At 27.7% G+C, this 41,246-nt stretch carries 38 protein-coding genes (1 of these 38 cut by a window edge); 24 read left to right on the top strand and 14 right to left on the bottom strand.

The window, feature by feature from the left end; all coding sequences use genetic code 11:
* On the top strand, positions 1 to 852 hold the 3' portion of the coding sequence (locus NY022_RS06510; protein WP_267524583.1) for an MFS transporter. Its footprint begins 429 nt before the window's first position; the window shows 852 of its 1,281 coding nt (coding positions 430-1,281); the start codon falls outside the window, past its left edge; the stop codon is at positions 850 to 852.
* A 51-nt stretch (positions 853 to 903) separates the two neighbouring features.
* Positions 904 to 2,187: an MFS transporter gene (locus NY022_RS06515; protein WP_267524586.1), complete on the top strand. Its 1,284-nt coding sequence runs from the start codon at positions 904 to 906 to the stop codon at positions 2,185 to 2,187.
* Here NY022_RS06515 and truA read toward each other — a convergent pair.
* Positions 2,184 to 2,915, bottom strand: coding sequence for a tRNA pseudouridine(38-40) synthase TruA (truA, locus tag NY022_RS06520; RefSeq protein ID WP_267524588.1), 732 nt, complete (start codon positions 2,913 to 2,915; stop codon positions 2,184 to 2,186). The two genes, NY022_RS06515 and truA, sit on opposite strands and share 4 nt — an antisense overlap.
* 102 nt (positions 2,916 to 3,017) lie before the next feature.
* Here truA and NY022_RS06525 point away from each other — a divergent pair, with 102 nt between their 5' ends.
* Both NY022_RS06525 and NY022_RS06530 read left to right on the top strand, forming a co-directional pair.
* Positions 3,018 to 4,370, top strand: a complete 1,353-nt coding sequence (locus tag NY022_RS06525) for a sodium-dependent transporter (RefSeq protein ID WP_267524591.1) — start codon at positions 3,018 to 3,020, stop codon at positions 4,368 to 4,370.
* Positions 4,371 to 4,372: 2 nt separating this feature from the next.
* On the top strand, positions 4,373 to 5,722 hold the full coding sequence (locus NY022_RS06530) for a sodium-dependent transporter (RefSeq protein ID WP_267524593.1): 1,350 nt from the start codon (positions 4,373 to 4,375) through the stop codon (positions 5,720 to 5,722).
* A 19-nt stretch (positions 5,723 to 5,741) separates the two neighbouring features.
* Here the strand turns inward: NY022_RS06530 and NY022_RS06535 are convergent, their stop codons facing one another.
* Positions 5,742 to 6,971 (bottom strand): MFS transporter, encoded by a 1,230-nt coding sequence (locus NY022_RS06535; protein ID WP_267524595.1) that lies wholly within the window; start codon positions 6,969 to 6,971, stop codon positions 5,742 to 5,744.
* A 191-nt stretch (positions 6,972 to 7,162) separates the two neighbouring features.
* Between NY022_RS06535 and NY022_RS06540 the strand changes: the two genes are divergently transcribed.
* The 5 genes from NY022_RS06540 to NY022_RS06560 are packed head-to-tail and all read left to right on the top strand — an operon-like array spanning position 7,163 to position 12,227.
* Entirely contained in the window at positions 7,163 to 8,467 is a 1,305-nt protein-coding gene (locus tag NY022_RS06540) for a sodium-dependent transporter (protein ID WP_267524648.1), read from the top strand.
* Positions 8,468 to 8,494: 27 nt separating this feature from the next.
* Positions 8,495 to 10,063, top strand: a complete 1,569-nt coding sequence (gene pckA, locus NY022_RS06545; protein ID WP_267524650.1) for a phosphoenolpyruvate carboxykinase (ATP) — start codon at positions 8,495 to 8,497, stop codon at positions 10,061 to 10,063.
* Positions 10,060 to 11,115, top strand: a complete 1,056-nt coding sequence (locus NY022_RS06550; RefSeq protein ID WP_267524597.1) for a hypothetical protein — start codon at positions 10,060 to 10,062, stop codon at positions 11,113 to 11,115. The genes pckA and NY022_RS06550 overlap by 4 nt, the downstream gene beginning before the upstream one ends.
* Positions 11,102 to 11,623 carry a ribonuclease HII gene (locus tag NY022_RS06555; RefSeq protein WP_214120593.1) on the top strand — a complete coding sequence of 174 codons (522 nt, stop codon included), beginning with the start codon at positions 11,102 to 11,104 and terminating at the stop codon, positions 11,621 to 11,623. The genes NY022_RS06550 and NY022_RS06555 overlap by 14 nt, the downstream gene beginning before the upstream one ends.
* Positions 11,604 to 12,227 carry a uracil-DNA glycosylase gene (locus tag NY022_RS06560; protein WP_267524598.1) on the top strand — a complete coding sequence of 208 codons (624 nt, stop codon included), beginning with the start codon at positions 11,604 to 11,606 and terminating at the stop codon, positions 12,225 to 12,227. The genes NY022_RS06555 and NY022_RS06560 overlap by 20 nt, the downstream gene beginning before the upstream one ends.
* Before the next feature lie 269 nt (positions 12,228 to 12,496).
* Here the strand turns inward: NY022_RS06560 and NY022_RS06565 are convergent, their stop codons facing one another.
* Positions 12,497 to 13,012: a thermonuclease family protein gene (locus NY022_RS06565; protein WP_267524600.1), complete on the bottom strand. Its 516-nt coding sequence runs from the start codon at positions 13,010 to 13,012 to the stop codon at positions 12,497 to 12,499.
* Positions 13,013 to 13,135: 123 nt separating this feature from the next.
* Here NY022_RS06565 and NY022_RS06570 point away from each other — a divergent pair, with 123 nt between their 5' ends.
* Positions 13,136 to 13,291, top strand: coding sequence for a CstA-like transporter-associated (seleno)protein (locus NY022_RS06570; RefSeq protein WP_267524602.1), 156 nt, complete (start codon positions 13,136 to 13,138; stop codon positions 13,289 to 13,291).
* A 62-nt stretch (positions 13,292 to 13,353) separates the two neighbouring features.
* Here the strand turns inward: NY022_RS06570 and NY022_RS06575 are convergent, their stop codons facing one another.
* The 9 genes from NY022_RS06575 to NY022_RS06615 form a co-directional block, all read right to left on the bottom strand.
* Positions 13,354 to 14,049: a TonB family protein gene (locus tag NY022_RS06575; RefSeq protein ID WP_267524604.1), complete on the bottom strand. Its 696-nt coding sequence runs from the start codon at positions 14,047 to 14,049 to the stop codon at positions 13,354 to 13,356.
* Entirely contained in the window at positions 14,018 to 14,392 is a 375-nt protein-coding gene (exbD, locus tag NY022_RS06580) for a TonB system transport protein ExbD (RefSeq protein WP_214117358.1), read from the bottom strand. Before exbD ends, NY022_RS06575 begins: the two co-directional genes overlap by 32 nt.
* Positions 14,379 to 14,807 (bottom strand): TonB-system energizer ExbB, encoded by a 429-nt coding sequence (exbB, locus tag NY022_RS06585; RefSeq protein ID WP_239802994.1) that lies wholly within the window; start codon positions 14,805 to 14,807, stop codon positions 14,379 to 14,381. Before exbB ends, exbD begins: the two co-directional genes overlap by 14 nt.
* A 52-nt stretch (positions 14,808 to 14,859) precedes the next feature.
* A complete protein-coding gene (locus NY022_RS06590) occupies positions 14,860 to 16,923 on the bottom strand; it encodes a TonB-dependent receptor domain-containing protein (protein ID WP_267524607.1) in 2,064 nt (687 codons plus the stop codon).
* Positions 16,924 to 17,241: 318 nt separating this feature from the next.
* Positions 17,242 to 18,903: a cation acetate symporter gene (locus NY022_RS06595; protein WP_267524608.1), complete on the bottom strand. Its 1,662-nt coding sequence runs from the start codon at positions 18,901 to 18,903 to the stop codon at positions 17,242 to 17,244.
* On the bottom strand, positions 18,887 to 19,225 hold the full coding sequence (locus NY022_RS06600) for a DUF485 domain-containing protein (protein ID WP_267524610.1): 339 nt from the start codon (positions 19,223 to 19,225) through the stop codon (positions 18,887 to 18,889). Before NY022_RS06600 ends, NY022_RS06595 begins: the two co-directional genes overlap by 17 nt.
* A gap of 374 nt (positions 19,226 to 19,599) precedes the next feature.
* Positions 19,600 to 20,037, bottom strand: coding sequence for a hypothetical protein (locus NY022_RS06605; protein ID WP_267524612.1), 438 nt, complete (start codon positions 20,035 to 20,037; stop codon positions 19,600 to 19,602).
* Between the two features lie 9 nt (positions 20,038 to 20,046).
* Positions 20,047 to 22,080 carry a rhodanese-like domain-containing protein gene (locus NY022_RS06610; protein ID WP_267524614.1) on the bottom strand — a complete coding sequence of 678 codons (2,034 nt, stop codon included), beginning with the start codon at positions 22,078 to 22,080 and terminating at the stop codon, positions 20,047 to 20,049.
* A gap of 40 nt (positions 22,081 to 22,120) precedes the next feature.
* Complete coding sequence (locus tag NY022_RS06615) at positions 22,121 to 24,061, bottom strand: multiheme c-type cytochrome (RefSeq protein WP_267524616.1); 1,941 nt, start codon at positions 24,059 to 24,061, stop codon at positions 22,121 to 22,123.
* Between the two features lie 242 nt (positions 24,062 to 24,303).
* Here NY022_RS06615 and ccsA point away from each other — a divergent pair, with 242 nt between their 5' ends.
* The 6 genes from ccsA to NY022_RS06645 all read left to right on the top strand — a co-directional run bounded on the left by ccsA (position 24,304) and on the right by NY022_RS06645 (position 29,908).
* Positions 24,304 to 27,069, top strand: a complete 2,766-nt coding sequence (gene ccsA / locus NY022_RS06620) for a cytochrome c biogenesis protein (protein ID WP_267524618.1) — start codon at positions 24,304 to 24,306, stop codon at positions 27,067 to 27,069.
* Positions 27,066 to 27,482 carry a hypothetical protein gene (locus NY022_RS06625; RefSeq protein ID WP_267524620.1) on the top strand — a complete coding sequence of 139 codons (417 nt, stop codon included), beginning with the start codon at positions 27,066 to 27,068 and terminating at the stop codon, positions 27,480 to 27,482. The genes ccsA and NY022_RS06625 overlap by 4 nt, the downstream gene beginning before the upstream one ends.
* 2 nt (positions 27,483 to 27,484) lie before the next feature.
* Positions 27,485 to 28,246: a 5'/3'-nucleotidase SurE gene (gene surE, locus NY022_RS06630; RefSeq protein WP_214119758.1), complete on the top strand. Its 762-nt coding sequence runs from the start codon at positions 27,485 to 27,487 to the stop codon at positions 28,244 to 28,246.
* Positions 28,239 to 28,883, top strand: coding sequence for a tRNA threonylcarbamoyladenosine dehydratase (locus NY022_RS06635; RefSeq protein ID WP_267524622.1), 645 nt, complete (start codon positions 28,239 to 28,241; stop codon positions 28,881 to 28,883). The genes surE and NY022_RS06635 overlap by 8 nt, the downstream gene beginning before the upstream one ends.
* A gap of 68 nt (positions 28,884 to 28,951) precedes the next feature.
* On the top strand, positions 28,952 to 29,287 hold the full coding sequence (locus NY022_RS06640) for a cupin domain-containing protein (protein WP_267524624.1): 336 nt from the start codon (positions 28,952 to 28,954) through the stop codon (positions 29,285 to 29,287).
* A 225-nt stretch (positions 29,288 to 29,512) separates the two neighbouring features.
* Entirely contained in the window at positions 29,513 to 29,908 is a 396-nt protein-coding gene (locus NY022_RS06645; protein WP_267524626.1) for a hypothetical protein, read from the top strand.
* 466 nt (positions 29,909 to 30,374) lie between these two features.
* Here NY022_RS06645 and NY022_RS06650 read toward each other — a convergent pair whose 3' ends face one another.
* Positions 30,375 to 32,054: an ammonia-forming cytochrome c nitrite reductase subunit c552 gene (locus NY022_RS06650; protein ID WP_267524628.1), complete on the bottom strand. Its 1,680-nt coding sequence runs from the start codon at positions 32,052 to 32,054 to the stop codon at positions 30,375 to 30,377.
* A gap of 11 nt (positions 32,055 to 32,065) precedes the next feature.
* Positions 32,066 to 32,533 carry a cytochrome c nitrite reductase small subunit gene (nrfH, locus tag NY022_RS06655; RefSeq protein ID WP_214118286.1) on the bottom strand — a complete coding sequence of 156 codons (468 nt, stop codon included), beginning with the start codon at positions 32,531 to 32,533 and terminating at the stop codon, positions 32,066 to 32,068.
* Positions 32,534 to 32,770: 237 nt separating this feature from the next.
* Between nrfH and napA the strand changes: the two genes are divergently transcribed.
* The 8 genes from napA to NY022_RS06695 all read left to right on the top strand — a co-directional run bounded on the left by napA (position 32,771) and on the right by NY022_RS06695 (position 41,113).
* Entirely contained in the window at positions 32,771 to 35,542 is a 2,772-nt protein-coding gene (gene napA, locus NY022_RS06660) for a periplasmic nitrate reductase subunit alpha (protein WP_267524630.1), read from the top strand.
* A gap of 5 nt (positions 35,543 to 35,547) precedes the next feature.
* Complete coding sequence (gene napG, locus NY022_RS06665) at positions 35,548 to 36,300, top strand: ferredoxin-type protein NapG (protein ID WP_214118289.1); 753 nt, start codon at positions 35,548 to 35,550, stop codon at positions 36,298 to 36,300.
* Positions 36,300 to 37,103: a quinol dehydrogenase ferredoxin subunit NapH gene (gene napH, locus NY022_RS06670; RefSeq protein WP_267524634.1), complete on the top strand. Its 804-nt coding sequence runs from the start codon at positions 36,300 to 36,302 to the stop codon at positions 37,101 to 37,103. Before napG ends, napH begins: the two co-directional genes overlap by 1 nt.
* Positions 37,100 to 37,621 (top strand): nitrate reductase cytochrome c-type subunit, encoded by a 522-nt coding sequence (locus NY022_RS06675; RefSeq protein ID WP_267524636.1) that lies wholly within the window; start codon positions 37,100 to 37,102, stop codon positions 37,619 to 37,621. Before napH ends, NY022_RS06675 begins: the two co-directional genes overlap by 4 nt.
* The gene (locus NY022_RS06680) at positions 37,618 to 38,445 is read left to right on the top strand and encodes a hypothetical protein (protein ID WP_267524638.1); all 828 of its coding nucleotides are present in this window, start codon (positions 37,618 to 37,620) and stop codon (positions 38,443 to 38,445) included. Before NY022_RS06675 ends, NY022_RS06680 begins: the two co-directional genes overlap by 4 nt.
* Positions 38,445 to 38,756 (top strand): chaperone NapD, encoded by a 312-nt coding sequence (locus NY022_RS06685; protein WP_214118302.1) that lies wholly within the window; start codon positions 38,445 to 38,447, stop codon positions 38,754 to 38,756. The genes NY022_RS06680 and NY022_RS06685 overlap by 1 nt, the downstream gene beginning before the upstream one ends.
* 133 nt (positions 38,757 to 38,889) lie before the next feature.
* Positions 38,890 to 40,974 (top strand): carbon starvation CstA family protein, encoded by a 2,085-nt coding sequence (locus tag NY022_RS06690; RefSeq protein WP_214118304.1) that lies wholly within the window; start codon positions 38,890 to 38,892, stop codon positions 40,972 to 40,974.
* Positions 40,955 to 41,113, top strand: coding sequence for a YbdD/YjiX family protein (locus NY022_RS06695; protein WP_214118306.1), 159 nt, complete (start codon positions 40,955 to 40,957; stop codon positions 41,111 to 41,113). The genes NY022_RS06690 and NY022_RS06695 overlap by 20 nt, the downstream gene beginning before the upstream one ends.
* Positions 41,114 to 41,246 lie beyond the last annotated feature (133 nt).

Genomic DNA, 41,246 nt, shown 5'->3' on the forward strand with positions numbered 1-41,246 from the left:
AGTCATTCTAAAGGTTTATTTTTAGGGCTTTTAACTTGTGGCGTGTGTGGTGGAATTGTTTTAGGAACTTTTATAGCTTTAAATTTACAAATAATTTATACCGAAGAACAAATTAAAGAATATGCTTATAGAATCCCTTTTTTGTTAGGTGGAATTTTTGGTTTAATTAGTGTATATTTAAGAAAATTTTTAAGTGAAACTCCAACATTTTTAAAATTAAAAGAAAGCAAAGAATTGCATTCGTTTCCACTAAAAAGTGTCATAAAAGATTATAAAAAAGATATATTATTATCAATGTGTTTAACATTAGTATTAACTGCATGTGTTGTAATAATGCTATTACTAATTCCAAATTATGCTAAAAAGACATTAAATTTAGCACCAATTACTAGCACATGTTTGCAAATGGCAGGAGCCTTAATGGTTATTTTTGGTTTGATTTGTACTGGAACCTTGGCTGATTTTTTTAAACCTAGCAACGTTTGTAAAATATTTTCATTAGGGCTTATAATATTTTGCCCTATGTATTTTTATGAATTATATGTTGGTAAAGATTTAGTTTTGTTATCAGCATTTTATTTATTAGCTTGTTTTTTTATAGGTGTAGTAAATTTTGCATCAATATTTATGTGTAATTTATTTAGACCAAATGTATTATTTTCAGGAATTAGTTTTTCGTATAATATAGCTTATGCTATTGCTGGATTTTTAACTCCTATTTTATTAGTTAAATTACATGATATTGCTGTAAATACAAATACAATAGGTGCTGGGTATTATATGATTTTTATAGGAATATTGAGTTATTTTTGTGCTATTATGTATGAAAAAATTAAGAATCATAGAAAATAATTAATAAAAATTAAAAAATTTATTATAATGTTTTGATTAGAAAGGATTAAAATGAATAGACAATTAACAAAAAGTGATATGAAAACTCTTAGTTTGAGTTCTTTAGGTGGGACTTTAGAATTTTATGATTTTATTATATTTGCGATTTTTACGCCATATTTTACACATCATTTTTTTCCAGCTGACCTTGATGAAAATTTAAAATTATTTAATACCTACGGAGCCTTTGCAGCTGGATATCTAGCTCGTCCACTAGGTGGTATTGTAATGGCACATTTTGGTGATAAGTTCGGACGAAAAAAAATGTTTATGTTAAGTATTTTACTAATGGCTATTCCGACTTTTACATTTGCTATAATGCCTACTTATGAACAAATTGGATGGCTTGCAATAGTGATTTTATTATTAATCAGAATTACTCAAGGTATAGCAATAGGTGGAGAATTACCTGGTGCTTGGGTTTTTGTGTATGAGCATAGTCCAGCAAATACAAAAAATTTATTTATAGGTGTTTTAACATGTGGTGTGTGTGGTGGAATTTTGTTAGGAAATTTGGTAACATTAATTTTACAAAATATTTTTATAGAAGATGATATAAAAGAATATGCTTATAGAATTCCATTTTTGCTAGGTGGTATTTTTGGGTTAATTAGTGTGTATTTAAGAAGATTTTTAAAAGAAACACCTATCTTTAAAGAACTTCAAGCAAATAATGAATTACATTCTTTTCCGTTAAAAGATGTTATAAAAGAATTTAAAAAAGATATATCTTTATCGGTTTTACTTACTTGGATTATGACAGCTTGTGTTTTAGTTATGATAATTTTAATGCCAAATTTTTTAAAATCAACTTATAATATTGAACCTATTACTAATACAATAGTACAGATGGGTGGAACATTTATGATGATGGTAGGATTAGTTTGCACAGGTGCATTATCAGATATTTTTCATCCGGCACAAGTTTGTAAAACATTTGCAGTATTTTTGTTTATTTTTTGTTTTTTATATTTTTATGAATTTTATATAGGAAAAAATTTAACATTAATATGTGTATATTATTTAATAGCTTGTTTTTTTACTGGAATTGTAAATTTTACAGCTATTTTTATGTGTAATTTGTATAGACCGAATGTATTATTTTCAGGTATTAGTTTTTCATATAATTTAGCATATGCATTTTTTGGTTTTATAACACCATTACTTTTAGTTAAATTTCATTCAAATGTAGAACTAGGAGGTATTTTTATAATAGGTGGGGGTGCTTATATGTGTTATATAAGTATTTTAGCTTTTATTAATGCTAAGATTTTTTTAAAAATAAAAAAAGATTAATAACTAATACTTTTAAGATATAAACCATTAGGAGATGCTAGGGTTCTAGAGTGGGATTTAATCCCACTTATTTGTTCTTTTAAATCATTTAAATTTAATTTTCCTTCATTTATTTTTAGCAAAAAATCCATCATTAATCTAATTTGACCTCTTAAAAAACCATTAGCAAAAAAATTAAATATAATCATATTTTTATAGGTATATATCCTAGTTTTATGTATGGTTCTAATTGTGTTCTTATCTTTATCTAAACTAAGACAAAATTCTTTAAAATTATGTTCTCCTTCATATATTTTTATAGCTTCTTTTAATAAATTTAAATTTATATTTTTTTCATAATGACATAAAAAAGCTTTGTTAAAGGCATTAATTTTAGGACTTATTATATATCTATAAGAGCGAATTTTTGCATCAAATCTAGGCTCAAATTCACATATAATTAAATTTTTTATAAAAATTCCATTCAATACATAATTTAATTTTTTAATTACAAATTTTTCATTTAATTTGTAATTTGATTCAATTTTTGCTACATTGCATTTTGCATGAACGCCTTTGTCGGTTCTACTAGCAAAAATACTTGGTGTAAAAATTCCTACAGTTTTTAATGCTTCGTCTAGCATATTTTGGACACAATTCATATTTGGTTGCTTAGCTGAGCCGCAAAACCTAGATCCGTCATAGCTAAAAATTATTTTATATGTATATTTTTTATTATTTTTACTCAATTTTTTACCTTTTTAGTATTTTTTCATTAAATTTACATACATTTTGTTAAATTTTATTATACAATGTTTTATTACCTTAAAAATTACTAAAAAGGGCATACTGTGAATACATTTAGCAAAATTGGATTTATACTAGCTGTTGCTGGTTCGGCGGTAGGATTAGGAAATGCTTGGAAATTTCCTACGATGGTAGGGACTAATGGTGGTTCTGCTTTTGTGTTATTATTTATATTACTTACACTTTGTGTTGGTTTTATTATGTTTTTATGTGAACTTTATATAGGTAAGACTAGCGGACTTGATCCTGTTGGAGCTTATTATAAGTTAGCACCTAGTAATAAAAAAGCATGGAGTTTAGTAGGCTTTAGTATGATTGGTGCGTTGTTAATAGTAAGCTTTTATAGTGTTATAATTGGTTGGATTGTTTATTATTTATACCATAGTTTGATGGCTTTATTTAATTTTACAAGTTTAAATGTAGACATAAATGAAAATGCTAAATTGTTTGTAAATTTATTAGAAAAGAATGTAACAGCTGAGATAATTTGCTTTTCTATAGTATTTTTTCTAGCCTTTTGGGTTGTTTCACGTGGTATTAAAAATGGAATCGAAAAATTAAATGTAATAATGATGCCTACTTTATTTGTGCTTTTATTGCTAATGCTTTGTTATAGCTTTACTCAAAATGGTTTTGCTGATGCATTTAAATTTTTATTTAAACCAGATTTTAGCAAAATTACTTCAAGTTCGTTTTTAGAAGCACTTGGACTTGCGTGTTTTTCATTAAGTATAGGTGCTGGTAGTATTATTACATATTCAGCTAGTTTACCTGAAAAAACTAATTTTATAAGTTCGACTTTTTATATAATTTTTATAAATCTTTTAATAGGTCTTATGATGGGACTTATTGTTTTTTCTTTTATTTTTGAATTTAACGCTGACCCTAGTGCACAAGGCCCTGGATTAATTTTTATAAGTTTGATATCTTTGTTTGCTAAATTAGGATTTTTAGGAAAAATTTTAGCTATAACATTTTTCATAGCTTTATTTTTTGCAGGAATTACCAGTGCTGTTTCTATGATAGAACCTTTCGTATTCTTTTTGATAAATAAATTTAATATGAAAAGAATTAAAGCAATAATTTTACTTGGAATTTTAGTTTATATTTTAGGACTTATGTGTATTTTTTCAACTATTAGCGATACAAAAGATAGCCTTACATTTTTTGGAATGGGATTTTTTGACATCTTAGATTATTTAAGCTCAAATATAATTATGCCTTTTGGTTCATTTATGGCAGCAATTTTTGTTGGATATTTTTTAAGTTGTAAGGATTTATATAAAACTTTTTATCCTTATACAGGTGATTTAGGTTTTAAAGTGTGGTATTTCTTCGCTAGATTTGTAGCTCCACTTGCAGTAATAATTATTGTTTATTTTAAATTTAAAGGATAAAAATGAGAGAACAATTTTCTAAAATTGGATTTATTTTAGCGATGGCAGGTTCTGCTGTTGGGCTTGGTAATGCTTGGAAATTTCCTACTATGGTAGGAACTAATGGTGGTTCAGTATTCATATTATTATATTTAATATTAACATTTTTAATAGCTTTTATGGTTTTTTTGGGTGAATTAAGTATAGGAAAAATTACTAGAAAAGATGCTGTAGGTGCTTTTAGTGAACTTGCTAATAAAGGCAAAAATATATGGGGTTTAGCTGGATTTTTTATGATAGGAGCTATATTAATTATTTGTTTTTATAGTGTTGTTATAGGATGGATTTTAAAGTATATTTATTCTAGTTTTTTTACATTACCTAATACTACAGATGCAGCTGGTGCAATGTTTAATAAATTAATTAGCGATGATTTAAGCTCTCAATTTACATGTTTTACTATAGTATTTATAATGATATTTTGGGTAGTTAGCAAAGGTATTAAAAGCGGTATTGAAAGAATGAATGTATGGATGATGCCTGCTTTATTCATATTACTTATACTAATGTTGCTTTATAGTTTTAGTTTCAATGGATTTGCTGGTGCTTTTAATTTTTTATTCAAGCCTGATTTTTCAGTCCTTGTTAATGATGGTAGTTTAAATACTGAATTAATTTTAAATGCCTTAGGTCTTAGTTTTTTTAGTTTATCTATGGGTGTTTGTGTAGTTTTAACATACGCTGCAAGTTTGCCTGAAAATACAAATGTTATCAAATCAACATTGTCAATTATTTTCATAAATATTTTAGTTGGTATTATGATGGGACTTATCGTTTTTACTTTTGTATTTGAATATGGAGCAAGTCCAAATCAGCAAGGTCCAGGTCTTATATTTGTAAGTTTGATGAGTTTGTTTTCAAATTTGGGAATTATTGGTAATATTTTAGCTGTTGCATTTTTTATAGCATTACTTTTTGCTGGGCTTACTAGTGCTGTTTCTATGGTAGAGCCATTTGCGTTTTATTTGATAAATAAATTTGGAATTAGTAGAAAATTAGCACTAACATATATAGCTATTTTTGTTTATATATTTGGTTCATTTTGTATTTTAGGTTTTCATAAAGACTATTCTATATATTTTACCTTTTTTGGGAAAAGTATTTTTGATTGTTTAGATTATTTAACATCAAATATTTTAATGCCAGTTTCAGCTATTGTTACTTGTATTTTCGTAGGATTTGTTGTTGAAAAGTGCAAATTAGAAGAATTATTCATTCCTTATATGAAAGAAACAGGTTTTAAAATTTGGTTATTTTTTATAAGATTTATTTGCCCTATAGTAATTTTAGTAATTATGTTAAAAAATATTTAAGCTTCAAAAGAAGCTTAAATTATACAGCTTGGTTTTGTGGTTTTACAAAAAACAATGCAAGTATTCCAATCGCAGCTGGAATTAGGTTTATTAAAATAGCTAGATTCCAGTTGTAATTTTCTACTATATATCCTATTACAAGTGGTGATATTGTAGTTCCTATGCAACCATAAAAATTCATATAAGCACTTAATGTTGCAGCTTGTTTTCTTCCTTTATCAATACACATAGCCCAGCAAGTTACTATTGGAAAACCTATAAATCCAAAACCTAAGCTAAGTGCTAAAATGCTTATAAAAAAGCTATTAGAATAGACAACAAAATAAACACTAATTGCAAATAATAAAAGTCCTAAAATTGCTAAATGAATTCTAGCTTTTATATAGTCGTTTGTAAATTTTAAAATTTTATCGCTTGCAAATCCTGTAAATGCGACAGCAATGCTAAGGCAAAGCCAAGGAGCACCAGCGTAAATACCCATTGATTTTAAATCCATACCTTTTGCTTCTAATAAAAAAGTAGGTAGCCATACCATAAACATACCATAAATGTAAATTACACAAAAATAAGCAATTCCTAGAGCATATAATTCTTTGTTTTTAAGAAAATTTTTCCAAGTAGTTTTATTATTATCGTCATTAAATCTTTCTTTTAGAATGAAATTTAATTCTTTTTTACTTATAAATTTATTATTTTCAGGACTAGAACTACTAAAAATATAAAATATTAAAGCTATTATTAATCCTACACAACCAAAAACATAAAATACACTTTGCCAACCATAATTTTCTAATAACCAAACAGATATGAATGGTGCTATCACAGGTCCAAAATAAGAACCAGCTAATACAAATGATGCTGCCATAGCTTTTTCTTTTGTACCAAACCAGTTGTTATTAAATGCGGTACTACTTACAAATATAGGTGATTCTCCTAATCCAAACAAAATTCTAATAATGCAAAGCATTAAAAAGCTACTAGCTAACGGTGTTAAAATTGTAAAAATAGACCAAAAGAATAAACCTAAAATAATCATTGTTTTATTACCTAATTTTTGTGTTAAAATTCCTGCTGGAATTTGACCTAATGCATAAGCTAAGAAAAACAATGAATTTAACATTCCAAAAGTAGTTTTATCTATATGAAATTCATTCATAATAAAACTAGCAACTACAGAAATATTTGCTCTATCCATATAGGCTATAAGTCCTATAAAAAAGAAAGCACTAGCCAAGACCCATCTATACATTTTTATCCTTTTTTTTTTTTTTTTTTTTGATAAATATAGCACAAATTTAGGATTTTTAAAAATATTGTAAAATTTTTAAGAAAAAATTATTGTAAAAATATTTTTTTATGATATTATTTTGATTTAATTTATTAAAAAGGAGATTATTATGAGGAGTTTACTTTGGCTCAGCTAGGAGCACTTTTTCTAAAATAGGTTTTGTTTTAGCACTTGCAGGTGGTGCCGTAGGGCTTGGCAACGCTTGGAAATTTCCTACAATGGTTGGAACTAATGGTGGTTCAGCCTTTATGCTACTTTATTTGTTTTTATGTTTGACAATCGGAATTTCATTATTCTTAGCAGAAATTGCATTAGGAAAAATTACTAAAAGTGATTTAGCTACAAGTTATTTTACCCTCGCTAAATTTAAGCCAAATTTATGCAAAGTAGGTGGGATTTTTATGCTTACCGGAATATTTGTATTATCATTTTATTTAGTAGTTTTATCTTTAGTATTTCATTATATATTTTTAAGTTTTTCTTTACCACAAGATTTAAAAAGTGCTGGAGAATTATTTGGAAAGGCTATAGGTGGTGATATATTTGTTAGTATAATTTGTTTTAGTATATGCTTTTTTTTAACAATTTATGTTGTTAGTAAAGGTATTATAAATGGAATTGAAAGATTAAATATTATATTAATGCCAACACTTTTTGTATTACTTTTATTAATGTTGTGCTTTAGTTTGACACAAGATGGTTTTTTGAAAGCTTGTGAATTTTTATTTAAACCTGATTTTAGTAAATTGAGTATAAATTCACTTTTAGATGCTCTAGGACTTAGTCTTTTTACTTTATGTCTTGGGATAGGCTGTATTAGCACTTATGCTGCTAGTTTAGATGAAAAAACTAATATTTTAAAATCAAGTTTATTTGTAGTGTTTATAAATCTTTTAATAGGCATTATGATGGGTCTTATTGTATTTACATTTATATTTTCTTATGGAGCAAATCCTAATGAAAGTGGAGCTGGACTTGTTTTTGTTAGTCTTACTACACTTTTTTCAAAACTTGATGTTTTGGGTTCAATTTTTTCTTGTATATTTTTTATAGCTTTATTTTTTGCTGGGATTACTAGTGCTGTTTCTATGATTGAGCCATTTACATTCTATCTTGAAAACAAAATGAGTAGAAAAAAAGCTTTGATTATTATTGGAATTTTTGTTTATATAATAGGTATTTTAGCTCTTCTTGGAATGGCTAATAAGCTTAGTTTTGATACTTTTAGTGCATTAGATTTTTTAACTAGTAATATTATGCTTCCTTTAGGGGTATTATTTTCTAGCATTTATGTAGGATTTTTAATGAAAAGATATGCATTTTTTAGAGTATTTATAGATATTTTTGGAAAAACATTAACTAAATATTATTTTGTATTTTTACAGTACATAACACCTGTGATTATAATTTTGATATTAATTAACAATTTTTACCCAATTAGTAATTTTTTTAAGTAGAATTGATTAAAAATATTTTTTTCGGAGATAATAATGCTAGAGAAGTTAGGAATTGTTAATGTTGGTAAAATTTATCATAATTTAAGTTATGATGAGTTAAGAGAACATGAAATTCGTTGCAAGGAAGGTGAAGTTTGTCAAAATGATACATTTGCAGTTGATACTGGTGTTTTTACTGGTAGAAGCCCTAAAGATAAATATTTTGTAAATGCCGCACCATCAAATGAACATATAGCTTGGGGTAGTGTAAATTTAGCTTGTACAAAAACTACTTTTAATGATAATTTAAGAAAAGCTAAAGAATATTTAAGTGGTCGTGATTTATATATAATGGATGTATTTTGTGGAGCTAGTAAGAGTTCTCGTAAAAAAATTAGATTTATAACTGAGATTGCGTGGCAAGCACATTTTGTTAAAAATATGTTTATTCGTCCTAGTAAGGGAGAATTAGAAAATTTTGAACCTGATTTTGTGATAATTAATGCTTGTAAATTAAGTAATGAGTTATATAAACATCAAAATTTAAATAGCGATGTATTTGTAGGATTTGATATAGAAAATAACATAGGATTAATTCTTGGCACTTGGTATGGTGGCGAGATGAAAAAAGGTGTATTTTCTATGATGAATTACTGGTTGCCTTTACAAGGTAAGATGAGTATGCATTGTAGTGCGAATGTTGGTAAAGATGGAGATGTTTGCTTATTCTTTGGTCTTAGTGGCACAGGCAAAACTACTCTTAGCACAGACGCAAATCGTGCTTTAATAGGTGATGATGAGCATGGTTGGGATGATGAGGGTGTATTTAATTTTGAGGGTGGTTGCTATGCAAAATGTATTAACCTTGATAAGGATAGTGAACCTGAAATTTATGCAGCGATTAAGAAAAATGCTTTACTCGAAAATGTTGTAATAACTAGAGATAAAAATGTTGATTTTTGCGATGCTAGTAAGACAGAAAATACTCGTGTAAGTTATCCAATAGAGCATATCCCAAATCATGAACCAAGTCTTAGTGCAGGCCATCCATCTAATATAATTTTCTTATGTGCTGATGCTTTCGGTGTTTTACCTCCTGTATCAAAACTAAACAACACTCAAGCAATGTATTATTTTTTAAGTGGATATACTGCAAAAGTTGCAGGAACTGAGCGTGGTATAAAAGAGCCTGTTGCTACATTTTCTGCTTGTTTTGGCGAACCATTTATGCCACTTGACCCTAGTGTTTATGCGAAATTATTAGGCGAAAAGATTAAAAAACACAATGTAAATGTGTATTTAGTAAACACCGGTTGGAGCGGTGGAAGTTATGGTGTTGGTAAAAGAATGAGTATAAAAGCTACAAGGTCTTGCATTAACGCTATTTTAGACGGCTCTATTCAAAATTGTGAATTTTATAATTACGATGTGTTTAATTTAGCTGTGCCTAAGAGTTTAGCTGGAGTTGATGAAAAATTATTACACCCTGAACAAACTTGGGAAAATGAGAATGATTTTTATAAAACTAGAATAAAGCTTGCTAAAATGTTTATAGAAAATTTCAAAAGATACGGCGAAAGTGCCGATGAATTTTTAGCAGCTAGTCCTAAGGTATGATTTTAAATAATTTTAAAGAATTAAAAATTTCTAAAGATGATTTGAAAGCTAGAAAAATTACAGATTTACCACGTTTTGCTCTCATAAAAGGAGCAAAATATAGTGGTAAAAAATCATTTATATTTTCTATTTTAGATGATTTTACTTTTATAAATATGGAAGATTTAAGATATAAGAATGATAATATAAATGATTTTATAAAAAAAGAAAAAATAAAGAATTTAGTTGTAAATGAGCCTGAATTTATAGATATTGATAATGCTAATTTAGAAAAATTTTATATTTTGAGTTCAAAAAATAATTATATTTATAAGGATTTTGTAAATATTAAATTAAATTTTTTAGATTATGAAGAATTTATTTCATTTTCAAAGAAAAATTTAAGTGAAAATTTGCATTTGTCAAATTATATTTTATTAGGTCAAAACCCTATGAATGTTGATTTAGAACCTTATAAAGCTTATATGAATTTACAACGTATTTTGAAAGAAATATTAAGTGATAATGAAATTATTATTATGTGTAATTTAGCTACAAAAATAGGTAATCAAATAAGTATTTTAAGTCTTTTTAGAGAGTTTATCCAAGATAAAAAAATATCAAAAAATGATTTTTTTGACTGTGTTAAGTCTTTAGAAAATAAATTTTTATTATATTGGGTAAAACACATTAATAAAAATTTGAAAAAACCTTATTTTATGGATTTTGCATATAAAAATGCTTTAACTTTTAAAAAGGACTTTTTAAAAAATTATGAGAATTTAATAGCTAATGAACTTTTGATGGTTTATGATGAGATTTTTTATGATGATGATATAAATTTTATTATTAGTTCGGCTAGTTTAGGAATACTATGTGAAGCTTTTACTAATAAAGATTTTATAAAACTAAAAAGCAAAAAATTAAGCAAAAAAGCCAAAGAATTAGGGCTTAAAAATATCTTAGTTTTATCATTAAACGAGCAATTTAATTTCGTTAATGATGAAATTAGATTTATAGGACTTACTTTAAATACTTGGCTAATTTCAAAGGAATTAAATGATTGGGATTGACGAAGCTGGGCGTGGAGCGTTTGCAGGTCCATTAGTGCTTGCAGCTTGTAAGCTAAAAATAAATATAAACGAATTAAATGATAGTAAAAAACTAAGTGCAAAAAAGCGTGAGAATTTGTATGAGATAATTAAGCAAAACTCTGATTATTTAGTAGTTTTTGTTGATAATGAATATATAGATTTAAATGGAATTAGAGCGGCTTATCAAAAAGCTTTAGGAGAAATTATAGAGCATTTTGAAAAAGATGAATTATTATTTGATGGTAATACTGATTATGGAATGGGTATAAAAACTCTAATAAATGCTGATGAGATAGAGCCTTGCGTTATGGCTGCTAGTATTTTAGCTAAGGTTAGTAGGGATAATTTTATGGCTAATTTAGATGATAATTTATATGATTTTAAATCTCATAAAGGCTATGGAACCAAAACTCACATAGAAGCTATTAAAATTCACGGCTTAAGTTTATTACATAGAAGGAGCTTTTGTGCTAAATATAGTAGATGATTATTTAGCTACTGCTAAGGGTAAAGAACTTTTAAAGGCTTTAGATTACGAATATGAAAATAATATAATTTATCCACAAAAAAAGGATTTATTTAAAGCCTTTAAATTATGTGAAATTCCAAAAGTAATAATAATAGGTCAAGACCCATATCACGATGGAAGTGCTGATGGTTTAGCGTTTTCATCTAGTATTAAAATTCCACCTAGTTTAAGAAATATTTTTAAAGAAATCTTAAATGATTATCCAAATGAAGCTGTATTTTTACAAAGTGATTTGAGCTATTTAGCAAGACAAGGCGTGGCATTATTAAATGCAAGTTTAAGCGTGCAAAAGAGCAAACCTAATTCTCACAAGCATTTATGGGAAGATTTTTTCCTTTATGTTATACAAAGGATTAATAATGATTATGATAATTTAGTCTTTATGTTGTGGGGGAGTTTTGCAAATAATTATGCAAAATATATTGATACTAAAAGGCATTTAATATTAAGCTCGGCTCATCCAAGCCCACTTGCAAGGGGTAAATTTTTTAATAATCAACATTTTTTAAAATGTAATGAATACTTAAAATCAAAAAATAAAAGCCTAATTAATTGGCTATAATGAGGTATTTTATGTTTTAATAGTATTTATATTAAATTAATAATTATAAAGTAATTATTTATTAATTAGAATTAAAAATTATTTTTGTTAAAAAATATTTTTTATGTATTTTATTGATAATATTTATAATATATTTATAATATAGATTAAATTTTTATAATATTTTAATTTTTTAAAAATATTTAATAATAAAATTATAAAAATAAATTAAATAAAACATTAATATTTTTTACTATATTTTATATTTTAGAGATAAAAATAGGTATTAATTATTTATGTTCTTTTCTATAATCTCTAGGATTTTGTGGATTTTTTTCACTCCACAATCCTATTTTATTATTTCTAGCTATTTTTTCATAATCTAAATATTTTTTAGTATAATTTTGATAAGCCCAAGCACAACCGATTTGCACCATTTTTGCGTTTATATCTTCATTATTTGCATATACTATACTAACACTTCTACCATAATTATCTTTATTTTTTATATCTAATGTAATTTTTTTACTTTCTAATAAATTTGTTAGTTGATTTTTACAATATTGTCCATAACTTTGAGTACTTTCAGGTGCATCTATTCCATATAGTCTTATTTTAATTTTTTCACCTTTATTAATTACTACAATAGTATCTCCATCACTAACTCTTTCTAAACTATATTCATCAAAAAAAGACATAAAATATGAGAAATTTATAATTATTAATAATAAAATAACTGCAAAAATTTGGTATTTTGCTGGTAATTTTTTTATCAATGATTTTTGATTTGCTGTTAATTTTTTCATCTCAATCCTTTAATATTATTTATACTAGTGTTGATTTAATAAAAAATTATTTTATTTGTAAATTTAGGCATTTTATAATTATTTTATGATATCTTTCATAGAAAAATATAAAAAGGAGTAAAAATGGGTTTTTTTGATAAATTAAAAGCTGTTTGTGGCATACCTGATTATGAAGCTTATTTAAAAGAACATAATGAAAAATATCCTAATGAAAAGCCACTAACTAAAGAAGAATTTTTAAAAAGAGAAAGAGAACGCTTAAATTCAAATTGTGCTTGAGGCTAATTAGAGACAAGTTTTGTCTAAACTAAATTTAGTCAATATTAATTGACTAAATTAGCCTAATGTAAGCTAAACTTAAGCGGCACACTAATATCTAAAACTCTTTCATAACGCTTAAATTTCGCTATCTCAACGCTTTTAATCCCTGCTTTATTTAGATTTTCATATTTTGATGGCTTAAGTATTTTTATATTTTTTGCCTTACCATAATCATAGGTAAATCCTACAACCACTACTCCTTGCTCACGCCTTTTTCTTGAACTCATAGGATAATTGCTCTTAGCAGTTTTATTTAAAACTGATTGAATATGAGAGATTAATTCATCTTGATTATTCCCACCTGCAGGAGTATTATTACTAATTGTAGTAGTTGGTTTAGCTTCATTTATCTTGCTTGCTAAAGGTTCGTTTTTAGGTGTGATTGGCTCATCTTGAGTTTTTTTAATTTCTTTTACTTCTTGCTTTGGTTTTGGTTTTTTATGGTGCTTTTTTTTAGGTTTTAAAGCAAATTTTTCTTCTTTTATCTCTTCTTTGATTATTTCTTCTTTTATTTCTTTGATTTCTTCAATTATTTCTTCTTTAACAGCATTTTGAGGTATGCTAGGAGCATAAAAAAGCACCGCTAAAGCTTTATCATTTTTAATCTCACTTGTCTTTACATCAATTCTAAAAAAACACGCCAACAAAACCGCATGAACTAAAAAGGAGATGAAAAATGCGATTTTATTTTTCTGTTGCAATAGCAAAATTTTCATGCTTTAACTCTTTTAAAATATCCACTATTTTTACAAAATGTTTATAACTAGCGTTCTCATCAGAGCGTAAAATTACAATTTCATCTTTACTAATGCTTGATAATTTTGTCTTTAATTCATCTACGCTAAGCAAACTCTCATTATAAAATATCTCACCAGTTTCATTAATACTTATAAATACTTTTTGCTTATCATCAATGCTTACGCTATTTTCTGATTTTGGTAAGTTTATAGCGATTTTTTCTTCTGCTATAAAGGTGCTAACACTTAAAACAATGCAAAGTAAAACTAGCATAATATCAATAAATGGAACTAGATTTAAGCCTTCTTTATTTACTCTCATTATTTTCCTTAAACCTTGATAATACAACATCAACTTTTCTAATAAATGCGTTGTATATCATAAGAGTTGGGATTGCTACAACAAGTCCAAGTGCTGTTGCTTTTAGTGCTAGCGAAAGCCCTAGCATAATACTTTTTGCGTCCATAGTAGCCGCATTTGCCATATCATAAAATGTAATCATTATGCCTATTACCGTGCCAAGCAAACCTATATAAGGAGCGTTTTGATAAACGATGTAAAGACAGGTGAGATTTTTGCTAAGTGCTATTTCTAATTCATCTTTACATTTATAATTTTTAATATCAATATTTTTAAAAAATATTAGCCTTTCAATACTAAATGCCAAAACTAAAAAGCTCATAAAAAATAATATCGCAAACACAAAATAATCTAAATATTCTTTCAAAAATTCCACATTTTCTCCTAATAATTGATATTCTAAAAAAGGCTAAAAAGCCTTTTTTAGTTTAGAATTTGTAACTAAAGCCTAGTTTTATATTTCTTCCTGCTTCCCAATCAGTATTACTTGAGATGGTAGCACTTCTTGTAGTGTGTGAAACATATTTTTTATTAAATAAATTATTTACACTTAAATTTATTTCTAAATTTTTAACATAACTAGGCATATAAGATACATAAACATCACTTATACCATATCCAGCCCTTTTAGTTCCATCATCTAGTTTTTTACCAGCAAATGCTATAAAGTTATATCCAAATAATGTATCAATAGGAGCTGCAAAATATTCTAAATTTAGTGTATATTTATCGCCCATATCGGTATATCCTAAAACATCACCTTTAGCTAGTGAGCTACCACCTTTTCCTTGTACCATAACGCCATCTTTATATTTTGTATCTTGCTTTGTATAGCCTAGTCCTATACTAAAATCTTGATAAGAGTATTTAGCAAAAAGTTCAATTCCCTTAACTTTAGCTCCATTTGTATTAAATCTTAATAATGTAGTTTTTTGACCTTCAATGGTAGATAATTCTTTTATTAAATTTTTATAATCTGTGTAAAAATATTTAGCCATAAAGCTTACATTATGCTCATTGAAACTATTTTTATAACCAAAGCCTACCTCATATGCATTACCAGTTTCAGGTTTTAAATCTTCTCCTGGAAGTGAAGCTACTAAACCACTACTTACCTTTATTGTTTCAATTGGCTCAGGTCCTCTAAATACTTTAGCATATCCAGCAAATATATTAAAACCATTATTAAATTTATAATCAAGTGCTAGTGCAGGGCTTACATTATTAAAGCTAGTATTACCTCTACCTACGTTACTCATAGTATAATGATCAAACCTAATACCAGGGATTATATTAAGATTACCATAAGTAATAGTATCTTCTAAATAAATAGAAGTATTGCTAACTTTATCTTTAGGACTATCAGATTCTTTTGTTTTTACAATACTTGTAGGAGTTGCTTTATAAGAAATTATATTATCAATAAAACTTGAAGTTGTATAGTATTCTAAACCATATTTTAGGGTATGCTTAAAGCTATCATCACTACCTAAAATAGTTTTATTATTAATATATAAGCCTTTTGTTTCCACATGAGAATCTCTTGTGCTACCAGAAGCGCTTTTATTTTTACTATTTGCTACATCTTTAAAAATTTGTTCATTATTTTTTTTATGTTTTAAACTATGCCTTGTAATGTATGCTTTAAAATTAAAATCTACATAATCATTAGGATTGTAATTATAATCAAATATAGCTGTTTTTCTAGGCGTTTCTTGGTCAAATGTATCAGTTGTATCAGTAATTCCAAATTCACCTTTTAGTGGATACTCACCTTTGTAAGTTGTATTTTCATAGCTAAATTTTATTTTATGATCATCTTTATCATAACCTAATTTTAATAAATAATTTAAATCATCTCCGTGAGTTCCACCGATTCTTTGTCCATCAGGAGTTTTGCCAAATTTATAACTACTATGTTTTACATAAGCTAGAGCATGAAATCCTATGTCAGTTTTACCATAAAGCATTAAGCTTTTTTGCCATTCTTTATTATTACTTGCAAAACTTGATTTTATTTTCCCTCCAAAACTTTCATCGCCTTCTAATAAATCAGTAGCATCTACGGTTTTAAAAGCAACTGAACCACCTAAAGCACCAGAATTATTTACAACGCTTAAAACTCCAACACCAACATCAACAGCTTTTAGCATATCAGCATCTAATATTAAATTTGCTGAATGATGAAATATATTACCTTTTTCTCTCGCACCATCAATCGTTATATTTAGACCTTTTTCATTCATACCACGCATATAAATTTTTTGATTTAAATTACTTGTTCCGCCTACATAAACACCGGGAATATCACGCATTACATCACGGATATTACTCGCATTTCTATTAGAAATTTTTATAGAATCAAAATTATTATATCCTATTGATTCAGCATTTACTTCTATAGTATCAAGATTAGCATTTTCATTAGCAGCTAAACTTATATTCCCTCCCATTAAACATAAAACTAAAGAAAGTTTCAAAGACTTTTTCAAGTATTCTCCTTAAATTGAAAATAATAATAAAATGCAAAATTTACAATAATAATAATAAATTTTTACTTAAATTATTAAAAATTAAAATTATTATCAATATATTATATTTTTTAATAATTTTTATTATATGCAAAGTTTTGTTTTTATAAATTATTATTATTTAATTATTTGTATACAATAATTTCTTACTATACTTAGAATTGATAAAATAAATATTAATTGTTAGTGCAGTATTTTTAAATAATAGTTCTTACAAATAAGAAATTTTTAATATATTTACCATATTTTAATTCACATCAAAATATGGTATTTTTTAAATTAATGCTCTATAGCTTCACTTATTCCAATTCCGCTTTGTGCCTTGAAATCTTGTGCTTTAAAACCAGCTTTATCAATTTCTGCTCTTTTTGAATTATCTAATTTTGAAATTATATAAATTAAAATAAATGTAAGTGGCATTGAAAAAATTGCAGGATGATCATATGGAAAAATTGCTTGATCAAAACCAAAACTTTTTACCCATATACTAGGACTAAGTATTACTAATATCAAAACAGTAATTAAACCTATTAACCCACCTATAAACGCTCCTTTTGTTGTTAAATTTTTCCAATATATACTAAGTAACAGTATAGGAAAATTTACGCTTGCAGCTATAGCAAATGCTAAGCCAACTGTAAAAGCTACATTTTGTTTTTCAAAGATTATACCAAGAAATATTGCAAAAATACCTATTGATATGGTTGAAATTTTTGTAACTTTCATTTCAGTTTTTAAATCACATACACCATTTTTTGCAACACAAACAAATAAGTCATGTGATATAGCTCCAGCACCAGAAATTGCAAGACCTGCAACAACAGCTAATATAGTTGAGAATGCTACTGCTGATATAAAGCCTAGAAAATAATCTCCACCTATTACTTCAGATAATGTTATAGCAACCATATTTGCACTGCCTTTGAATGTACCATCTAGATTGCTAAATTCTGGGTTGCTTAATAATAAAGCAATAGAACCAAAACCTATTATAAATGTTAAAATGTAAAAATAACCTATAAGACCTGTAGCGTAAAAAACAGATTTTCTAGCTTCTTTAGCATTTTTTACTGTAAAAAATCTCATTAAAATATGTGGTAAACCAGCAGTTCCAAACATTAATGCAAGTCCTAATGAGATTGCTGATATAGTATCTGGTAAAAATCCACCTGGAATCATTATTGCTTCCCCTTTAGGATGGTTTTCAATAGCTTTTGCAAAATAATAACTAAAATCAAATTTTGTTAAATATAAAATCATAATAGACATAAATGTAGCACCACCTAATAGCAATATAGCTTTAATGATTTGCACCCAAGTAGTAGCATGCATACCACCGAATGTTACATAAAGTATCATTAATATACCAACTAATATAACAGCTATTATATAAGGCAGACCAAATAATAATTGTATTAGTTGTCCAGCACCAACCATTTGCGCTATTAAATAAAATACTATAACAGCTAATCCTGAAATTGCTGAAAGTATTCTAATAGGTTTATTTTCTAATCTATATGCAGTGATATCAGCGAATGTAAATTTGCCTAAATTTCTAAATTTTTCAGCAATTATTAATAAAATGATTGGCCAACCAGCTAAAAAACCTATGGAATATACAAGTCCATCAAAGCCATTGGTAAAAACTAAAGCAGTAATACCTAAAAAACTAGCTGCACTCATAAAATCTCCAGCTATTGCAATACCATTTTGGACACCAGTTATATTTCCACCTGCTGTAAAAAAACCGCTTTTACTTTTACTTTTTTTATTTGAATAAAATGTTATAACCAAAGTTATTATTACAAATATTGAGAACATTGTTACAGCTATTGGGTTAAAAGTTGTTTTTTCTATTTTATCATTACTAAAACCAGCAGCATTTATATAAGGACTTATAAAAATTAATACAAATTTTAAATTATTAGTTAATTTTTCCATCTTTTAAATCCTTTAATGCTCCAGATTGTTCTAATGCTTTGATTATTTCTTTTTGTCTTTTATCAAAATAATAATTAGCAAAAAATGTATATAAACCAGTGATAACACAGCATAATATAATTAAAAATACTCCAATTAAGATACCAAGTGTAATTGCACTAGGACCTAATTTGTACCCTAAAATTTCTGGGAATAGTCCTATACTTGCTATAAAAAGATAATAGCATATAAAAATAATAGCCGACAAATAAAATGTAACCTTATTTCTTAAAGAAACAAAACTTTTAAAATCTCTAATAGACTTATCATAGTTTGAGTCCATTTATACCTCCTAAATTTAATTTCAGTCTAATTTTATCTTTTTTTATGATCTTGCTATGGATTTTAAAGTCTCTTATAAAAATATTTTTTTATTTATATGTAAAAATGTAACAAAAATTATAAAAAGTTACTAATAGTAATATAAAAAATATATTTTTTTATATTTTTATTGTTTTTTAAGAATTTTTATGAATTTTTATAATAAAAATATATAAATTTTTTATTATGTCTTTATATGTATATTTTTTATAAAATATTAAAAGCTTTATTTTTTCTATCTATTGTTTATTATTATTAGTAAAAATAAAATTATTATTAAAGAAAAATTATAATTTTAAAATATATTACTTTATATCAAGGTGATATTCACCTTGATTATTTAACTTTAACAGGATACAAGCTCGGGTATTCATATATTTTCCAAGTCCCATTTTCATTATTTAATATTACATCTTTAGAAAATTTATGTTGTTGAATTTTATAATTTATGTCTACTTGAACTATTGCTATATCAACATCGTTATTTTTTTGTGTGAAATTTATTTCAACTATATCATCATTTCCTTTGTAATCATAGTCTATAAAAATCATATCCTTGCCTTTGTCTTTAAATTTTTTAAAATAATCAACATTATTTTTATTAGCAAGCAATGATTGTGCTTCGTTCATTTTTCCTTCTTCGCATAATAATATAAATTCTTCAACTACTTTAACAGGTGTTTTTTTACTATCAGAGCAAGCACTTAAAAGTGCTGCTCCAATAAATGTAGTTGCGATTAATGATAAAATGAAATTTATATTTTTAATTTTCATATATACTCCTTACAATAATACATTTAAGTATGCATATATTATTAAAAATAAGAAAATAAGCCCTGTAAATAACATTAAAAATCCAACAATTCTTGCAAAATAAAAATATTTAGCAAAAGAATCGCTTTCATTTTTAAGCTCATCTAATTTTCCACTTTCTTTTAATCTATTATACCAACTAGCTCTTTCATGTTTTAATTCACTTTCACTTAATTCGCCACTAAAGATAACCATATCCATAGGGAACCTATCAGCTCTAAAGTGAGTATTGAAAAAATGCACCGCAAAAATAAATCCTGTAGCTAAAAGTGCTTCATCAGAATGCACAAGCGTTGCAAGATTTAGCATAAAGCCAGGTAAAATTTTCGTAAATGCTTCAGGGAACCATAAGATTAATCCACTAAATCCTATAATAAACATACCCCAGAATACTGCTATATAATCAAATTTTTCCCAGTAAGTAAATCTATCAAATTGTGGTCTTTCACCTTTTCCTATAAACCATTTAAAGTGAGCTACAACATCTCTTAAGTCTTGCATTCTAGGCATTAAACTATCAGGTCCAAATAATTTTGCTAAGAATAATTTAAAGCTTAGTTTTCCATTATTATCACGGATAGCATCACGCTTAGTCCAAGAATTATAAACTACTTCAGCAATATGACTTAAGAATACTGCAATCATAACAAATGCACTAAAATGGTGTATTTTAGTAGCCATTATAACTCCACCCATTAAATTTATCATAGTTTCAGCCCAAGGAGCTGTATAGAATTTTTGTGGTAAACCACTAAAACTAAGTCCTAAGAACGAAGCAGCTACAAAGAAATGTTGAATTCTATGCAATGTGCTAAAGCGTTTAATTTTTACCTTATCTTTATGCATTTTTTCTTTTGCTGCACGCCACTCATTTTTATATTTAATACTCATATAAATTAGTTTCATACTCCACAAGAATGTATGTAAACCAAAGAATGCAAATACTGATATTACAAGTCCTGTCATAAATACATAAGCCCAATATAATAATGGGAATTTATCTTTATCGTGATGGTCAGCGTGAGCTATAAAGCTAGCAAAATTTTCATTGCTTCCTTCATGGCATTTTTCACAAGTTTTAACTCTTGCCTCTCCAAATAATGTTGATTTTTCATTACTTGGTTTGTGGATATTGTGTGTTCCATGACAATCAAAGCAAGCAGCTATTTTTTTACTTTCTCCATCTTTTGCTAAAACCATAGCTTTTCCGTGGAAAGTTTCGTGATAATGCATTTGCTCTTTTTCGTGACAACTTCCACATTTGTTATCGCTTAATTTTTTAACAGCTAATGAGGTTAGTTGTATTTTGTCATGAATATTGTGGCAATCAGAGCATGATGGTGATTTTTCTCTAGGGTTTGTCATTTTATCATGTACACTACCACTAAATTCCGCTTTTACTTCTTTATGACAAGAATTACAGTTGTCGTTTACATTTGCTTTATCATTTGCTAAATTTCCTATTACACCACTACTACCATGACAATCTCTACAAGCTGGTAGATTACCAAATCTTAAATTTTTATGTAATTCATCAGTGTAATTTTTTATATCAGTTGCATCATTCCAACTGCTTATATCATGACTTTTTACTAGTGGTTTAATTCCACCTTTTTCAATAGGGCGACCTGATATTATCCATTGTTGAATACCATCAAGCATTACAAATACATTTTTATAGCCCAATTTTTGTGCTTTTAAAGCCGCATCGCTACTTGCATAGCACATTCTATTTAGACAATAAAATATTATTTTTGAATTTTTGTCATTAGGTAATAAATCCACCCATTCTGCTGTATTTATAAATATTGAGCCTGGTAAATAACCATATTTAATACGCTCTTCTTTTACATTTGCATCAAAAATATACACATCTTTTTTGCCAAGTTCTTTTTCAACTTCAGCCATAGATATAGGAATCACACCTTCAACTACGGCGAAATCTCCTTCCGATGCAAAAAGGTTAAAGCTTAAAAAGATGGCAAAAATAAATCTTAAAAACATTATTTTTCCTTTCTTAAGGGCTAAAAATTAGCCCTCGTAATTAATTTTTACCATCTAGTAAATTTTGTGCTTGTTGTACATAAACTAATGCTTCATTTATTAATTTTAAAGCATATTTTGGACCATGAACACCCCAGCTTCCATCTTTTGAAATTTTATCATAAATTACTCTTGCTTCTTTTGTAAGTAGGATAATTTCTGATTTAGTTTTTGTGCTTAGATTATCCATTTTTGCTTGTTCTTTATCAATTTTGCGAATTGCAAGTTCAAGTTTGTTAAAACCTTCTTTTACCGGTGTTTGCCATTCCATAACTTTATTATAGATTTGCTCTTGGTCAGTGAAATGTAATTCTTTTGGTAAAGTTGATTGTACAGCACTATGGCATCCACTAGCCCCAGGTCCAACTAGATTTGCATCACTCCAGCTAGTTCTTCCACAACTCCACATTAAATCCACAAAGAATTTGCCATCTTTTCTAGCAATTGTCCAACCTTTAGTTGTCTTAGGATCTCTTTCTTTTCCTTCAGGTGGATTTAGAGTTTTTGCATCTTTATCTACATAAATTTTCCATATATGACTTGCACGAACATTGTCAAATCCACCTTTATCAGGGTTTTGAATGCTAGCAAAGTTTTCACAACTCATCATATTTGGCATGTGACAACCTGTACAATTATCTTTAGCGTGTGGTCCACCATATTTAAACATTTCAGCTTGAGTTTCGTGACAATCACTACAAGTTTTTTTAAGTCCTACTTTTGTATAAGGGTCTTTCCAATCATTTGCAGTAACTTCATGTGGGTCGTGACAAGTTGAACATCTCATACCTTTATCATAGTGCATAGAATTATACATTTGTGAGCCTTCAGTTCCACAAGATGGACAAGATGATTTAAAGTAACTATTAAATGGTTTTCTCGGGTCATTTTTAGCATCTTCACTATCATAAGCAAATCTTTGATGACATCTTTCGCAATTACTTGGCATACCAGCACCCCTTGCTCCGTAAAGGTGAGCTCCAGCTCCGTGACATTCTTCACAGCTAATTCCTTTAGAAATTGCGTGTTTTCTAAGTTCATCTTTATTTCCTATTGCTGCTAAGAACTCTTCTTTAGATTTGAAATCAAATTTAAAGCTATGGCATACTTCACAATATGCAGATGCTGGTTGAAACATCATTTTTTCCTTATAAGTAGAACCATAAGAATTTACTCCCCAAACACTTGAAGTTTGTTTGCCAAAATCTTCTAATTTTGTAGGAAAGCCAGGTGAAAATTCAGCGATTTTTTTTGCAACTTCAGGTGTAAGTGATTCAGCCCAAAGGCGTGAAAATTGATTACCACCAGCAACCATTTTACCTGTTCCATCAGCTAATTTTCCATCTTCAATGTGATAAGTTCCACGAACTAACCATTTATCAATAAAACCATATTTTGTTCTAGGAGTTCCTACGATTACAAATACATCATCAGCTTCAACACCTTTTGGTAAAATTGTAGCTTCAGAATTATACATAGGCTTTTTAGGGTCTCCTCCAGCTTCTTCTAATTCATCAGGGAAACGAATAACTTTTGAGTGGCGTGAGCGATTCCAAGCTTCATATTGAGCAGGGTGGCATTCACCACATTTTTTAGGTCCAACGAATTTGTTTGGATAATCTAAAATACTTTCCATTCCTAAGCGATAAGTAATTGACGCAGAGCGACCTTTATCTTTTTCAAAATTTGCAGCACCACCGAATTCTACGAATTCTTCTTGACGATTAGAAATAGAATATTTTCCAACTAAATTTCCTTCTTTTTCGTATTTAAACATTGGATGTCTAGTTTTTAAATACTCTATGAAATCAGTTTCTTGATTTACATAATCATGAAGAGTTCTAGGCACTATTCCATCATTTTGTGGAGTTACTGCCGTACTAGCCAACAAAGCACCAGTACATAAGCTAATACAGGCACCAAATTTGAGTAAAGTTTTCATAACTTCTCCTTAATTAATTTAAAATTAAATTAGAAAATAGAGTTTAGTAATTATTTTTTAAAATATACTTAAATTAATATAAAAAACAATATTTAGTTAAATAATTTTAAAAAAGGATTAAAAAAGTGCTATTTAATTTTAAAAAGTATTATTAAAAGCATTATAAATTTAAAATATATTGTATATTTTATTTAAATATAGAGTATTATAATGTATAAAATTTTAAAGATTATGGAAATAAAATGAAATTAATAAACAAGAAAAATAATTTAAGTTTAGCATTATTTTTTATGCTTATTTTTGCAATTATGTGTGCTTGTGCTACTTTAGTAGAGGCAAAATATGGGGTACAAAAAGCTAAAGATTTATTTTATAATGCTTGGTATTTTTATTTAGTTATGATTATATTATTTATAAATTTAATAATATCAATTTTTCAATATAAAATTTATAAAAAGATATCACTATTCTTAATACATATATCTTTTATTTTTATATTTGTAGGAGCTGTTCTTACACATTTTTATGGTTTTGAAGGTGTTTTAAATTTAAGAGAAGGTGAATTTAAAGATGAAATATTAAGTGCTAATACAAGTATTAAAATAATAAAAGATAATAAAGAGTATAAAGTTGATAATTTTAATGATGACTTAATTTATGATGGCGGTATATTAAGATTTGTTGAGTTTAGCAATGAGGCAAAAGAAGAATATGTTAGTAGTGATAATATAAATGATAAGTCAATAATAAAATTAAATTTTACTTATGAAAATGAATTATATAATTTGGAATTAAATGAGTATGATTGTAATTTAGTTAAGGATTTAAATTTTTGCTTTAATAAAGTTGATGGTGATAAATATGTTAATTTTAATATAAAAAATAATGAATTTTATGCAAGTACAAATGTCAATATGAAAAGAATTTATCAAGGAAAAGAGGAATATTTATCAGATGATTTTAAATTTATTGATGGTGTATATTACTACGAAGATTTTACATTTAATCCGATTTTAACATTAACTCATGCAAAAAATGGTTATGTAATGAGTGGTGGAGATTTAAAAGCTATTAAGGTTAGTTTAAATGGTAAAGATTTAATTTTACCACTAAATAAGGATATATTATATGAAGATATGAAAATATCTTGGTCTCAGGATTCATTAAAATTAGGCTATAATGTTTATTTAAAAAAGTTTAATCTTTTTACATATCCAGCTAGTAATACCCCTAAAGATTATGAAAGCGAGATTTTAATAATTGATAATAATGAAAAAATTCATGCAAGTATATCAATGAATAATGTTTTAGATTATAAAGGTTTTAGATTTTTTCAACATTCTTATGACGATGATTTAAGAGGTACTGTTTTAAGTGTTAATAAAGATTTAGGCAAAATTCCTACTTATATAGGATATTTTGTGTTATTTTTAGGTTGTTTTTTAAATTTATTTTCTAAACATACCAAAACATTGTTTAAAATGCTTTCTTTATTGCTTTGTTTGTTTACCCCTAAGATTTATGCTGATGATGTAAATTCTCATTTAAATGAATTAAATACTGTTGTTACTCAAGATTTAAATGGTAGATTTTTATCATTTTATGCACTTACTAATGATTTGTGTAATAAATTAAAGTGTCCTAAAAATTTAAAAGCTAATGAAGAAATTTTTAAGTTGATTACAGATATTTCTTATGTTAATGAGGCAAAATTAATTAAAGTTGATAATGATAAGCTGAAAAAAGAATTAAATTTAAGTGATAATTATGCTAAATTTAGTGATTTTTATGATGGTCCAAGTTATAAATTAAAAGATATTTTAAAACAAACTTATGCAAAGGGTGAAGCTAATTTTTCAGAATATGACAAAGAACTTATAAAGGTTGATGAAAGAGTTAATATTTTTTATCTTATTTTCACTGGTGAGCTTTTTAAAATTATCCCTGAAATGCCAGATTTTAGACTAGTTAGCCCATTTAGTGATAATTTAAATTTACAAAATCAAAACATAGCTAATAAATATATATCATCTTTATTGTTAGCAAAAAGTACAAAAGATTATAAAACTGCTAATGAAAATTTAAATGAAATTAAAAAAATGCAGAATTCTTATAATATTTTGCCTAGTAATAATCAAATAATAATTGAAAATTTTTTAGTAAAGATTGATGCTTTTTATTTGTTATTAAAAATTTATTGTATTTTATTTTTATTGTCATTAGTCTTAATATTTAAAAATAATAAAATAATTTGGTATTTAACATTTTTTACATTTATTTTACATTTAGTTTTGCTTTGTTTAAGGGGTTTTGTAGCAGGATTTACTCCGCTTACTAATACTTATGAGAGTTTAATTTATATTGCTTTAAGCTCCGTTTTTGCTGGACTTGTTTTTAGAAAAAATCTATTACTTAGCTTATGCTTATTATTTAGCGTTGCTACATTATTTACAGCACATCTTAATGATATTAATCCACAAATTACAAATCTAATGCCTGTTTTAAATTCTCCTTATCTTAGTATTCATGTAAGCTTAATTGCTGCTTCTTATGGATTTTTTGGCTTAAGTGCTTTAATTAGCTTTTCTTATTTATTATGCGTAATATTTAAAAAACCTTACGATAAGGCAAATATTCAAATATATTTAGCAAATCATTTGGGCTTATTATTATTAATTTGTGGGAATTTTTTGGGTGGAATTTGGGCTAATGAGTCTTGGGGAAGATACTGGGGCTGGGATAGCAAAGAGACTTGGTCTTTAATAAGTATATTAATATATGCAATTTTGGTGCATTTAAAATTAAAATCAAAACTATTATACGCACTGCTTAGTATGTGGGGATTTGGCGTTATTTTAATGACTTATTTTGGAGTGAATTATTATTTAGTAGGTAAGCATTCTTACGCAGGAGAAAAGAGCAATTTTGAAAGTCCATTATGGCTAATAATTAGCGTAATTATCCTAATAATTTTTAGTTTAGTTGCTATTAGAAGGAATTTAAAATGAGAGTTGTGTTAATATTTTTAGCTTTATTTTTCATAGCTTGTGATGATGAAAAAATTGATGAAAATTATTTAAACACTCCACTTAAATGCTCTATTAATAAAGATATATGCGAAAAAGATTTCAAAGGTAGAAAAATTAGTTTTGAAATTATTAATCGTCCGATAAGATTTATGGAAGAAACTAAATTAATAATTAAAGGCTTACCTAAATACGATAATCTAAATCTTAAATTATATGGGCTTAATATGGATATGGGTGTTATAAATGCCGAGCTTGTTAGACTTGATAACGGAGATTATGTAAGTGAGTTTGTAGTAAGCACTTGTTTATTAAGCACTATGAGATATAGATTAGAATTATTTAATAATGATAAAAAAATAAAATTATTTATAGATTTTGATATGAAAAGGTAAAAATGAGAATATTATTAACCAATGATGATGGATATGATGCAGCAGGTCTTCTAGCACTTAGAAAAAGACTTAAAAAGATTAAAGATTTAGAAGTTTTTGTGGTTGCTCCTTGGAGCAATAAGAGTGCTTGTGCGCATTCGCTTACACTAAATCATCCACTAAGTTTTGTAAAAATTAAGAAAAATTATTATGCCTTAAAAGACGGCACTCCAAGTGATTGCGTAAATCTTGCATTTTGCACTATTTTTAAGGATAAATTACCTGATTTGGTAGTAAGTGGGATTAATAATGGAGCAAACTTAGCTGAAGATATAACCTATTCAGGTACAGCGGCTGCTTGTATGGAGAGCGTGCTTTGTGGAGTGAATGCGATTGCTTTTTCTCAACTTTATGAAAAAGATATAGATTTTAAGCGTTCAAGTAAACTTGCTGTTAAATTAATCTTAAAATTACTTAAGCTTAATCCACTTAAAAAAAGAAGATTTTTAAATGTAAATTATCCAAGTTGTGAGAGTGATTATAAAGGTTATAAAGTTTGTAAGATGGGTAAAATGAGATATGAATTCTCAAGTAAAATATGTAAAAACCCTAGAGGATTAGAGTATTATTGGCTAGATAGCTTGTATGATTTAAGCAAGGTAAAAGCAAAAGATGATGATATTGATTATGTAAGACAAGGTTATGCAAGTATTACTCCAATTAAGCTAAATCTAACGGCTAAAAAAGAATTAAAAAAAGTAAAGAAATGGTTAGAAAATGAGTGAGAGATTTGCAAGAGCTAGATTATTATTTCAAGATAATTATGATAAATTGAGTTCAAAAAAAGTGCTAATTTGTGGGCTTGGCGGAGTTGGTGGTATGTGCTTTAGCTCACTTGCTAGAGTTGGTATTAATGTAAGTGGGATTGATAAGGATTATTTTGAAGCTAGTAATCAAAATAGACAATTACATTCTGAAAATATTGGACTTAGTAAGGCTAGCGTTTTTGCTGAATTTTATAAGGCAAATTGCTATGAGTTATTAATCACTAAAGAAAGCTTTTTAGAGTTTTTAAAAGATAAAGAATTTGATTTAATAATTGATTGTATTGATGATGTTAAAGCTAAATGCGATATAGCCGAAATTGCTTATGAAAAAGGCATTAGTTTTATTAGCAGTGGTGGAGCTGCAAAAAGAATTGACCCTTTAAAATTAAAGGTTGCAAATTGGGATAAGACCAAAATGTGTGCTTTAGCAAAAGCCGTTAGACTTGAGCTTAAAAAACGCAGATTTAAAGGTAAATTTAAAATGGCTTATAGCGAAGAAGAGCCAATGTGTGTTGGGCTTGGGTCTTTTATGGGAATGACTGCTTCTATGGGGCTTTTATTATCATCTTTAGCGATTAAGCAATTAATGAAATAATAATTATTTAATCATAATCAATTTTTTAAATTTAAAAAAAGAGTAATATTATCTTAAAAGGAGATAATATGAATTATGAAGTTTTTAATTGGGATAATAAAATCATAGATTTTAATGTTAATGTGATTTGTGATGATGAATTTAGTAAAGAAATTCAAATTTTAATGCCTAAAGGCTCATCAATGGATAAGCATAATGCCCCAGCTAGAATAATAGTTCAGGTTTTAAAAGGTGAAATTGATTTTGAGATAAATGGTGAGGTTAAGAATTTAAAATCTTTAATGAGTATAAGAGTTGATGCTAAAATTTTTCATAGTTTATACGCTAAGGAAGATAGTATTATTAGACTAAGTCTTGCTAAAAATGATAGTGTTAGTAGGGTTAAAAGCGTTATTTTTAAATAAAATTGCTAATAGATTTGTAATTATATTAATCAAAATAAGAACAATGAAAGATTATTACCTTCCTAAGGTTTAATATTTAAATAATTTTTGTTTAAATTTTGATTAATATTTTTTATACTTTATAAATAAAATACTATATTTAATTTATTTTTATTAAATTATTTAAGTTTAATTTTATTATGGGGGGGGGTAGAATACATTTTTATATTATTAAAAAGGAAAAAAATGTATAAGCTCTTTAGAAAAATTAAAAGTATTTTATTTTCAATATTTGTAGCTATTGTTTTTACTACTATTGTAATTGTTGTCTTAACTGAGGTTTTTAAAATTAATTTAAATTCTTGGTGGGCTTTGGTGGTTGTGATTTTGCCAGTTATATTTTTTGTTGGTTCTTATAGCAATGAAAAGGCTGATTCAGAGTGTGAAAATTGTAAAGAAGTATTTATGAAACGAAAGATAAAAACAAATATTTTATCTAAAGAAAAAATACAAGAAGATGTTAAAAGAGATGGAATATATATAAGACAAGCATTTTGGGTAGGTGAAAAAGAAGAAATTTATGAATGTGAAAATTGTGGAAATATAACAAGTAAAATAATAGAATATAAAGAAAAAATATAAGTTAAATTTTTAAATTTTGATAATCAAAAATCTAATAAATATTTTATTAAGTAGTAATAAAAAAATAAATTTAAATACTTAAGAAATATTGATATAAAATAGTTAAAAGTTTAGTTAATTTTAATAAATTATATCAAATAATATAAGCGTTGTGTTTTTATAATTATTTTATAATAATAATCTTTTTAAAATATTTTTATAAATTTTGTGGATAGATAAAATTTTTAATCAAAGTTTTGGTTTAGTTTTAAATATGATACTCTATTACATAATTTATGCAATATTTATATAATTTTTAGTAAATATTGTATAAATATCACAAAAAATTAAGTTATTCAAAATATAAAAACTTTAAAAGTTATATTATATATGAGTATAGGATACTATATTACATAAAAAATTATACTCGTTTTAGGTTTAATTTGTTTGATCTAGATTTTAAATTGCGAGAAAATCTCGCAATTTTTTATTTAAAGTTTAGATTTTTTACATCCTCATCAACTTTTTTCATAGCTTCTGTTGGTAGAGCACCTGTTGGTGGTTTATGGTCTAGTTTTAGAGGTGCTGCTGGAATTGTTGCTGTTTTTGTTAATTCAATTTTAATTCCATAAGGAGCTAACGCATTTGCTAACTCTGCTTGTCCTTCTCTAGCTACTTCTTTACATTGACCTATAATTCTCATAAATTCTTGTGGTGAGTGGAAGCCATAGCTATTTTCACTAAATGATACGTCCCATCTAATATGTGCTTTTCTATGAGCATATTGTGCTTTTTCTATAACTTTTGAAATAGCATCATCTCTTGCTTTATCTTCAAGATTTGCAAATTCAGGAAGTTTTGCTAATTCTTCACGAGCTGTTTTTATATCAGCAATTAATGCTAATAAGTTATTTTCACAACCTCTAAGCTCATAAGCGTGGCGATTTTGAATAAAGCTAATTCTATCTTTTAATACTTGTTCGCTTTGTGGATGGCAAGTTTTGCAAGCTGCATTTATATCAGCTAATGGAGATAGTATATTGTGATTAGTTACTTTGTTTGCTCCATCTCTTTTGTATGGCATATGACAATCTGCACAAGTTACACCACTTCTATAATGTAAAGAGCTTGAATACATTTCAGCTTCTGGGTGTTGCATTTTAATTATTTTTGTTTTTGTATCTTTTTGAATGTAATCATATGGGAATTCGCCATTTGCAAATTTTTCATCATAGTACTCATCAAAATTCTCTATTTTAAATGCTTCATCTTTTTTCCATTTTGTCCATGGGAATGTTAAAGTGCTATCTTTACCTTCAAAATAATACTCAACATGGCATTGCATACAAACATAATTTCTCATTTCTTTTCTACTAGCTTTGATACCACTTTTAGCGTCTGCTTCATAGCCTCTTAAAACCATAGCATTAACAAAAGCAGGGCGAGTTACACGAAGGCTCATATCATCTGGGTTATGACAATCTGCACAGGTTGATCCCATATGAGAGCCGTGAATTCCATCTCCGTATTTTTCTTCTACTTTTTTCATAACATCAAAATAAGGCATTTTATTCATATTTGTCCAAGCTTCTTTCATAGCTTCGCCTTTTTCACCAAATGCGTCAAAAAATCCCATTTTCTTTGCACCCATTACTTCAGTTTTACCTAGCATAAAACTTGGGCTTAATTTATCACTTTTATAAATAGCAGTTAAAAATCCAGTATGGCAATTTACACAAGCACCAGGCTGACCTTTAAATGCAGGTAATCCGTGAGCATTTAGATATTCTTTATTGTTTCTTTTTGTTTCCATTTGGTCAATTTGTGAGTAATAGTGAGTTCTTGGTTTAGAATAATCAACCGCAAAAGCATATCCATTCCAAAATGTTGTCGCAGCCGGCCAGCGAATAATCTTACTATAAGGTAAGCTTCCACCAAATGGTGTTTCAATATACTCATCTTTCATTTGTAAATAACCATCTAATTGAGCTGGGAAATTTCTACCCCATTTTGCAAAATCTGGTTCTTCATCACTAATTTCAAAAGTTTTTAATGGTTGAGTTTTACTTTCACCTTTATGTTCTGCAATGTTTGTATTAAGTGCAAATAAGCCTGCACCACCTAAAGCAGCTACCACAATAGCCGCAACATAAACTGATTTTGACATATTTTCTCCTTTTAATTATGTAAATGACCTATTGTTCTATGACAGCTAAGGCAATCAAGTGGCTCGCTATTTAATTTTGTCGTTGCATTGATTGCATTATGTGCGTAGTCTTTATGACAAGTCGCACAATTGCGATTAACATCTTCGTGTGTCATTTCGGTAGGTTCTAAATTAGGTGGATTTCCTCCTACTGTAAAATAATAGCCGTGTTTTAATCCGTGATAAGCTTTTTTAGTCCAATAAGCTACCACATCACCTTGAGGTAAATGACAATCTACGCAACCTGCATTGCTTGAATGCTCACCTTTTGCCCAGCTATCATAAACATCTGTCATAATATGACATTTGCTACAGGCTTCAGGTTTAGAAGTCATCATTAAAAAGCCATCTGCTATTATAAAAGTATAAATTCCACCACCAATAAAAATCCCAATTACTATACAAAGGGCTAATAAAAGTTTGTTTGTTGGTTTTTTCATCTATACACCTTGTAAAAAAATAGGGAATTACTTTAATATAAAAAAGCTTAAAAATAATTGATTTGTATTAATAAATTTTATTAAGTAAAATTTAATATAGCGAGTTTAAATTTGTATTTAATGAATATTTATAAAAACTTGTATATTTCAATTAAAAAAATAAATACAATTATTAATTATAATCAATACTTTTTTATTTTTTATAATTTAATCTTATTTTTTTGAAAAGGAGAATATATGCAAAGAAGAGATTTTTTAAAGAGCACAGCAGTTGCAAGTGCAGCAGCTTGCATAAATCCTACTATTGCTTTAGCAAAAGACGAAACAAGTGAATGGACTTGGGATAAAGCAGTTTGTAGATTTTGTGGAACTGGCTGTGGTATTATGGTTGCTACTAAAAATGGCAAAATTGTAGCTACTAAGGGCGACCCTGAAGCACCTGTAAATCGTGGTTTAAATTGTATTAAAGGATATTTTAATGCAAAAATTATGTATGGAGAAGATAGACTTGTAACGCCTTTATTAAGAGTAAATGCTAAGGGCGAATTTGATAAGAACGGAAAATTTGCTCCAGTATCTTGGAAAAGAGCTTTTGATGAGATGGAAAAACATATGAAAAAAGCTTTAAAAGAGCAAGGTGTAAATGGTATAGGAATGTTTGCAAGTGGTCAGCATACTATTCAAGAAGGATATGCCGCTTCAAAATTATTTAAAGCTGGTTTTAGAAGCAATAATATAGACCCAAATGCTAGACATTGTATGGCAAGTGCTGTTATTGGTTTTATGCAAACATTTGGTATTGATGAGCCTGCAGGTTGCTATGATGATATTGAACTTACAGATACTATTATTTGTTGGGGTTCAAATATGGCTGAAATGCACCCAATTTTATGGAGCCGTGTAAGTGATAGAAAATTAAGAGACCCTGAAAAAGTAAAAATTGTAAATCTTTCAACCTATACAACAAGAACTAGCGACATTGCTGATATGGAACTTATATTTACTCCAAGTTCTGATATTGCAATATTAAATTATATTGCTAGAGAAATTGTATATAACAATCCAAAAGCAATTGATTGGGAATTTGTAAAAAATCATTGTGTATTTACAACAGGATTTGCTGATATTGGATATGGAATGAGAAATAATCCAAATCATCCAAGCTTTAGCGAAGCTGAAAAAGATACCGTAGCTAAAGAAAATGCAATCACTTTAGATAAAGATGAAGCAATAGCATTAAGTCATTTAGGTGTAAAAGATGGCGAAAAATTTGAAATGAAACATCAAGCTCAAGCAGCACTTAACTGGCAAATTCAATTTGAAGATTTCAAAAAAGCACTTGAACCTTATACATTAGATTATGTTGCAAGCGTAGCTAAAGGAAATCCTGATGAAGATATAGAAGAATTTAAGAAAAAATTAAAAGCATTAGCTGATTTATATATTGAAAAAAGCAGAAAGGTAGTAAGCTTTTGGACTATGGGCTTTAACCAACATACTCGTGGTAGTTGGGTAAATGAACTTGCATACACTGTGCATTTATTAGTAGGAAAACAAGCAAAACCAGGTGATGGAGCATTCTCTTTAACAGGTCAGCCAAGTGCTTGTGGAACAGCAAGAGAAGTTGGAACTTTCGCACACCGCTTACCTGCTGATTGGGTTGTAGCAAATCCTAAACATAGAGCTAAAAGTGAAGAACTTTGGAAAGTTCCTGAAGGAACAATTAATGGTGTTCAAGGAAATCACTTTATGCAAATGATGAGAAATCTTGAAGATGGAAAACAAAAATTCGCATGGGTTATGGTAAATAATCCTTGGCAAAATACTGCAAATGCAAATCACTGGATAAAAGCTGCTAGAGAAAAAGATAATTTTATAGTAGTAAGTGATTGCTATCCTGGAATTAGTGCAAAAGTTGCGGATTTAATTTTACCTACAGCTATGATTTATGAAAAATGGGGAGCTTACGGAAACGCAGAAAGAAGAACTCAACATTGGAGACAACAAGTATTGCCAGTTGGCGAAGCTATGAGTGATTTATGGCAATTATTAGAGCTTAGCAAACGCTTTAAATTAAGCGAAGTTTGGAATGAAGTAAAAATTGATGAAAAGACAACATTACCAAGCGTATTAGAAAAAGCTAAAGAAATGGGATATAAAGAAGATGATACTTTATATGATGTTTTATTTGCTAATAAAGAATGTAAAGAAATTTCATTAGATGATAGTGAAAGCTTAAAAGATTGGTTAAATAGCGAAGTTAAAGGCGATAGTAGAAATGTAAAAGGTAGTGATGGCACTGTATTTAAAGGCTATAATTTCTTTATTCAAAAATATTTATGGGAAGAATATAGAAAATTCGGAGCTGGTCACGGACACGATTTAGCTAGTTTTGAAACTTATCATAAGGTAAGGGGCTTAAGATGGCCTGTTGTTGATGGTAAAGAAACTCAATGGAGATTTAATACAAAATACGATGTATATGCTAAAAAAGCAAACCCTGAAGGTGATTTTGCATTCTATGGGGATTTTGATAAATCAATTAAAAGTGGTGATTTAGCAAAACCAACAAGTGAAGAAGCAACAGCAATTACAAATAAAGCTAAGATTTTCTTTAGACCATTTATGAAAGCACCTGAAAGACCATCTGAAGAATATCCATTCTGGTTATGCACTGGTAGGGTTTTAGAGCATTGGCATAGTGGAACAATGACAATGAGAGTTCCTGAATTATTCCGTGCAGTTCCTGAAGCTATGTGCTATATTCATCCAGAAGATGCTAAAGCTTTAGGAGTTGAGCAAAGAGAATTAGTATGGATAGAATCTCGCCGTGGAAAAGTTAAAGCTCGTATTGATATGCGTGGAAGAAATAAACCACCAAGAGGTCTTGTTTATGTTCCTTGGTTTGATGAGAATGTTTATATTAATAAAGTTACATTAGATGCAACTTGTCCAATTTCAAAACAAACTGATTTTAAAAAGTGTGCAGTAAAAATAACTAAGGCGTAATATTTATGAGAAGGCAATTTTTTACAAATACTATAAAGATTTTAGCAGTTGGTGTTGGAACTTTTAGCATATTCAAACTAAACGATACACCAAAAAGTGAAAGCAAAATTGAACTTAAAAAGAGTTTTTTTCTACGCCCACCAGGAGTTGTTAGTGAAAAACATTTTTTGGCTAATTGCATTCGTTGTGCTAAATGTGTAAAAGCTTGCCCTTATAATACTTTAAGTTTAGCTAAGATAGGGGAATTTGCTAGTTTAGGAACTCCTAAATTTAGTGCAAATGAAATTCCTTGCTATTTATGCGATGATTTGCCTTGTATTAAGGCTTGTCCGACAGATGCGCTAGATAAAAGTATTAATAAAATTTCTTTAGTAAATATTGGTCGTGCAATAGTAGATGAAAGCTCTTGTGTAGCTCATTTTGGAATTCAATGTGATGCTTGCTATAGGGCGTGTCCTTTTATAGATAAAGCTTTAAAGCTTGAATATAAAAGAAATGAGCGAACTAAAAAACATGCAATGTTAGTGCCTAAGGTTGATTATGATTATTGTGTGGGTTGTGGTTTATGTGAAAAAGTTTGTATTACTAAAAAGCCAGCTATTGTTATTTTGCCTACTAGTTTTATATTGGGTGAGAGAAATGATAATTATGTTAAAGGTTGGGTTAGTGGTGATGATGAAAGATTAAAACACATAGATACTAGCAAAAAACACGATGAGAAAAAAGCTATAAATTACCTAAATGATGGAGAATTTTAATGAAGATATTAAAAAATAAATATTTGATTTTAAGAAGATTTATCCAATTAGGACTTTTAGCTTTATTTGTATTACCTAGTGCTGATTTTATTTTAAAAGGAAATCTTAGCTCTTCGCTATTATTTAATAGTATTAGCTTAAGCGACCCTTTTGCGTATTTGCAAATATTTTTAGCAACTTTTACTCTTAATGTGGGATTATTTATATCTGCATTTTTAGTTTTTATTATTTATGCTTTGTTTTTGGGTCGTGCATTTTGTTCTTTTGTTTGTCCTGTTAATTTGATTACAAATTTAGCAGATTTTATCAAGCAAAACACAAGTTTTAAAAGCTCTAAGCTGACTAATTTTAAACAAAACACTAGATATTTTATATTATTTAGTATTTTGATTTTGTGTTTGATAGCAAATGAGCCAATATTTGAAAAGTATTCTCATATAGGAATAATTACTAGGGGAATAATTTTTATGCAAACTTCGGCTATATTTGTTGCAATTATTATATTTTTACTTGATTTATTTGTGCAAAGGAATTTGGTTTGTTCGCATCTTTGTCCATTAGGTGCTTTTTATAGTTTAATTTCAAAATTTGCTATGTTAAAAGTAAGTTATGATTTAAATAAATGCACTAAATGTATGAAATGCAAAATGATTTGTCCAGAAGCTCAAGTATTATCACTTATTACAAAATATAGTGGTAATGTTAGCAATAGTGAGTGCATTAAGTGTGCTAGATGTATTGAAGTATGCGATGATGATGCACTTAATTTTAATTTAATTAATTTTTTGAAAGGAAAAAAATGAAAAAAATATTTTTAAGTTTAGCTGCTAGTAGTTTGTTGATTGCTGCTAGTGTGAGTGATACTGAAATTGGTTTAAGAAAACATTCACTAAACGATGAAACAAAATTAGAAATCAAGAATTTTACATACTCTGAAAAAGAAGCTGGAGAAGCAGAGCGTTTTGAAAGAGCTTATTTAAATGCTCCACCACAAATTCCACACAATGTAGAAGATTTTTTACCAATTACTCAAGATAATAATATGTGTCTTAGCTGTCATGATTTAGGTGCTGATAATGAGCGTATAAAGCTTAGTATTGAAGAAGCAACTCCTATGCCAGCAAGCCATTATTATGATTTAAGAAATGAGAAAAAACTTGATTCTATATCTCAAGCAAGATATAACTGCGTTCAATGCCACGCACCACAAGCAAATATTGATAGTGGAATCAAAAACACATTTAAGCCTGATTTTAGAAATGATGAATTAGGCAAACATCGTTCAAATTTACTTGATGTAATAAATGAAGGATTAAATTGAAAAAATTGCTATTATTTATAGCTAGTTTAGGTTTAGCAAGTGAGCTAAACCTAAATGAATTAGAATATTTAGAATATGATTGTTATATAAACTATATCAATAATGAATTTGTAGCGTGTGGCAATGATATTTATAAAAATAATGATAAGGTTTTAAGCCTTGATGATAATATTATTTTTATTGATGATTACGATATTAACATTTTAGCAATTAGCTCAAAAGATGGATTAAAGACTTTAAACATTTATAAAGATAATAAATTATTGAAATTTAAAATCTCAAGCGATATTAATAAGGCATTTTTATATAAAGATAAAATAATTCTTACTTCTTTAGGAAGCGAACTAATCATAAGAGATTTATCATTTAACTTAATAAAAAAAGTTCATTTTTCAAATGCAAGCATAAATGCTGCAAGTATTAATAAAGAAAAGGCAAAAATTGCTTTAGGATTTGAAAGTGGAAAAATAGTTGTTTATGATTTAAATTCTAATGATTTTATAAGCAAGGAAGTTCATAAAGATAATATTTATAATGTAGATTATAAAAAAGATAATATTATTTCTTGCTCAACTGATAGAAAAGTTATAATTAATGATGATAAATTAAATGAAATTACTAATATAGAAAGTGATAATTTAGTTTATAATTGCGCTTTAAGTGATAATTTAAACTTTGCTTATTCTTGCGATTTAGAAAATAATATTTGTATAGGTAAGGATAAAATAAATATAGGTAATTTATATCTTAATTCAATATTATTTGATAAAAATACATTAAAGCTCAATGCTTATTCAAAAATTTTATACAAAAAGGATTTTTAATGATTTCATCTTTAGTAGTTATTGCAAATGAAGAATTTGAAAACGAAATAAAAAATATAAAAGATGCCAACATAGAGCAAGTAATTGATAAAAAATTTATCGTTTTAATTGAAGCTAGTGATTTTGACAATACTTTAGCAACTTTTAATGCCATTAAGCGATTAGATAGTGTTATAGATGTTAATATGGCTTTTAGTGAAGCTAGTGAATTTGATTTAGAAATTAACGCTCAAAAAATAGCAGATAAAGTAAATGCTTTAGGCAATGCAGAGAATATTGAGTATTATGGAAACATTTATAATAAATATTAATAATTTAACTCGTAATTTTTTTATATTTTTATCTTTTAATATAAAATTCTTATAAGTATTATAATTTTAGATTATAATACTTACTCACATTTTTAATTAGATTAAAAAATTAATTTATTTTTAAGGAGAAGCTATGAATAAGCTTTTATGGATAGTTGTTGCTATTCTTGGAGCATTTTGTATGGGCGTTATCGCTTTAAATAATGGCGAAACAATAAATGCTGCTTGGATAGTTGTAGCTGCTGTTTGTATTTATACAATCGGCTATAGATTTTATGCTTTGTTTATAGAAACTAAGCTTTGCGGCGTTGATGCTACTAAGATTACTCCTGCTGTAGCACTTAACGATGGAAAAGACTTTGTTCCTACAAACAAATATGTTTTATTTGGCCATCACTTTGCTGCAATTGCAGGTGCAGGACCACTTGTTGGACCAATCCTAGCAGCTCAAATGGGATATTTGCCTAGTGTATTATGGATATTAATTGGTGGCGTTTTAGTTGGTAGCGTGCATGATTTTGTTGTGCTTTTTGTATCAAGCAGACGCGGTGGAAAAAGTCTTGGCGAAATGATTAAAGACGAGATGGGGAATTTCGTTGGTGTTGTTTCTATGATAGGAATTTTTCTTATTATGCTAATTATCATTGCTATTTTAGCTATGGTTGTTGTAAAAGCTTTAGCGCATTCTCCTTGGGGGACATTCACAATAGCTTCAACAATTCCTATTGCTATTTTTATGGGAATTTATATGAGATTTATTCGCCCAGGTGCAGTCGGAGAAGCTAGTATAATTGGCTTTGTTTTACTTATGATAGCTTTATATTTAGGAAAAGTTGTATCAAACGACCCTGATTTAGCAAGACATTTTGATTTTAGCGTTCTTGAACTTAGCTTTATAATGATGGGCTATGGAATGATAGCTGCGATTTTGCCAGTTTGGTTTTTACTTGCGCCAAGAGATTATCTTTCAACATTTTTAAAAATTGGTGTAATTTTAATAATGGCTATTTGTGTTGTTTTAGTTTCTCCTGAAATTAAAATGGCAAAAGTTACACATTTTATAGATGGCACAGGTCCTGTTTTTGCGGGTGGATTATTTCCATTTTTATTCATAAATATTGCTTGTGGGGCGATTTCAGGCTTTCACGCATTAATTTCTAGTGGAACAAGTCCAAAAATGCTAGAAAATGAAACACAAGCAAAAATGGTAGGCTATGGTTCAATGCTAATGGAGAGTGCAGTTGCTATTATGGCTTTAATTGCTGCTTGCATACTTCAACCTGGAGTATATTTTGCAATAAATTCAGCACCAGCAATTATAGGCACGACACTTGAGAGTGCGAGTGCAGCTATTAGTGCTTGGGGATTTAGCGTAACTCCTGCTGATATTCAAACACTTGCTAATGATATAGGTGAGAGCACTATATTAAGTAGAACAGGTGGAGCACCTACATTTGCAATAGGCTTATCATTAATTATTCACGAGCTAATCGGTGGAAAGGAAATGATGGCATTTTGGTATCACTTCGCTATTTTATTTGAAGCATTATTTATCTTAACAGCAGTTGATGCGGGAACTAGAACTTGTAGATTTATGGTTCAAGATATGTTAGGAAATGTTTATAAGCCACTTGCAAACACAAGTAATTTAGGAGCAAATATATTCGCTACTTTAATTTGTGTTGCTGGATGGGGCTGGTTCTTATATGGTGGTGCGATTGACCCACTTGGCGGAATTTATTCACTTTGGTCGCTTTTTGGTGTATCAAATCAACTTTTAGCAGTAGTTGCTATGTTTTTATGTGGCTCTGTATTTATTAAAATGGGAAAAAGAAAGTATATCTTAGCTATTGTTTTACCTGCGCTTTTTGTAATCTCAACTACATTTACAGCAGGTATTGCAAAGGTATTACCACAAAGTGAAAGTAAAATCGCAAACTCAATTTCTCACGTAGCAACAGCTCAAATTAATTTTGCTAAAGCTGATGAACTATTAGTAAAAATTAATGCAGGAGATAATAGTGAAGCGACTTTAAAAGAATTTAATAAAGCTAAACAAGTAGCACATTCTAATGTAGTAAATGCTATTTTAACGATTTTCTTCTTATTAGTTACCATAATAGTTGGAATTAAATTCGTTCTAATTTGGAAAGAAAGTTATTCTAATAGGTTTAGCATTCCACTTAAAGAAGTGGTTTATGAAAAAGCAGCTTCGTGAGTTTTTTTACGCAATGCTTGGAGCACCTGATTATGAAAAATATTTAGAGCATTTTAAGAAAATGCACCCTGATAAAACTCCTTTAACTAAAAAGGAGTTTTTCATAGAACAAACAAGCAAGCGTAAAACAAAATGCTGATAAAGATAAGTAGCTAGTTAGCTAATACAAATTATCTTTATTAGCATTAAAAATATTCTAAAACTTTTTAAATTTAAATCTTTCTATAACTTTATTTATTTTAAAAAATATTAAATAAATTATTAAATAATTT

The organism is Campylobacter sp. MG1 (assembly GCF_026616895.1).
GTDB lineage: Bacteria > Campylobacterota > Campylobacteria > Campylobacterales > Campylobacteraceae > Campylobacter_E.

Bases quoted from the DNA above. Each gene is read 5' to 3' on its own strand.
- NY022_RS06515 (WP_267524586.1), top strand. From the start codon at position 904: ATGAATAGACAATTAACAAAAAGTGATATGAAAACTCTTAGTTTGAGT.
- NY022_RS06530 (WP_267524593.1), top strand. From the start codon at position 4,373: ATGAGAGAACAATTTTCTAAAATTGGATTTATTTTAGCGATGGCAGGT.
- NY022_RS06535 (WP_267524595.1), bottom strand. From the start codon at position 6,971: ATGTATAGATGGGTCTTGGCTAGTGCTTTCTTTTTTATAGGACTTATA.
- NY022_RS06550 (WP_267524597.1), top strand. From the start codon at position 10,060: ATGATTTTAAATAATTTTAAAGAATTAAAAATTTCTAAAGATGATTTG.
- NY022_RS06555 (WP_214120593.1), top strand. From the start codon at position 11,102: ATGATTGGGATTGACGAAGCTGGGCGTGGAGCGTTTGCAGGTCCATTA.
- NY022_RS06565 (WP_267524600.1), bottom strand. From the start codon at position 13,012: ATGAAAAAATTAACAGCAAATCAAAAATCATTGATAAAAAAATTACCA.
- NY022_RS06570 (WP_267524602.1), top strand. From the start codon at position 13,136: ATGGGTTTTTTTGATAAATTAAAAGCTGTTTGTGGCATACCTGATTAT.
- NY022_RS06575 (WP_267524604.1), bottom strand. From the start codon at position 14,049: ATGAAAATTTTGCTATTGCAACAGAAAAATAAAATCGCATTTTTCATC.
- exbD (WP_214117358.1), bottom strand. From the start codon at position 14,392: ATGAGAGTAAATAAAGAAGGCTTAAATCTAGTTCCATTTATTGATATT.
- NY022_RS06595 (WP_267524608.1), bottom strand. From the start codon at position 18,903: ATGGAAAAATTAACTAATAATTTAAAATTTGTATTAATTTTTATAAGT.
- NY022_RS06600 (WP_267524610.1), bottom strand. From the start codon at position 19,225: ATGGACTCAAACTATGATAAGTCTATTAGAGATTTTAAAAGTTTTGTT.
- NY022_RS06605 (WP_267524612.1), bottom strand. From the start codon at position 20,037: ATGAAAATTAAAAATATAAATTTCATTTTATCATTAATCGCAACTACA.
- NY022_RS06610 (WP_267524614.1), bottom strand. From the start codon at position 22,080: ATGTTTTTAAGATTTATTTTTGCCATCTTTTTAAGCTTTAACCTTTTT.
- NY022_RS06615 (WP_267524616.1), bottom strand. From the start codon at position 24,061: ATGAAAACTTTACTCAAATTTGGTGCCTGTATTAGCTTATGTACTGGT.
- ccsA (WP_267524618.1), top strand. From the start codon at position 24,304: ATGAAATTAATAAACAAGAAAAATAATTTAAGTTTAGCATTATTTTTT.
- NY022_RS06625 (WP_267524620.1), top strand. From the start codon at position 27,066: ATGAGAGTTGTGTTAATATTTTTAGCTTTATTTTTCATAGCTTGTGAT.
- surE (WP_214119758.1), top strand. From the start codon at position 27,485: ATGAGAATATTATTAACCAATGATGATGGATATGATGCAGCAGGTCTT.
- NY022_RS06635 (WP_267524622.1), top strand. From the start codon at position 28,239: ATGAGTGAGAGATTTGCAAGAGCTAGATTATTATTTCAAGATAATTAT.
- NY022_RS06640 (WP_267524624.1), top strand. From the start codon at position 28,952: ATGAATTATGAAGTTTTTAATTGGGATAATAAAATCATAGATTTTAAT.
- NY022_RS06645 (WP_267524626.1), top strand. From the start codon at position 29,513: ATGTATAAGCTCTTTAGAAAAATTAAAAGTATTTTATTTTCAATATTT.
- NY022_RS06650 (WP_267524628.1), bottom strand. From the start codon at position 32,054: ATGTCAAAATCAGTTTATGTTGCGGCTATTGTGGTAGCTGCTTTAGGT.
- nrfH (WP_214118286.1), bottom strand. From the start codon at position 32,533: ATGAAAAAACCAACAAACAAACTTTTATTAGCCCTTTGTATAGTAATT.
- napA (WP_267524630.1), top strand. From the start codon at position 32,771: ATGCAAAGAAGAGATTTTTTAAAGAGCACAGCAGTTGCAAGTGCAGCA.
- napG (WP_214118289.1), top strand. From the start codon at position 35,548: ATGAGAAGGCAATTTTTTACAAATACTATAAAGATTTTAGCAGTTGGT.
- napH (WP_267524634.1), top strand. From the start codon at position 36,300: ATGAAGATATTAAAAAATAAATATTTGATTTTAAGAAGATTTATCCAA.
- NY022_RS06675 (WP_267524636.1), top strand. From the start codon at position 37,100: ATGAAAAAAATATTTTTAAGTTTAGCTGCTAGTAGTTTGTTGATTGCT.
- NY022_RS06685 (WP_214118302.1), top strand. From the start codon at position 38,445: ATGATTTCATCTTTAGTAGTTATTGCAAATGAAGAATTTGAAAACGAA.
- NY022_RS06690 (WP_214118304.1), top strand. From the start codon at position 38,890: ATGAATAAGCTTTTATGGATAGTTGTTGCTATTCTTGGAGCATTTTGT.
- NY022_RS06695 (WP_214118306.1), top strand. From the start codon at position 40,955: ATGAAAAAGCAGCTTCGTGAGTTTTTTTACGCAATGCTTGGAGCACCT.